Annotated in this window: 59 protein-coding genes, 6 tRNA genes, 1 other RNA gene and 2 pseudogenes (1 of these 68 running past the window's edge); 40 read left to right on the plus strand and 28 right to left on the minus strand. The window is 27.6% G+C overall.

From position 1 onward, the window contains the following. The first annotated feature begins 36 nt into the window (after positions 1-36). The 8 genes from QZ429_RS01665 to QZ429_RS01700 are packed head-to-tail and all read left to right on the plus strand — an operon-like array spanning position 37 to position 7,590. Positions 37-846: an NFACT RNA binding domain-containing protein gene (locus QZ429_RS01665; RefSeq protein WP_291950119.1), complete on the plus strand. Its 810-nt coding sequence runs from the start codon at positions 37-39 to the stop codon at positions 844-846. A 2-nt stretch (positions 847-848) separates the two neighbouring features. Continuing rightward, positions 849-1,169, plus strand: coding sequence for a hypothetical protein (locus QZ429_RS01670; RefSeq protein WP_291950123.1), 321 nt, complete (start codon positions 849-851; stop codon positions 1,167-1,169). Positions 1,170-1,182: 13 nt separating this feature from the next. Continuing rightward, positions 1,183-1,932 carry a phosphatidate cytidylyltransferase gene (locus tag QZ429_RS01675; RefSeq protein ID WP_291950126.1) on the plus strand — a complete coding sequence of 250 codons (750 nt, stop codon included), beginning with the start codon at positions 1,183-1,185 and terminating at the stop codon, positions 1,930-1,932. Then, the gene (dxr, locus tag QZ429_RS01680; protein ID WP_291950130.1) at positions 1,929-3,005 is read left to right on the plus strand and encodes a 1-deoxy-D-xylulose-5-phosphate reductoisomerase; all 1,077 of its coding nucleotides are present in this window, start codon (positions 1,929-1,931) and stop codon (positions 3,003-3,005) included. The genes QZ429_RS01675 and dxr overlap by 4 nt, the downstream gene beginning before the upstream one ends. After that, complete coding sequence (locus QZ429_RS01685) at positions 3,005-4,393, plus strand: M99 family carboxypeptidase catalytic domain-containing protein (RefSeq protein ID WP_291950133.1); 1,389 nt, start codon at positions 3,005-3,007, stop codon at positions 4,391-4,393. Before dxr ends, QZ429_RS01685 begins: the two co-directional genes overlap by 1 nt. Then, the gene (gene tsaD, locus QZ429_RS01690) at positions 4,390-5,397 is read left to right on the plus strand and encodes a tRNA (adenosine(37)-N6)-threonylcarbamoyltransferase complex transferase subunit TsaD (RefSeq protein ID WP_291950136.1); all 1,008 of its coding nucleotides are present in this window, start codon (positions 4,390-4,392) and stop codon (positions 5,395-5,397) included. The genes QZ429_RS01685 and tsaD overlap by 4 nt, the downstream gene beginning before the upstream one ends. Further along, positions 5,394-5,960, plus strand: coding sequence for a type II secretion system protein (locus QZ429_RS01695; RefSeq protein ID WP_291950139.1), 567 nt, complete (start codon positions 5,394-5,396; stop codon positions 5,958-5,960). The genes tsaD and QZ429_RS01695 overlap by 4 nt, the downstream gene beginning before the upstream one ends. Position 5,961: 1 nt before the next feature. Further along, a complete protein-coding gene (locus QZ429_RS01700; protein WP_291950142.1) occupies positions 5,962-7,590 on the plus strand; it encodes a multidrug ABC transporter permease/ATP-binding protein in 1,629 nt (542 codons plus the stop codon). A gap of 35 nt (positions 7,591-7,625) precedes the next feature. On the opposite strand, the pseudogene QZ429_RS01705 reads toward QZ429_RS01700, so the two are convergent. Then, positions 7,626-7,789: pseudogene (locus QZ429_RS01705) on the minus strand (globin); the annotation flags it as partial. Positions 7,790-7,965: 176 nt separating this feature from the next. Between QZ429_RS01705 and QZ429_RS01710 the strand changes: the two are divergent. The 5 genes from QZ429_RS01710 (at position 7,966) to QZ429_RS01730 (ending at position 14,955) form a co-directional block, all read left to right on the plus strand. Continuing rightward, on the plus strand, positions 7,966-8,970 hold the full coding sequence (locus QZ429_RS01710; RefSeq protein ID WP_291950145.1) for a Fe(3+) ABC transporter substrate-binding protein: 1,005 nt from the start codon (positions 7,966-7,968) through the stop codon (positions 8,968-8,970). A 43-nt stretch (positions 8,971-9,013) separates the two neighbouring features. Beyond that, on the plus strand, positions 9,014-10,582 hold the full coding sequence (locus tag QZ429_RS01715; protein WP_291950148.1) for an iron ABC transporter permease: 1,569 nt from the start codon (positions 9,014-9,016) through the stop codon (positions 10,580-10,582). After that, positions 10,570-11,535: an ABC transporter ATP-binding protein gene (locus tag QZ429_RS01720; RefSeq protein WP_291950151.1), complete on the plus strand. Its 966-nt coding sequence runs from the start codon at positions 10,570-10,572 to the stop codon at positions 11,533-11,535. Before QZ429_RS01715 ends, QZ429_RS01720 begins: the two co-directional genes overlap by 13 nt. Before the next feature lie 105 nt (positions 11,536-11,640). After that, complete coding sequence (locus tag QZ429_RS01725) at positions 11,641-13,332, plus strand: nuclease-related domain-containing DEAD/DEAH box helicase (protein WP_291950153.1); 1,692 nt, start codon at positions 11,641-11,643, stop codon at positions 13,330-13,332. A 399-nt stretch (positions 13,333-13,731) separates the two neighbouring features. Further along, positions 13,732-14,955, plus strand: coding sequence for an HD domain-containing protein (locus QZ429_RS01730; RefSeq protein WP_291950156.1), 1,224 nt, complete (start codon positions 13,732-13,734; stop codon positions 14,953-14,955). Between the two features lie 3 nt (positions 14,956-14,958). On the opposite strand, the gene ffs is transcribed toward QZ429_RS01730, so the two are convergent. Next, positions 14,959-15,056, minus strand: an RNA gene (ffs, locus tag QZ429_RS01735) — signal recognition particle sRNA small type. A 53-nt stretch (positions 15,057-15,109) separates the two neighbouring features. Between ffs and QZ429_RS01740 the strand changes: the two genes are divergently transcribed. Then, entirely contained in the window at positions 15,110-15,538 is a 429-nt protein-coding gene (locus tag QZ429_RS01740) for a hypothetical protein (protein ID WP_291950159.1), read from the plus strand. Between the two features lie 13 nt (positions 15,539-15,551). On the opposite strand, the gene QZ429_RS01745 is transcribed toward QZ429_RS01740, so the two are convergent. The 4 genes from QZ429_RS01745 to QZ429_RS01760 are packed head-to-tail and all read right to left on the minus strand — an operon-like array spanning position 15,552 to position 20,216. Then, a complete protein-coding gene (locus tag QZ429_RS01745) occupies positions 15,552-17,177 on the minus strand; it encodes a flagellar hook protein FlgE (RefSeq protein ID WP_291950162.1) in 1,626 nt (541 codons plus the stop codon). 3 nt (positions 17,178-17,180) lie between these two features. Further along, positions 17,181-18,176 (minus strand): flagellar hook capping FlgD N-terminal domain-containing protein, encoded by a 996-nt coding sequence (locus QZ429_RS01750; RefSeq protein ID WP_291950165.1) that lies wholly within the window; start codon positions 18,174-18,176, stop codon positions 17,181-17,183. Between the two features lie 48 nt (positions 18,177-18,224). Next, positions 18,225-19,880: a flagellar hook-length control protein FliK gene (locus QZ429_RS01755; RefSeq protein ID WP_291950168.1), complete on the minus strand. Its 1,656-nt coding sequence runs from the start codon at positions 19,878-19,880 to the stop codon at positions 18,225-18,227. 3 nt (positions 19,881-19,883) lie between these two features. Then, positions 19,884-20,216 carry a hypothetical protein gene (locus QZ429_RS01760; protein WP_291950171.1) on the minus strand — a complete coding sequence of 111 codons (333 nt, stop codon included), beginning with the start codon at positions 20,214-20,216 and terminating at the stop codon, positions 19,884-19,886. A 125-nt stretch (positions 20,217-20,341) separates the two neighbouring features. On the opposite strand from QZ429_RS01760, the gene typA reads away from it, so the two are divergent. Both typA and QZ429_RS01770 read left to right on the plus strand, forming a co-directional pair. Next, positions 20,342-22,150: a translational GTPase TypA gene (gene typA / locus QZ429_RS01765; protein WP_291950174.1), complete on the plus strand. Its 1,809-nt coding sequence runs from the start codon at positions 20,342-20,344 to the stop codon at positions 22,148-22,150. Then, positions 22,150-22,782: a poly(A) polymerase gene (locus tag QZ429_RS01770; RefSeq protein WP_291950177.1), complete on the plus strand. Its 633-nt coding sequence runs from the start codon at positions 22,150-22,152 to the stop codon at positions 22,780-22,782. The genes typA and QZ429_RS01770 overlap by 1 nt, the downstream gene beginning before the upstream one ends. Before the next feature lie 21 nt (positions 22,783-22,803). Here QZ429_RS01770 and QZ429_RS01775 read toward each other — a convergent pair whose 3' ends face one another. From QZ429_RS01775 to QZ429_RS01815, 9 genes are all read right to left on the minus strand, one after another. After that, the gene (locus QZ429_RS01775; protein WP_291950180.1) at positions 22,804-23,436 is read right to left on the minus strand and encodes a protein-L-isoaspartate(D-aspartate) O-methyltransferase; all 633 of its coding nucleotides are present in this window, start codon (positions 23,434-23,436) and stop codon (positions 22,804-22,806) included. 85 nt (positions 23,437-23,521) lie between these two features. Continuing rightward, a complete protein-coding gene (locus tag QZ429_RS01780; RefSeq protein WP_291950183.1) occupies positions 23,522-25,039 on the minus strand; it encodes a disulfide bond formation protein B in 1,518 nt (505 codons plus the stop codon). 9 nt (positions 25,040-25,048) lie between these two features. Continuing rightward, positions 25,049-25,216: a dihydroneopterin aldolase gene (locus QZ429_RS01785; protein WP_291950187.1), complete on the minus strand. Its 168-nt coding sequence runs from the start codon at positions 25,214-25,216 to the stop codon at positions 25,049-25,051. A gap of 123 nt (positions 25,217-25,339) precedes the next feature. Continuing rightward, positions 25,340-26,362 carry a ribonucleotide-diphosphate reductase subunit beta gene (locus QZ429_RS01790; protein WP_291950190.1) on the minus strand — a complete coding sequence of 341 codons (1,023 nt, stop codon included), beginning with the start codon at positions 26,360-26,362 and terminating at the stop codon, positions 25,340-25,342. Next, positions 26,359-26,769: an RDD family protein gene (locus QZ429_RS01795; RefSeq protein ID WP_291950195.1), complete on the minus strand. Its 411-nt coding sequence runs from the start codon at positions 26,767-26,769 to the stop codon at positions 26,359-26,361. Before QZ429_RS01795 ends, QZ429_RS01790 begins: the two co-directional genes overlap by 4 nt. Before the next feature lie 5 nt (positions 26,770-26,774). After that, a complete protein-coding gene (pyrE, locus tag QZ429_RS01800; RefSeq protein ID WP_291950198.1) occupies positions 26,775-27,380 on the minus strand; it encodes an orotate phosphoribosyltransferase in 606 nt (201 codons plus the stop codon). Between the two features lie 2 nt (positions 27,381-27,382). Beyond that, a complete protein-coding gene (gene frr / locus QZ429_RS01805; RefSeq protein WP_291950201.1) occupies positions 27,383-27,940 on the minus strand; it encodes a ribosome recycling factor in 558 nt (185 codons plus the stop codon). 10 nt (positions 27,941-27,950) lie between these two features. Next, the gene (gene secG, locus QZ429_RS01810) at positions 27,951-28,283 is read right to left on the minus strand and encodes a preprotein translocase subunit SecG (protein ID WP_291950204.1); all 333 of its coding nucleotides are present in this window, start codon (positions 28,281-28,283) and stop codon (positions 27,951-27,953) included. Positions 28,284-28,384: 101 nt separating this feature from the next. Then, on the minus strand, positions 28,385-29,086 hold the full coding sequence (locus QZ429_RS01815; RefSeq protein ID WP_291950207.1) for a Bax inhibitor-1/YccA family protein: 702 nt from the start codon (positions 29,084-29,086) through the stop codon (positions 28,385-28,387). Between the two features lie 161 nt (positions 29,087-29,247). On the opposite strand from QZ429_RS01815, the gene QZ429_RS01820 reads away from it, so the two are divergent. Continuing rightward, positions 29,248-29,880, plus strand: coding sequence for a carbonic anhydrase (locus QZ429_RS01820; protein ID WP_291950210.1), 633 nt, complete (start codon positions 29,248-29,250; stop codon positions 29,878-29,880). Continuing rightward, complete coding sequence (locus QZ429_RS01825) at positions 29,877-31,751, plus strand: mechanosensitive ion channel family protein (RefSeq protein ID WP_291950213.1); 1,875 nt, start codon at positions 29,877-29,879, stop codon at positions 31,749-31,751. Before QZ429_RS01820 ends, QZ429_RS01825 begins: the two co-directional genes overlap by 4 nt. Here QZ429_RS01825 and QZ429_RS01830 read toward each other — a convergent pair. From QZ429_RS01830 to dnaG, 4 genes are all read right to left on the minus strand, one after another. Continuing rightward, positions 31,748-32,062, minus strand: a complete 315-nt coding sequence (locus QZ429_RS01830; RefSeq protein WP_291950216.1) for a hypothetical protein — start codon at positions 32,060-32,062, stop codon at positions 31,748-31,750. The genes QZ429_RS01825 and QZ429_RS01830 overlap by 4 nt on opposite strands. A gap of 39 nt (positions 32,063-32,101) precedes the next feature. Further along, positions 32,102-32,458 (minus strand): hypothetical protein, encoded by a 357-nt coding sequence (locus QZ429_RS01835; protein WP_291950218.1) that lies wholly within the window; start codon positions 32,456-32,458, stop codon positions 32,102-32,104. A gap of 142 nt (positions 32,459-32,600) precedes the next feature. Beyond that, positions 32,601-33,584: an argininosuccinate synthase gene (locus tag QZ429_RS01840; RefSeq protein WP_291950222.1), complete on the minus strand. Its 984-nt coding sequence runs from the start codon at positions 33,582-33,584 to the stop codon at positions 32,601-32,603. A gap of 61 nt (positions 33,585-33,645) precedes the next feature. Further along, positions 33,646-35,439: a DNA primase gene (dnaG, locus tag QZ429_RS01845; protein WP_291950225.1), complete on the minus strand. Its 1,794-nt coding sequence runs from the start codon at positions 35,437-35,439 to the stop codon at positions 33,646-33,648. Positions 35,440-35,516: 77 nt separating this feature from the next. On the opposite strand from dnaG, the gene QZ429_RS01850 reads away from it, so the two are divergent. The 6 genes and pseudogenes from QZ429_RS01850 to QZ429_RS01875 all read left to right on the plus strand — a co-directional run bounded on the left by QZ429_RS01850 (position 35,517) and on the right by QZ429_RS01875 (position 39,647). Continuing rightward, positions 35,517-36,479 carry a hypothetical protein gene (locus QZ429_RS01850; RefSeq protein ID WP_291950228.1) on the plus strand — a complete coding sequence of 321 codons (963 nt, stop codon included), beginning with the start codon at positions 35,517-35,519 and terminating at the stop codon, positions 36,477-36,479. Further along, a complete protein-coding gene (gene rnhA, locus QZ429_RS01855; RefSeq protein ID WP_291950231.1) occupies positions 36,476-36,916 on the plus strand; it encodes a ribonuclease HI in 441 nt (146 codons plus the stop codon). Before QZ429_RS01850 ends, rnhA begins: the two co-directional genes overlap by 4 nt. Next, positions 36,909-37,577 (plus strand): ribonuclease III, encoded by a 669-nt coding sequence (rnc, locus tag QZ429_RS01860; RefSeq protein WP_291950233.1) that lies wholly within the window; start codon positions 36,909-36,911, stop codon positions 37,575-37,577. The genes rnhA and rnc overlap by 8 nt, the downstream gene beginning before the upstream one ends. Next, on the plus strand, positions 37,574-38,659 hold the full coding sequence (gene aroC / locus QZ429_RS01865; RefSeq protein WP_291950236.1) for a chorismate synthase: 1,086 nt from the start codon (positions 37,574-37,576) through the stop codon (positions 38,657-38,659). The genes rnc and aroC overlap by 4 nt, the downstream gene beginning before the upstream one ends. A gap of 34 nt (positions 38,660-38,693) precedes the next feature. After that, positions 38,694-38,894: pseudogene (locus QZ429_RS01870) on the plus strand (hypothetical protein); the annotation flags it as partial. Between the two features lie 141 nt (positions 38,895-39,035). Beyond that, positions 39,036-39,647: a trimeric intracellular cation channel family protein gene (locus QZ429_RS01875; RefSeq protein ID WP_291950239.1), complete on the plus strand. Its 612-nt coding sequence runs from the start codon at positions 39,036-39,038 to the stop codon at positions 39,645-39,647. A 28-nt stretch (positions 39,648-39,675) separates the two neighbouring features. Here QZ429_RS01875 and QZ429_RS01880 read toward each other — a convergent pair. From QZ429_RS01880 to folE, 9 genes are all read right to left on the minus strand, one after another. Next, a tRNA-Glu gene (locus QZ429_RS01880) sits at positions 39,676-39,750 on the minus strand. Between the two features lie 82 nt (positions 39,751-39,832). Beyond that, positions 39,833-40,996 carry a Na+/H+ antiporter NhaA gene (gene nhaA, locus QZ429_RS01885; protein ID WP_291950242.1) on the minus strand — a complete coding sequence of 388 codons (1,164 nt, stop codon included), beginning with the start codon at positions 40,994-40,996 and terminating at the stop codon, positions 39,833-39,835. Between the two features lie 83 nt (positions 40,997-41,079). Further along, entirely contained in the window at positions 41,080-42,051 is a 972-nt protein-coding gene (locus QZ429_RS01890; RefSeq protein ID WP_291950245.1) for an iron-sulfur cluster assembly scaffold protein, read from the minus strand. Positions 42,052-42,061: 10 nt separating this feature from the next. Further along, on the minus strand, positions 42,062-43,237 hold the full coding sequence (locus tag QZ429_RS01895; protein WP_291950248.1) for a NifS family cysteine desulfurase: 1,176 nt from the start codon (positions 43,235-43,237) through the stop codon (positions 42,062-42,064). Between the two features lie 116 nt (positions 43,238-43,353). Continuing rightward, a complete protein-coding gene (locus tag QZ429_RS01900; protein WP_291950251.1) occupies positions 43,354-44,505 on the minus strand; it encodes a hypothetical protein in 1,152 nt (383 codons plus the stop codon). Between the two features lie 77 nt (positions 44,506-44,582). Next, positions 44,583-44,762 carry a putative motility protein gene (locus tag QZ429_RS01905; RefSeq protein ID WP_291950254.1) on the minus strand — a complete coding sequence of 60 codons (180 nt, stop codon included), beginning with the start codon at positions 44,760-44,762 and terminating at the stop codon, positions 44,583-44,585. A 49-nt stretch (positions 44,763-44,811) separates the two neighbouring features. Beyond that, a complete protein-coding gene (locus QZ429_RS01910) occupies positions 44,812-45,306 on the minus strand; it encodes a hypothetical protein (protein ID WP_291950257.1) in 495 nt (164 codons plus the stop codon). A 51-nt stretch (positions 45,307-45,357) separates the two neighbouring features. Then, on the minus strand, positions 45,358-46,665 hold the full coding sequence (gene fliI, locus QZ429_RS01915; protein WP_291950260.1) for a flagellar protein export ATPase FliI: 1,308 nt from the start codon (positions 46,663-46,665) through the stop codon (positions 45,358-45,360). Beyond that, on the minus strand, positions 46,665-47,237 hold the full coding sequence (folE, locus tag QZ429_RS01920) for a GTP cyclohydrolase I FolE (protein ID WP_291950263.1): 573 nt from the start codon (positions 47,235-47,237) through the stop codon (positions 46,665-46,667). Before folE ends, fliI begins: the two co-directional genes overlap by 1 nt. Before the next feature lie 109 nt (positions 47,238-47,346). Between folE and tig the strand changes: the two genes are divergently transcribed. The 16 genes from tig to QZ429_RS02000 all read left to right on the plus strand — a co-directional run. Then, the gene (gene tig / locus QZ429_RS01925; RefSeq protein WP_291950266.1) at positions 47,347-48,663 is read left to right on the plus strand and encodes a trigger factor; all 1,317 of its coding nucleotides are present in this window, start codon (positions 47,347-47,349) and stop codon (positions 48,661-48,663) included. Next, on the plus strand, positions 48,663-49,253 hold the full coding sequence (clpP, locus tag QZ429_RS01930) for an ATP-dependent Clp endopeptidase proteolytic subunit ClpP (protein ID WP_291950269.1): 591 nt from the start codon (positions 48,663-48,665) through the stop codon (positions 49,251-49,253). The genes tig and clpP overlap by 1 nt, the downstream gene beginning before the upstream one ends. Positions 49,254-49,261: 8 nt before the next feature. Further along, the gene (locus tag QZ429_RS01935) at positions 49,262-49,777 is read left to right on the plus strand and encodes a hypothetical protein (protein ID WP_291950272.1); all 516 of its coding nucleotides are present in this window, start codon (positions 49,262-49,264) and stop codon (positions 49,775-49,777) included. Positions 49,778-49,787: 10 nt separating this feature from the next. Then, positions 49,788-50,309 carry a peptide deformylase gene (gene def, locus QZ429_RS01940; protein ID WP_291950275.1) on the plus strand — a complete coding sequence of 174 codons (522 nt, stop codon included), beginning with the start codon at positions 49,788-49,790 and terminating at the stop codon, positions 50,307-50,309. After that, complete coding sequence (locus QZ429_RS01945) at positions 50,306-51,814, plus strand: YifB family Mg chelatase-like AAA ATPase (RefSeq protein ID WP_291950278.1); 1,509 nt, start codon at positions 50,306-50,308, stop codon at positions 51,812-51,814. Before def ends, QZ429_RS01945 begins: the two co-directional genes overlap by 4 nt. Positions 51,815-51,823: 9 nt before the next feature. Continuing rightward, the gene (locus QZ429_RS01950; protein ID WP_291950281.1) at positions 51,824-52,507 is read left to right on the plus strand and encodes an NYN domain-containing protein; all 684 of its coding nucleotides are present in this window, start codon (positions 51,824-51,826) and stop codon (positions 52,505-52,507) included. Between the two features lies 1 nt (position 52,508). Then, positions 52,509-53,849 carry a DNA recombination protein RmuC gene (gene rmuC, locus QZ429_RS01955; protein WP_291950284.1) on the plus strand — a complete coding sequence of 447 codons (1,341 nt, stop codon included), beginning with the start codon at positions 52,509-52,511 and terminating at the stop codon, positions 53,847-53,849. Then, positions 53,833-55,179 carry an NAD(P)H-hydrate dehydratase gene (locus tag QZ429_RS01960; RefSeq protein ID WP_291950287.1) on the plus strand — a complete coding sequence of 449 codons (1,347 nt, stop codon included), beginning with the start codon at positions 53,833-53,835 and terminating at the stop codon, positions 55,177-55,179. Before rmuC ends, QZ429_RS01960 begins: the two co-directional genes overlap by 17 nt. Then, positions 55,170-55,742, plus strand: a complete 573-nt coding sequence (gene purN, locus QZ429_RS01965; protein WP_291950291.1) for a phosphoribosylglycinamide formyltransferase — start codon at positions 55,170-55,172, stop codon at positions 55,740-55,742. Before QZ429_RS01960 ends, purN begins: the two co-directional genes overlap by 10 nt. Positions 55,743-55,782: 40 nt before the next feature. Continuing rightward, on the plus strand, positions 55,783-56,487 hold the full coding sequence (locus QZ429_RS01970) for a TerC family protein (RefSeq protein ID WP_291950295.1): 705 nt from the start codon (positions 55,783-55,785) through the stop codon (positions 56,485-56,487). Positions 56,488-56,560: 73 nt separating this feature from the next. Then, positions 56,561-56,638: transfer RNA gene (locus QZ429_RS01975), tRNA-Pro, on the plus strand. A gap of 15 nt (positions 56,639-56,653) precedes the next feature. Further along, positions 56,654-56,730: transfer RNA gene (locus QZ429_RS01980), tRNA-His, on the plus strand. A 3-nt stretch (positions 56,731-56,733) separates the two neighbouring features. Continuing rightward, positions 56,734-56,810, plus strand: a tRNA-Arg gene (locus QZ429_RS01985). A 17-nt stretch (positions 56,811-56,827) separates the two neighbouring features. Then, positions 56,828-56,904 (plus strand) — tRNA-Arg (locus tag QZ429_RS01990). Between the two features lie 4 nt (positions 56,905-56,908). Beyond that, positions 56,909-56,993 (plus strand) — tRNA-Leu (locus QZ429_RS01995). 451 nt (positions 56,994-57,444) lie between these two features. Then, on the plus strand, positions 57,445-57,671 hold the start of the coding sequence (locus QZ429_RS02000; protein ID WP_291950298.1) for a choline kinase family protein. 670 nt of this gene lie beyond the right edge of the window; only the first 227 of its 897 coding nucleotides appear in the window; it begins with the start codon at positions 57,445-57,447; the stop codon falls past the right edge of the window.

Raw genomic sequence — 57,671 nt, forward strand, 5'->3', positions numbered from 1 at the left:
TCTATTGAAATATTAGAATCTGCATAAATTTCTAATATGTATTTTTCAAATAAAGCAAAAGAAATTCAGGCAAAAAGATTGCAAGAAATTAAAGAAAATAAGATTTCAAATATAGAAAAAAAAATAAAACTTTTAAATGAAAGCATTGAAAATTTAGAAAAAGAAGACAAATTGCTAGATAAAGCAAGAAATTTAAGTAAAAAAGCAGATATTCTTTTTGCAAATTTGAATATTTTAAAAGATTTTCAAAGAAATTTTAGTTTAAAAGATTTTGATGGAAAAGAACTTGCATTTAATTTAGAAGATAGTCCTAAAAATAGTGCTAATGATTTTTATAAAATAGCTAAAAAACTAAAGCAAAAAGCAAAAAATATCAATATAGAACGTGAAATTTTAAATGAAAAATTAAATTTTTTAGTAGATTTAAGAGCTTTAATTTGCAAAAGCACTTCTTTATACGAGCTTGAAATTTTAATGCCAAAGAAGGTAAAAAAAAATAAAAAAGAAGAAATTAATGCCAAAATAAATAGTTTTTATTTTGATGAATTTAAAATTAGTGTAGGGTGCAATGAAAAAGCTAATGAGTATTTACTTAAAATGGCAAAAAAAGATGATTTATGGTTTCATATTAAGGATTATCCAGGTGCTCACGTTATCGTTACTTCAAATAAATTAAAAATAAGCCAAATGGTGTTAGAATTTGCAGCAAAGCTTTGTGTAGAATTTTCTAGATTAAATCCGGGGGTTTATTTAGTCGATTATACAAGTAAGAAATTTGTTAAAATCAGAGAAAAAGCTTTTGTAAATTATATAAATTATAAAAGCTTAAGCATTGTAAAGGAGTGAATATGCCTATAAGTCCTTTAGGTGGCATTAATTTTGCCAACCAAAATGCACCTGTGCATTCTGCACAATTGAGCAATGAGCTTGCAAAAGATTCTTTTGCAACTTTAGTTAATATGAGTGAATTTCAAGCTAAAGAAAAAGCAATTGAAAAACTTGAAAAGGTTAATCAAACGCAAGAAGTAGATGATGAGATAAAAGAAAGACAAGAGCAAGAGCAAGAAAAAAAACATTCTTCAAAGCATTATGAAGAAGATGTAAGTGAAGATGAAGAATGTGAAGAAGATGAGCAAGAAAACTCTCATTTACTTGATTTAAGTATTTAAAAAAAGGGATAAAATGTTTTCTAAAACAAGAATTTTAAGTGCTATCATAATGATAGTTGTTGTTTTGATTGTAGCTGTGGTGAATAATTCTTTTATTAATTTTACTCTTTTTGCGATTGTGCTTTATTTGGCATTTAATGAAGCAAAAAATATATTTAATACTAAAAATGCAAGTGCTTTGGTGGCTTTATGTATTTTTGTTATCGCTGTATTATTAGATAAACCTTTTTATGTTGGATTAATGGGCGTTGTGATTATTTTAGGCTACTTAGTTTATAAAAAGAGTGAAAATTTAAAAGAACTTATGCCATATATTTATCCAACTTTACCTATTTTAATGCTTTATGAGGTGTTAAGTTATGATGGTATGTTTGTATTATTTTGGTTGATAATGATTGTAGTTGTTTGTGATAGTTGTGCTTATTTTATAGGTAAATTAATAGGAAAAAGATCTTTTTCCCTAACCAGTCCAAATAAAACTTTAGAAGGAGTTATTGGAGGCATTGTTTGTGCTGAAATCGTTGGAGCTATAACTGGAATCGTTGGAACTATAGTAGGAGCTTTTGAATTTGATGTGATTGAAAGTATTTATATTCCTTTAGTTGTGGCAATTTTTGCTGTGATTGGGGATTTGCTTGAAAGTTATTTTAAAAGACAAGCTGGAGTCAAAGATAGTGGAAATCTTATACCAGGACACGGAGGCATTTTAGATAGAATTGACGCTGTAATTATTGCTTCATTTGCTATGGCAACTTTAATATGATTGTACTTGGAAGCACAGGAAGCATAGGGGTTAATACTCTTTTTATCGCAGAATGTGAAAATATACGCATAGAGGCATTATCTTGTGGCAAAAATATTAAGCTTTTAAATGAGCAAATAGCTAAATTTAAGCCTAAATTTGTTTGCATACAAGATCCTAAAGATAAAATTTTAGTCAATCATAATAAAGTATTTTGCTCACAAGATGGCTTAAAAGAAATGATAAGTCAATGCAAAAGCAAATTAGTAGTTAATGCTATTGTAGGATTTGCAGGCTTAAATTCAAGCTTAATGGCTCAAAAACTTGGAAAAAATTTAGCTTTAGCAAATAAAGAAAGCTTAGTGGTAGCTGGAAAATTTTTTGATGTTTCTAAAATTAAAGCAATAGATAGCGAACATGCAGCTTTAAAATGCTTGGTTGAGAAAAAAACAGATATCAAAAAACTATTCATAACCGCAAGCGGTGGAGCTTTTTATAAATATAAAATTCAAGATTTAAAATATGTTAGCGTAAAAGAAGCATTAAAGCATCCTAACTGGTCTATGGGAGCTAAGATTACTATAGATAGTGCGAGTATGTGTAATAAACTTTTTGAAATTATAGAGGCTTATTATCTATATGGTATGAAAAATATTGACGCTTTGATAGAAAGAAAATCTTTAGTTCATGCTTTATGTGAATTTGAAGATGGTGGCATTAGTGCATATTTTTCTCATGCAAATATGAAATTATCCATAGCTCAGGCTATTTTAAAACATCACAATAAAAATTTTATAAAACCGCTTGACTTATCAAAGATACAAAATTTAAAATTTGAAAAGATTAGTTTAAAAAAATATCCTATATTTACACTCAAAGAAGAATTTTTAAAAAATCCTGATATTGGTGTTATTATAAATAGTGCTAATGAGTATATGGTATATAAATTTTTAGAAGAAAAAATAGGATTTTTAGATATAGCAAAAGGTATCTTTGAAGCACTTGATCATTTTGGTGTGCCAAAAATTGAAAGTATTGATGATGTATTTGAATATGATATGCAAGTAAAATTGTATTTAGATAGGGGAAATTAGTGAAATTTTTTTTATGTATATGCGTATTTATTAATTTAGTTTTAGCTTTAGATTTTAGTGTTAAAGAAAATGGAGTAAGTTTAGATGATAATAATACTATTTTAATTCTTGGAGGAATTCAAGGAGATGAACCCGGTGGTTTTCACGCTGCTAGTTTGCTTTTGAGTGATTATAATATCACTAAAGGCAAGATAATTGTAGCGCCTAATTTAGCTTTTGAAAGTATTATCGCTAGAAATAGAGGAAATTTTGGCGATTTAAATAGAAAATTTGCTCATATTAATAAAGATGACCCTGATTATTTTACTATAGAACGTATTAAAAAACTTATTTTAAATCCTGAAATTAATATGGTGATAAATTTACACGATGGAAGTGGTTTTTATAGACCACAATATGAAAGTAAAGATAAAAATCCAAATAGATGGGGAAATACTAGTATTATTGATCAAAGTGAAGTAAATTCCACAAAATACGCTGATTTAGAAAATATCGCAAATGAAGCTGTAGAAAATATAAATAAGGCTTTGATTAAGGAAGAACATCAATATCATTTAAAAAATACAAAAACTCAAGAAACTAATGACAAAGAAATGCTCAAAGCTTTAACTTATTTTGTTATATCTAACCATAAGGCCGCTTTTGCAAATGAAGCGAGTAAAAATTTACCCACTCACTTAAGAGTGTATTATCATCTTTTAGCGGTAGAATATTATTTAAAAAAAGCAAATATAGAATTTAATAGAACTTTTGAATTAACCCCAAAAGGGGTATATCAAGCTATAGAAAAACCTTTGGAAGTAAAACTTTTCAATGATAAAATTTTACTTTTTCTTGATTATCCAAATCCTACTATTAATTTTTTACCCTTTCCTGTAAATCAAGCATTAAATTACGAAGCTAATAACGAAATTACCGCAGTTATTGCAGGAAAAAATTCATATTCTGTAAATTATGGAAATCGCTTACAAACTAGGATTTATCCTGAATATTTTGAATTTTCAAACGCATTAGATAATGTGCAGTTGATAGTAGATGGTCAAATTATACAAAGCCATTTTGCTAATAAAATTTTAGTTAAAAATAATTTTGAAGTTCCTGCTATTAATGGAGTAAGAGTTAATGTTATAGGTTTTGATAAAGGCAAAGATGAAAGTGGAATTTTAATTCATAAAAATCAAATGCAAAGTAGATATTCTTTAGATAAAAAAAGAAAAATTTATAGAGTGGAATTTTATGAATTAAAAAAAGCAAAATTAGATGAACAAATTCTAATTAATGACAATCATACAAAAGAAATAAAAAACGCAAATATACCACATATTCTTATAGAAAAAGCAGAGCAAAAAGATAAATTTCTTGGGATGGTTTTGGTGGAATTTGAATGAAAAATCTTATTTTAGCTATAGAGAGTTCTTGTGATGATAGTTCTATTGCTATTATAAACAAAGATACCTATAAGTGTGTTTTTTATAAAAAAATATCTCAAGAAAATGAGCATAGTAAATATGGCGGAGTAGTGCCAGAGCTTGCAGCAAGATTACATACTCAAGCTTTACCTAGAATTCTTAGTGAGTGTAGGGTTTATTTTGATGATTTGTGTGCTGTAGCTGTTACGAATGAACCCGGGCTTAGCGTGAGTTTAATAGGTGGAATTTGTATGGCTAAAATGCTTGCATTGAGTTTAAATTTGCCTCTTATTGCCATTAATCATTTAAAAGGTCATATTTTTTCTTTATTTTTAAAAGAAGAAATTCAAACTAATATAGGAATTTTGCTTGTTAGCGGAGGGCATACTATGGTGCTTTTTGTGGATAAACAAGGGAAAATTACTGAACTTGCAAGAACAAATGATGATAGTTTTGGCGAGAGTTTTGATAAGGTTGCTAAGATGATGGGGCTAGGTTATCCTGGTGGTGTTATTATAGAAGAATTGGCTAAAAAAGCAAGTAATGTTTCTTTGGAATTTAGCATACCTTTGCTTCATTCTAAAGAATTAAATTTTAGTTTTTCAGGATTGAAAAATCAAGTTAGATTAGAGATTTTAAAGGAAAATTTAACAGAATATAAAAAAAGTCATATCGCCTATGCTTTTCAAAAAACTGCTATATCGCATATTATGCATAAACTTACAAAACTTTTTAAAAAATATAATTTCAAGCATTTTGGTATAGTTGGCGGAGCTAGTGCAAATTTAATTTTGAGAAATCAGGTTGAGAATTTATGTAAAGATTATGAATGTGAGCTTTTATTGGCTCCACTTGAATATTGTTCTGATAATGCTTTGATGATAGCAAGAGCAGCTTGTGATACTTATAAGAGAAAAGATTTTGTAGATATTTCACAAGAATTAATTAATCCAAAAGTAAAAAATTTACAAGGTTTGTTATGAAAAAAGCTTTTACCATTATGGAACTTGTGTTTGTTGTGATTATATTAGGAGTTTTAGCTGCTATAGCATTGCCAAAACTTGGAACAAGCAAAGATGAAGCAAGTGCTATTCAAGCTTTAAGTAATCTTAAAATTTTTATTAATGATGTTAATAATTATATTTTAAAAAATGAAGCACTCTCAAGTGTAGCTTTGATGAGTAATATTTCTAATATTAAAAATATAGATTTATCTAGTTTGCATAATGCAACACAAGAGCTTGATTTTAGCGTAGGAAATGATGAGCAGTGTATTAAAATAACTTTTGCAGATAAAGAGAGCGTTTTGCTTTTAGGTATTAGCGTAGGATCAAATAATAAATTTCAAACTATAGCAAATTTAAAAAATGAACTTTTAAAAGATCCTAAAAATCAAAATTTAAAAACTCAATTAGATGAATTATTAAAGAAATTAAGTGAAGAAACATACAATAGCACTTCTAAATCAAAATCTTGTCAAAATTTAGTAAATTCTAAATCTTTTAAAGACTTAGCAGGCAAAGTGTATATATTAAGTGGTAATTAATTTGAGCTTTATTTTAACTTTATTTAAAGAAAATAAGATAAAAATTGTTATCTTTTTATTTTTTAGTGTTATTACGAGTTTAATTGGTGTTTTGACTTTAATATTTATTAATGAGTTTTTATTGAAATCAAATCTTGAAAATCCTCATATTATAGTGTATTTTGCATTTTTATTAATTTTATTTTTTCTTAGCTCATCTTTAGTAGAAATTTCTCTTAGTTCTTTTGGACAAAAATTTATTTTTAAAATGCAAAAAAGAGTGGTAAAGCAAATTTTAGATACTAATATTTTATATATATTAAATACCACTAAAGCAAAAATACTTGCGTCTTTAAACAATGATGTAAGAAGCATTTCTTTTGGTCTTTTGCGTTTTCCAGAATTTGTTCAATCTAGTATTTTAATATTTTGCACAAGTGTTTATATAGCTTATCTTTCGCCAGAAATTTTTGTATTGTGTTTTGTATGGATAGTTTGTTTATTTATTATTAATAATTTTTTAATGAGTAAGGTGTATTTTTATTTTAAACGTGCAAGAGAAAATGATGATGTTTTGCAAAAAGATTATCAAAATATTTTACAAGGGCATAATGAGCTTACTTTAAATCCACTAAGAGCAAAACAATATTATGAAAGTGAATTTGAATTTAACGCATTGAAAAAAAAGAAAAATTCAACTATAGGAAATATTTTGCATATTTTGTCAAATAATTGGAGCAATAGTGCAATGCTAGCTTTAGTTGGAGTTGAATTTTATATAGTTTTAACATATAAACTTACTAGCATTGAAAATGCTACGACAATAGCTTTAAGCATACTTTTTTTAAGAACTCCTTTGGTTTCTATGATAGGGAGTTTTCCTACTATTTTGATGGCAAAAATAGCTTTAGATAAAATTTCAAAGCTTAATTTACAAGAGTATAGACAAGATTTTAAAATCATAAATGAAAAAATTCAGTGGAAAAAGATAGTTTTTAAAGATATTTGTTTTGCTTATGATAAAAAATTTTCCTTAAAACCTATAAATTTTGAATTACAAAAAGGTGATACTATATTTTTAATAGGTAAAAATGGTAGTGGCAAATCAACTTTTTCTATGATTTTAGCAGGGCTTTTTACTGATTTTAGTGGGAAGCTTTATTTAGACGATGAGGAAATAAATTCAAAAAATATACACAAATATAGAGCCTTAATTAGTGCTATTTTTAGCGATTTTCATTTATTTACAAAAATTTTAAGAGATGAAAATTTTTTAGAAGAAGATTTAAAATATTGGCTTGAAATTTTAGAACTTGATGAAAAAATAGAACTTATAGAAGATAATTTTAGCACTATAAAGCTTTCAGCAGGGCAAAAAAAACGCTTAGCTATGTTAGTTGCTTTACTTGAAAAAAAAGATATTTTGATATTAGATGAATGGGCAGCTGATCAAGATCCTATGTTTAGAAAATTTTTTTACCAAAAACTTTTGCCACTTTTAAAACAAAAAGGTATTACTATCTTTGCAATCACTCACGATGATACTTATTTTGATATAGCTGATAGAATTTTGCTTGCTCAAGATGGAAATATTGAAGAATTACAAGGAGATATAAAAAATATCGCAAAGAATATAGTAGAGAAATTTTAAATATTAAAAAAATAATCTTAGGCTTTAACTTAAGATTATTGATTTTTTGCATAAATTTTTTCTATATCTATATAAAATTTAGCAATAATTCCATATGCTTTTTCCCATATTTTAAGCGTTGTATCATCAGCATTTAGTATAGCTTTTAAAGATAAGCACAAGCTATAGGGTGATGTTCTTCTTTGAGATTTAAAGCTATTAAAATAGCTAAAGCTTTTGGTTGTTTTTTGAAATAAGAGATAAAATATTTCAATCAGTGTTGATTTTTAAAATTAGATATGAGAAATTATTAATATGTCTTACTTAAGCAAATGCAAAGACAAATATAATATAATAATCCTTATCAATTTCAATATTATTTGTAGGAAAGTTATAATGAAAACAAAGTTAGTTTTATTGTCATTATTGGCTGCTGTTAGTTTAAGTGCTCAAGAGCTTACGATTTATTCTCATAGGCATTATGATGCTGATAAAGGAATTTTTAAATTATTTCAAGAAAAAACAGGGATTAGTATTAATGTAGTGCAAGCTAAAGCTAATGAGCTTGCTAAGAGATTAGAAGTTGAAGGTAAAAATTCAAAAGCAGATTTGTTTATGACTGCTGATGCTGGAAATTTAGAGCAAGTTCGCACAAGTGATCTTTTTATTTCTGTTGATTCTCCGGAATTAGAAAAACTTTCTCCTAAAGAATTAAGAGGTAAAAATAACCAATGGTATGCTTTTACCACAAGAGCTAGGATTATTATTGCGTCTAAAGATAGGATTAAAGATGGAGAAGTTAAAACTTATGAGGATTTAACTGATCCAAAATTTAAAGGTAAGGTTTTAGTAAGAAGCTCAAATAATGTCTATAATATTTCTTTATTAGGCGCTATGATAGATACTTTAGGCAAAGAAAAAGCAAAAGAATGGGCTAGTGGTATAGTTAAAAATTTAGCTCGTCCTCCAAAAGGCGGAGATCGTGATCAAATTCGTGCTATTTATGCTAAAGAAGGTGATTTAGCTATTTCAAATAGTTATTATCTGGGTCATTTAGCAAATTCTAAAAATCCACAAGATGTAGAAGCTGCAAATTCTGTAAAAGTCATTTTTCCTAATCAAGATGGTAGAGGAACGCATATTAATGTAAGTGGTATAGGTGTTTTAAAAACTTCTAAAAATAAAGAAGCAGCTATTAAATTTATTGAATTTATGCTTTCAAAAGAAGCTCAAGAAATTCTAACAAATCAAAATTATGAATATCCAGTCAATAAAGAAGTAAAACCAGCTAAAATTTTACAATCTTGGGGTGAATTTAAATCAGAAAAACCAAATTTCGAAGCTTATTGGGGTAATGCTAAAGAGGCTTTAATGATATTTGATGAAGTTGGTTGGAAATGATAAGGAAGAATAAAATTTGAAATTTTTAAGTTTAAGGTGGCTTTTGCCCACCTTTTTTTTGTGTATTCTTATAATCTTACCTATATTGGCTATTATATTGCACATTCCATTTATAGATTTTGATACTTTAAAGCATTTAAGTAAAAATGTTTTGCCACGTTATATTTATGGTAGCGCTGTAATTTTACTTGGAACTTTAGTGCTTTGCTTAGTATTTGGCTTAATAAGTGCTTATTTGATTTCTTTTTATAAATTTTTTGGCTCTAAATTTTTTGAATGGTTTTTGATTTTACCTTTAGCTATACCTTCTTATGTGATGGGTTTTGTATGGATTGATTTATTTGAATTTAAAGGTTTAATTTCTACATTTTTAGGTATTGAAAGACGTATTGATATAATGAATTCTTACGGAGTGATTGTTATTTTATCTTTTGCTCTTTATCCTTATGTGTATTTTTTTGCTAAAAATTCTTTTTCTAATGGACTTGGAAGTATTATTTTGAGTGCAAAAATTCTAAAAGCTTCGAATTTAAAAACTTTTTTTAAGGTTGTTTTGCCATTTTGTCGTATAGGTATAGTTTCTTCTTTGCTTTTAGTTGCAATGGAGACTTTGAGTGATTATGGTTTAGTTGCATATTTTGGTGTAGATACTTTTAGTGCTGGAATTTTTAGAACTTGGGGAAGTGGAGGCGATGAGGTAAGTGCAGTAGCTTTAAGCGTGGCTTTGCTTGTTTTTATTGTATTTTTGATGTTATTAGAAAAAATTCAAAGAGGTAAAAAAGGATTTACACAAAATGTGTTTTTACCAACTCCTAAAGACGAGTTAAAAGGTTTTAAATCTTTTTTAGCTTTTTTATGGTGCTTTCACCTTGCTTTTTTATCTTTTATTGTGCCTATTATTTGGCTTATTTATTGGGCTCAATTTGATTTTATTCAAAGTTTTTATAATGTTTTAACTCCATCTTTATATAGCTTAAGTGTTTCATTAATTAGTTCATTTTGCATTGTATTTGTGGCTTTTTATTTATGTTTTGTGATTCGTTTAAATAATACAAAATTTTCAAAAACAATGCTTTGGCTTGCTACTTTAGGGTATTCTTTACCTGGTGCTGTTGTAGCTGTTGGAATTTTGGTAATTTTAGGTGTTTTAAATAAGATTTTTGATGTATTATCCTTTGAATATGCTGTGGGTGGTGGCTTTTTAGTTTTATTTTTTGGTTATTTTGTAAGATTTTTAGCCTCTGGGATTTTTGCTACTCAATCAGGCTTTGAAAGAATTTCAAAACATATAGACTATGCAAATTTGACTTTAAAAATTAAACCTTTTAAAATATTTACTCATATACATTTTCCTTTAATTAAATATTATTTAGCTTTAGCTGTAGTGATTATTTGTGTAGATATTTTAAAAGAACTTCCTATTTCCACTATACTTTCTCCATCTGGTTTTCAAACTTTATCATCTTTGGTATTTGCATATAGTGAAACAGAATTAATCTACAATGTCGCTTTGCCTTCTTTAATTATAGTATTTTTTGGGATTATCCCCACTTTTTTAATGCACTATTTGCAAGATAAAAACAATCAAAGGAAAAACTCGTGCAAGTGTTGAGAATAGAAAATTTATATAAATCTTTTTTTGATGTTGAAGTTTTAAAAGGAATTTCATTAAACTTAAATGAGGGTGAAATTTTAAGTATATTAGGTGAGAGTGGTTGTGGAAAAAGTTCTTTGCTTGGTTGTATAGCTGGATTTTTTGAGATAAATGATGGCAAAATTTATATAGAGGAAAAATTAGTTGCTTCTAAAAATTTGTATTTACCTCCTCAAAATCGTGATATTGGTGTTTTATTTCAAGATTATGCTTTATTTCCACATCTTAATGTAAAAGAAAATATTTGTTTTGGTATTGCAAATCTTAGTAAAACAGAACAAGAGCAACGATTAGACGAGCTTTTAGAAATTTTAAATTTAAATGAACTTTTGTGTCGGTATCCTAATGAATTAAGTGGTGGGCAAGCTCAAAGAGTGGCTTTAGCAAGGACTATTGTTGCTAGGCCAAAAATTATACTTTTTGATGAACCTTTTTCAAATTTAAATCACACTTTAAGTGTAAAAATGCGAAAAGAAATCAAAAATATTTTAAAAATGCACAAGCTTAGTGCAATTTTTGTAACTCACGATAGAGAAGATGCTTTTTATCTTTCTGATTATATAGCATTAATCCACGAGGGAAAAATTTTAGATTATAACGATGCTTATAATTTGTATTATTTTCCTAAAAATATCACAAGTGCAAAATTTTTAGGTGAGGCTTTCAAATTAGAAATAGACAAAATTTCTAATTTAACCTTTAAAGAATACTTACATCGAAAAAATGGAATTTTGCGTCCCAATGACCTTAAAATTTCTAAGCTACCAACTCCTTTAGAAGCTTTGGTTTTAGAATGTGATTTTTATGGAGATTTTTATGAGCTTGCTTTAAATTTAGAGGGTAATATTTTTAGTATTTATCATAATAAAGCACTTAATAAGGGAGAAAAAATTTATCTTGAATTGGTTTAAAATGAGAAAAATATTTTATAAATTAATAATTTATATTGCTTAAATAAGCTTTCATTGATATCTTGGTAGTATTAATGATAATATTTTGTATATTTAAGGCATAAGATGCGAAAAATGATAATTAATTCAAAGTATATATCTACAGATGGAGAAAAATATTTAATTGATTATTTAGACAATAATTTATTAGAAGATTTTGAAATTTATGCTCAACCTAATTTAAATGGCAATAGGCCTGATATTGTTGTTTTTCATAAAAATAAAGGTGTGTTTATTATTGAGATTAAAGATTGGAAATTAGAAAGATTTGAAAAGGATTATAAAAAGAATAAATATTATAAATACACTCAAGGCAATCGCATTGAAATAGCTAATCCAAATTCTCAACTTAAAAGATATAAAGAGCAATTTAATTATTTTAAGCAAGTTCCTATTGTTTGCATACATTATTTTCACAATAGTTACACTGAAGATATTGTTAATTTTTTAGGAGAAAAAGGGATTGAAATTTTTGGATTTGATAAAAAATGTGATCTAATAAGATTTATATTAAATTATCCAAATATCTTTATAAATTGTGCAAATGATATAAGAAATTTTATATCGCCAAAAAAACATAAAAAAGAAAATGGAGAGAGAATAGATTTAACTCAGCAGCAAAAAAGACTTATAGAACATATCCCAAATTCGTGGAGAAGAGTAAAGGGAGTTGCTGGAAGCGGTAAAACTTTAATCATCGCTCAAAAGGCAGTAAATATAGCAATTGCTAATAAAAAAGTATTGATTATTTGCTTTAATAAGACATTAAAAAGATATATAAAAGAACAAATTGGAAATTCTTTTAAAGATTTTGATTGGAATTTTATAGAATATAATCATTTTCATGAATTTATTAGATTATATGTAGAAGAAAATGAATTAGAAGTAAAAAAGCCGAAATATTTTTTTAATGACTTTAGTTTGTATGAACAAGCTTTAATTGGGCAAGTTTTAAAACTACAAAGTGAAGGTTTGAATTTAAAAAATAGAAAATATGATGCTATATTAATAGATGAAGCACAAGATTTTAAAAAAGAATGGTTTGATATCTTGCTATATTTTTTAAGTAAAAATAATGAAATTTTGCTAGTAGCTGATGATAAACAAAATTTATATGATAGAGATGTATCTTGGATAAAAGATAGTATGAATGGTTATGGATATAAATTTAAAGGTGTTTGGGGTGTTTTAAAAGAGGCAAAAAGGACTAATTATTTACCAAATTTAATATCCAAAGTTAATCAATTTTTTAATTTATTTTTAAAAGATTATTTGGAAAATCACCCTGATAAAAATTTTGGTAATTTTTTAAATTTAGAAACTACTACAAATGAAAATATATTGGATTTGCAACCATTGATTTGGGAAAATATAAATGAAAATAATTTATATACGCAAATTTTATATTATTGTAATCATTTTATAAATAAAAAATATAAACTAAAGGATATAAGTATCTTGGTGCTTGATAAAAATACAGGATATAATATAAAAACTTTCTTAAATGATAATAACATTGATATTAAAGATATGTTTGACAATAAAGAAGAATTTTCATTAGAAAACAATAATATAACAATATGCACTATAAATAGCTTCAAAGGTATGGAAAATAAAGTAATCATCTTTATAAGTGAAGATAAAAATAATATACAAAATGATTTTAAAACTTATGTTGCATTAACAAGAGCTAAAGAAGCCTTGGTAGTGTTAAACAAAAATAAAAAATACTTAGAATATTCTAAAGAATGGGTGTAAGCTATAAATTTATGTTTGTATGAAATTAATAACATACTTTAAATTTAGAGGATAATATTTTTAGTATTTATCACAACAAAGCATAGAGATTTTATATAAAGGCAAGTTATCATCTTATAGATACACAGGTAAATTTATTGATTTAGTTCGTAGTATCTTTAGCAATGATTGCAAAGAACCTTCATTATTTAGTTCTTAAATTTATAGACAATTTTTTGAGTTATAAATTTTTATTGTGATATTTTTAAGCTTTTATAAATATTTTTATTTGATTATTATAGATATGGTTTTTATACTATATGCTGTAATTTTCGTAAGTAAATGCTTAAAACTTCTTTTGATTTTAAAATTTGCTAAAGATTATAAAATAAAGTAAAATCACAATTAAAAAGGCAAATGATGATTAGTGTAGAATTAATAGAGCATATTTTTAAGGCCGCTTTTATATCAAGATGGAATGATTATCCTAAGATGATAAATTTAGTGGAGCTTGATAAACAAGCACATAAGTTTATCATTGCATATTTTATGGCAAAAATGGAAAATGATGTCAATATGCGTTTTGTGATTGAAGCAGGTATTTTTGAATTCTTAAGTCGTGTTGTTGTAACTGATATCCGCCCTGATGTTTATCATGAAATTTTGCGTCAAAAAAATACACAGATAAATGCTTGGGTTTTGACTAAAATTTCCCCTATGATACAAAATATCGAAAATGGTGCATTTTTAAAAAGATATGAAAATTTCTTGCAAGGAAAAGACTATACTAAAGAAAGACTTATTTTAAAAGCTGCTTCATACTTTGCTACAAGATGGGAATTTAATATAGTTTATCAAACGAGTTCTTTTTTACATGATATTGATGAAATTAAAGCTAAAGTAGAAGAAGAGTTAGAGGATTATTATGAGTTAATTGGAGCAAGAAAAATAGCATTAAATCAAAAAATTGCTAAAATTATTGATTTAAGCGGGCGTTTGCGTTTTCAAAAGCGTTGGGCGCAAACTCCAAGAATTCCTGAAACTGCAGTTTTAGGACATATGCTTGTAGTAGCTATTTTGAGCTATTTTTACTCCTTAGAGGTAAAAGCTTGTGATGGTAGATTAGAAAGTAATTTTTATTGTGCTTTATTTCATGACTTACCAGAGAGCTTGACAAGAGATATTATAACTCCTGTTAAATATGGTATAGAGGGGCTAAATGAGGTTATTAATGAATATGAAATGAAGTTGATTAATGAAAAAATTTTACCTTTTATCCCCTTTTCTTTTCGAGAAGAATTTAGTTATATATTGGGTATTAGAGAAGGATTAGAGGGTGAAAATACTTATATAAAAAATGAATTTGAAAACCGAATTTTCAATAATAAACCCAGTGTTTATAGTGGAAGTTTAGACGCTGTAAATGAGGATCATTTTAAGGCTATTGATGGTAAAGCATTGAAATATTGTGATAAAATCGCAGCCTTTATTGAGGCAGCTTTGTCTATTAGTTGTGGGGTTAAATCCAAAGAATTAGAAAGCGGTCTTGATGGAATGTATGAGTATTTTAAATCAAATCCAACTATTAATGGAGTAAATTTTTTAAAAATATGTGAAGATATTAAGGGATATTTCAAACTTTAAAACCCTCTTCCAGATGGCTGCGGCACACACTAATAATAAGTGCTCTGCTGTGTTCCCACCCTGAAGCGGTGCTTAAAATTAACATTGCACAGGTCTAAAAGAAGGCAGTGGTAATGATATCTTAAAATATCTTAAAAAATATTGAGGTGTAAAAATGATTAATTTATTTGCAAATTTTTTATCTAAATTCAGAGAAATTTTTGTACCAAGTCATTTGTCTTTAGAATTTAGAGCAAAATCTTTTGCTGCAATTATAGTAGCAAATAAAAATATAAAACAAGAATCATGGGATATTTTAAATGAAATTTCAAAAGAAGTTTATCCTAAGGATAAAAGCAGGCAAGCTGTATTAGTGCAAACTACTAAAGAATATATAGATTTAGTGTTGAAAAATAAATTAAGTTTAGATTCTTTGCTTAAAAATATTGCTTTTCTTTTAAAAACTCATCCGCGTTATGCTCAAAAGATAAATTTTAATAGACTAAAGTGTTTTTTAGATAAAAACGAGGAAGAATCTTTGATACAGCAAAGAGTGATAGAATTTTTTGAACAAGAAATAAGTTATATAGTATCAAAAAATTAATAAAACGCTTGTTTTAGCGTTTCATATTAATGGCTTTTTGAATCATTTGATCAGCTGTGCTAATGCTTTTGCTACTTGAGTCATATGCTTTTTGTAAGGATATTAAATTTGCAAATTCTATAGCTAAATCCACATTAGATTGTTCTAAATATGAACCTTTAAAACTTGCTGTGCTAAATTTTCCATCATTACTTAGTAAAAATGTTGGTTTTCCGCTATTGCTAGTTTGTCCATATAAATTTTCACCAAGTTTTTCTAAGCCTTGTTCATTGATAAAATTAAATAGGGCAAGTTTAGCCATAGGAATTTGATTGCCATTTGTAAATGTTGCTACTATAGTTCCATCAAGATTAATAGCATAATTGTTTAAAAATCCTTCTCCAAGCCCGTCTGTTTTAGTATGCACAGAAGGTTGTTTATTGCTTAAAGCGTGGAGTCCATCATAGCCTGAATTTGGAATTCTTGGATCATAATAAGAACCAAGATTAATATTAACTTTGACCCCGTTATTATCCACTGAAGTTAAAGTATTTGCTATTAAAGCTCCAGATTCATTAAATGTGATTAAACCTTCAGTTGTTCCTCCAATTTTGTTATTGTCATTATCATACACTTGTGCTACAGCTTTGTATTCTAAATCGGTGCCATTTTGAGGCAAGACTCTATCAAGTTTTACTTTTACCCAGCTAATTGAGCCATCAGGATTGATAAGCTTTGCAGATAATTCTGAGCTATCTGAAACCTCTTTTTCCATACTTATATGAGATGATTTTAGCGTAGCGTTTGCTAAATTTATTTTATCTAGTGTTTGATTTTCAAGATTAAAAGATAGATCATCATCTAAAGTAGCTTGTAATGTTTGAGTAATACCATTTTCATCTTCTATGTCAAAATATATCATAGTGCCAGGTTGCAAACCAAATATTTGCTCGTCTTTAACACTCCCAGATATATTAAAAGTTCCATCATCATTTTTTGTAAAATTAAATTTTTCAACATCAAGATCGATATTTACAGCTTCTGTTTTTGTGCTTGTATCTAAATTTCCACTCCAAGTGATATTTTGAGTTGGTTGAGGTGGCAAATAAAGATTTTTAGGAACAGATATTGGTCCTTGCGTATTTACCCCACCCATTGGAAAATCTACACCCGGCTTTCCTGTAAGGGCTGTAGTTACTCTTTGATCAAGTTGTTGCCCAAACATATTTGAAACTCTATTGCTAAGTTGAATTTCTTGTAATGATGGATTCATCGTCCCAAGTACATAATTTCCATTTGCATCAACTAAATTTCCATTTGCATCAGCTCTAAAAGCCCCATTTCTAGTGTAATACACGCTATTGCCATTGGATATTCCAAAAAATCCTTTACCTGCAATTGCTACATCAAATTCGCCATCAGTTGCTTCTAAGGGTCCTTGTTCAAATATATCAGTAGCAGAGGCAGCTGAAGTTCCATATCCTATTTGATCTTTGTTGTATGATTGCGTTGTCATTGTGCTATAAAATACATCTTTAAATCCAACTTCAGAGTATTTAAACCCTATTGTATTGACATTAGAAATATTATTAGCCGTGTTGTCTATGCTATGACTTTGAGATTTTACTCCATTTACTCCATTATAAAGTGCTGTAAACATATTTTATCCTGTGATTTCTTTAATATCTTCCCATTTGACCCAACTTCCGCCCATTCCAATTAAAGCTTCTCCGTTGTTAAATCTTACACCGGTTATTGGATAAGCTCCATAGGTTGAATTAATAACTTTTCCAGATTCTCCTGTATAGCTTGCCTTGACATAATATTTTCCAGAAGGAACAGGATTTCCACTATCATTGGTTCTATCCCAAACTATTTGCTTCATACCAGCACTCATATCTTTAACCTTCATAGTTCTTATAGGATCTCCTGCTTCGTTATAGATTGTAAATGTTACAGGAGCACTATCTGATTTATAAGCTGAATTTATCTTAGCTGTTTTTATATCCAATGTTGGCTTATAACCTACAATTTTAAATGTTTGATCATCTCCTACAACAGCTTGAAGAGTTTCTTCTTGTCCCTTGTCATCTTTTAATTTTATATGGATAGTATCTCCAGGTTTTGCTATGTCTTTTTCAATTTTTCCACTAATATCAAGCTTATCTTCGTTAGTTTTAAGTTCGAAATCTTTTGTTTCTATTTCAGTTTTGTTACCTTTTTGAGGTTCTTCAGGTAAATACATATTAATTTGAAATTGTATATCATCATCTGCTACTATTAGATAATCATCTTTAACAGTCGCAAGTTTTCCAACTGCTGCTAATGCATTCATACCTGTGCTAGCTGCGATAGAATTTTGTAATTTTGTCATAGCACTTACAAGTTGCGTCATAGTTTTATTAGTATTATCTTGCATTTCAAGTGCTGAAAGTTGAGCAGTTTGTGTAAGCATTTTTTCTGTATCCATAGGATCTGTAGGATCTTGATGCTGAAGCTCAATCAAAAGTAGTTTTAAAAAAGCATCTTTATCAAGTTCTGCTTTTGGGTTGCTTATAATTCCACTTGTATCATTTTCACTTCTTTGATTTACATTAGAAGCATCCTTTGTATTAAAGGCTAAAGGACTTTGGGTATTTTGTGTATCTATAGTTTGCATAAAAATCCTTTTTTATAATTTATTATTTTAAAGCAAAAAATATTCCATTTAAAAATATTTTGCTAAAACCATTTCCAAACTAGGTCTTTCTTGAATTTCATTTTCTAAATTCACCTTAGTTTCTTTTTTATTTTTATTTTGTTTTTGTTGATTATTTTGATCTTTTCTTTCTTGTTCGCTAAAATTCATTTCTAAATTTGTAAATCCCATATTTACTAGTGAATTTTTAAATTCAGCTTGGTGTTGTATGAAAAGATTGAGCGTGTTTTGATTTGAGTTAAAACTAATATTTAAATTTGTTCCTCTTTGAATTAATGTAACTTCTACTTCACCTAGATTGTTAGGATTTAATGTTATGTTAAATCTCGTAATAGGTGCTTTATAGCTTTCAATTTTTTCTTTAAATTCTTGAGCAAAATCATTAAAGGTTTCTTTTATATGAATACTTTGATTTTTTACAAAATGATTAGAAACTTTATTCATTTCTTTAACAAAAGAATTTAAATTTTCTTGTGGAGATTCATTGCTTTCTTTTGTATTTTCTTTTACATTTTTTAAAAAATCTGAAAAAACTTCAGTGCTTTGTTCATTTTTTTGATTTTTTATAATTGTATCTTGTGTATTGAGTAAATTTTCTAAATTTAGTTTATTTTCTCGTATATTTTGACTTTTTATATTGTTGGTATTTTCTTTTTTATCATTTTTTGGATTTTCTGGTTTTAAATTTTCTAATATAGAACTAACTTTTTTTTCAAAATTTTCTAAATTATTAGTCATCATAGGATCTATTTTTTCTTTGGATTGTTCTAATTCTTTTTTAAAATTATGAGTCGTGTTAATCATTTCTATATCATTTAATTTAGTGTTATTTGAATTTTTATTGGTATTGTTTGAATTTTTATTTGATTTTAAAATATTATTTATATTGCTTTTGTTGTCTTTTTCATTAACTAATATTTTATCATCAAGATGATCTTTTAAAATTATCTTTTTATCATTTTCATTGCCTTCTACAACTTTTTTAGATAAATCTATATTTTTTAATGCACAAGCCAATAAGGAAGCAGAATCATTGTCTTTATTTTTGCTAATATGTTTTTTTTGTTCAGATTCTTCTTTTAAGTAGTTTGAAATTTTTTGATTAACTAAATCTTGAAAAATATTAGTATTGCTTTGTTTTTGTGTATCAAAAAATTTCTTTTTATCTAATTTTGGAAAAGATTTTTTTAAATCTTGTATTTGTTCAAATTTTATGCTTTTTACATTTAATCCTAAATCTTTTGCTATATTCAAAAGTTCATTTATATTTTTGATACTTTTTAATTTGTGAATATTATTTTCAATACTTAAAATTGCTATATTATCTTTAGCTAATTTGTTAAGTTTTATATCTTTACTATCACTTTGTAGTATTTCCAATAAAGAAAGAATTTGCATTAAACTAGCATTTTCAAACAATTTTATACTATCTTTTTCATCAAGTTTTTTTTGCTCGCTAGATGGTATAGCCTCTTTTTTTGTATTATATTTTTTTTCTGGAGTCTTATAATCTTTTGATAAGCTTGAGTCTTTTTCATCAATAGCTTGAATTAAAGATTTTAAAAATTCATCTCCATCACTTTTGTCAGTATCCTTAGGAATATTTTCATTTTTTGGTGCGAGGCTTAATACATTTAAAGCCTCTGCGCTTTGTATATTTGACATAAATCAACCTATGATAAAATTACTCTTTGCTAAATTTGGAAATAAATTTTGAAGCTTTAGCACGCAATCAATTTTTAAATTTTCGTGTGAAAGGTTAAAATTCTTAAAAATGATTAATAATTCTTTTATATTTTTAGCATTTAATATCGCATTTTCATTATGAGTATCATCTAAAATTTCACTAATTTCTCCAGATAATTTTACATAATTTAATTTTTTTTCTGACTTTCTAACATCTAAATAGCTTAAAAGCTCCATAAAATACTTGCTATTTAAAACTGAAACTCCTTGTTTTTCTAAACCAGTATTTAAAATTTGTGTATCTAAGTTTGACATATTTTTCTCCTTAAAAATAATAACTTCACTGATAAAAGCAACAAGTGTTCCAAAATTTAGATTTAAAATTTTTAAGTATTTTTATATATAATGCTAAATTTTAAATTTTAAGCTTGGAGAAAAACTTGGACGATATTAGAAATATAGCTGTTATAGCTCATGTTGATCATGGTAAAACAACTATGGTCGATGAATTGTTAAAGCAATCAGGGACTTTTAATGAACGTGAGCAAATAGCAGAAAGAGTGATGGATAGTAATGATATAGAAAAAGAAAGAGGTATTACTATACTTTCAAAAAATACTGCAATTGACTATAAAGGTGTAAAAATTAATATTATTGATACCCCAGGACATGCTGATTTTGGAGGCGAAGTTGAACGTGTTTTAAAAATGGTAGATGGGGTTTTACTTTTAGTTGATGCACAAGAAGGAGTTATGCCTCAAACTAAATTTGTAGTAAAAAAAGCCTTATCTTTAGGACTTAAACCTATAGTTATAATTAATAAAATTGATAAACTAGCTGCAGATTGCGAACGCGTAATTAATGAAATTTTTGATCTTTTTGTCGCTTTGGAAGCAAATGATGAGCAGCTTGATTTTGCTATAGTTTATGCTGCTGCAAAAAATGGTTATGCAAAACTTAATTTAGATGATAGTAGTGAAAATATGGAGCCATTGTTTAAAACTATTCTAGAGCGTGTTCCAGCACCAAGTGGTAGCGACGACAATCCTTTGCAACTTCAAGTTTTTACTTTAGGTTATGATAATTTTGTAGGTAAGATAGGTATAGCTAGAATCTTTAATGGAAAGGTGAAAAAAAACCAAAATGTTATGCTAGCTAAGGCTGATGGCACAAAAGTAAATGGTAGAATTTCAAAATTAATCGGTTTTATGGGTTTAGAGAAAACTGATATTGAAGAAGCTAAAACAGGAGATATAGTAGCTATAGCGGGTTTTGAAGCTTTAGATGTAGGTGATAGTATTGTTGATCCTAATAATCCTATGCCACTTGATCCTCTCCATATAGAGGAGCCAACTTTAAGTATAGTATTTTCTGTTAATGATGGTCCATTAGCAGGCACTGAAGGTAAGCACGTAACATCAAATAAAATTGCTGAACGTTTAGAAGCTGAAATGAAAACAAATATTGCTATGAAATATGAAAATAGCGGTGAAGGAAAATTTAAAGTAAGTGGAAGAGGCGAGCTTCAAATTACTATTTTAGCTGAAAATATGCGTAGAGAAGGTTTTGAATTTTGTATGGGAAGACCTGAAGTTATCGTTAAAATAGAAGAAGGATTAAAAACTGAACCATTTGAACATTTGGTGATTGATGTGCCAGATGATTTTACAGGAGTTGTAATAGAAAAATTAGGCAAAAGAAAGGCTGAGATGAAAACTATGACTCCAACAGGCGATGGACAAACTAGACTTGAATTTGAAATTCCAGCACGCGGACTTATAGGCTTTAGAAGCCAATTTTTAACTGATACTAAAGGCGAAGGTGTAATGAATCATAGTTTTTTAGAGTTTCGTCCATTTAGCGGTGCAGTTGAAAAAAGAAATAATGGAGCATTAATTTCTATGGAAAATGGCGTAGCTTTAGGGTATTCTTTGTTTAATTTACAAGATAGAGGAGTATTATTTATAGAGCCTCAAACTAAAGTTTATACAGGAATGATTATAGGAGAGCATTCTCGTCCTAATGATTTAGATGTAAATCCGATTAAGGGAAAGAATTTAACAAATGTTAGAGCAAGTGGAAGTGATGATGCTATTAAACTAGTACCACCTAGAAAATTGAGTCTTGAAAGAGCATTAGAGTGGATAGAAGAAGATGAGCTTGTTGAAGTTACTCCACAAAATATTAGAGTAAGAAAGAGATATCTTGATCCAACTCAAAGAAAGAGAATGGAAAAGGCTAAATCTTAATGGATTTTGAGGCTATACGTCAAGGTTTAAATAAAAGACTTAAGGCTTTGCAAATTTTATCTATTGCAGAAGCCTTGATTGTATTTTTTTTAGTATTTCAATTTATTCAAGATTTTATTATTGCCTTGTTTGGAGGAGTTTTAGCAGGAGTTTTGTTTTTTAGAATTTTAGGAAGAAAACTTATGTGGGGTCGCAATGAACTTATAATAAAAATATGCGAAGAATTTTTAAAACAACACAATGCAACTTTTCATAAAGAGGGTTTTAAAGAAGAAAATTTTAAAAATATCGGTTTTGATTTTATTTTAAGAACTTATCATTCTCAAAATTCTTTTGTATTTAAAAATTTTACTTTATATGATGTAAAATTTAAAGATGAATTAGGAAATTTTTTCTGTGGTATTTTGCTTTATAGTAAGTATTTAAAACAAGATATTAATTTTGAAAATAATATCTTTGAAAAGGTCAAGGACAAAGAATTTTCCATACAAAAAGTATTAAGAAAAGATAAATTTGCACTTATAGCAAGTTTAAGAAATCCTTTTTTTGCTGATTTAAAAACTAATATTGATCTAAATTTTAAATTTTTTAAAAAAAATTTAGAACAGCTTCAAAGTCTTTGTGATAAATAATGATAATTAGGTAAATATAAATTATTCTTTGCCATTTTTAATAGGCACAAAAAGGCATTCTTCTAAAATTTCTTTTGTAATTTCTTTGTCTTTTTTGATAAATCTTGTTATGAATTGTTGATCTCCTATTAATAATGGTGCAACTAAAATTCCATTTTCTTCAAGTTGATCAAATAATACACTTGGTATATGTTCTATATAAGCAGAGAGTAAAATTCTATCATAAGGAGCATAATTTTTCCATCCATTTTGTCCATCATCAAATTTTACATGTATATTAAAGTAGCTTAGTATTTTAAATTTCTTTATAGCATCAGTTGCTAGCTTTTCTATGCGTTCTATTGTAAAAACTCTTCTTATGAGTTTGCTTAAAATAGCTGCTTGATAGCCACTACCACATCCTATTTCTAAAACACTATCAGCGTCTTTAAAATCAAGTGCCATTGTCATTTTTGCTACTGTTAATGGAGAGCTTATCCATTGATTTCCCATCATAGGAAGTGCATCAAGTCTATAAGCATGAGTTTTTAGTGGTGAAAAAATTTCTCTTGGTGTAGAACAAAATGCTTTAAACAATTCCTCATTGATAAAAGTATTTTTTCTAATTTCTTCTGCCATAGTTTGACATTGTTTTCGTTCAAATATGCTATCCAATAACAACCCCTTAAAAATTGTTATTTTATCTTAGTTTTTATTTATAAAACTTAAAATATTTCTTAGAGTTTTTAGCTCTAAGAAATTAATCAAGTGTGTAAAGAATATTTGTGTTATCTTGATAGGAAAGAATATGAATTTTTCCATCTTTAAAGAATAAACTTCTTGCATTGGTGATATTTTTAGGAAAAGAAATAGTTTTTACAATTTCTTCTTTGTCTAAATCTATTACTGCAATAACATTGTGATTTTTACTTAATGCGTAGATTTTACCATCTTGATAAGCCATAGAGGTAACATAAAGATCACCTAGAGTTTTATTTTCTTTTAATTTTGCCTTCGGGGTAAATTCAGCCGAAAGTATTCTATCTGCTAATGAAATCTTAGAAATAACAAAAGTTTTTGAATCTTTATTATTTGGGATAGTTGCAATATATATGAAATCATCATCTGTTGTAGTGCTTGCAATATGATTAAATTTAGCTCTTATAGTGTCAATTCTTCCGCGGCCTAAATCTTTTCCTTGTCCTTCAAATTTATCAGCACCTTTTATAAAATCTGCATATTGTAAGGCATCATCTGCATTTGTATTTTTATTAAATCTTAAAAAGGTTTTATTTGAACCCATTAAAATATATTTATCATTTAGGTAAGGAATAATTCCAATTATCGGGTTTATAGTAGCTGAAAAATATGGATCTAAGATAAAATCTTCTTTAATTTTGAAATTATCATCTAAAAAATACACATCATATTTTGAACTTGCAACATATTCTCCATTAATATAATCAAGCGTGTTAAGAGGTTTTTTAAGATCAATTTTAACTTCATTAACAATTTTTAAATTTTCATCAATATTTATAAACGGACTATTGCTAATATTATTATCAAATTTAATACCAAGCTTATCACTTGCTGGTGCAAATGCAAAATCAGGCTCTTTAATATCACGTTTTCCTAAAAAAGATATATTTTTCCATCTTTTATTCCACCCAGAATCGTCCCAAATAATATATTTTGAATTTAAACTAAAACGAACTGGATCACCTTGTCCGCTATATGGAGGAATACCTGTGCTCACAAAGGCTTGAAATACATTTGAAGCGATAATAAAGGTTGCAATACTCATTGCTACTAAATTGAATTTGGTAAGTTTTCTAAAATCTACCCCTTCCATTTCTTTTTCAAATGAACTAAATTTAGGAGCAAATGCGAAAATAACACCCAATAATAACACTACTGCCCAAAAAACTACTTCAGCCCAGAAATAAGTATGTAAGCCAAAAATAGGCAAACCAAATCCTTGATCAAGATCGCGATGAGCGTGACCTGCAATATGATGAAATGACTGCCATAGGCCAAAAGCTGTTGCTATTAAAAGAAAAGCTAAATACTTGCCTTTTATACCATAACGAACTATAAATAAAGCAATCACTCCAATAAAAATCATAGATTCTCTTTGACCCCAGCAAGAGGTGCAAGGACTATCTCCTAATACATAGCCAAAAATTAAATTTGCTATGCCAACAGGTAATAAAATTATTAAAAATCCTGCCAGGCACATCAAAAAATAAAAGAATTTAGTTTTATTAATATCACACATGTTTTAACCTTATAAATTAATTAGGCTTAAAATTGCGCCTGATTTACGACCTAAATAGTCAAATACCATAATAACCCAAGATATTACAAGTATAGAAAAAGCAAGTTTTTCTTTTTTTGGTTTTACTATCATTAAGATTATGGCAATTAGAATTAACAAAAGTTCTAAAAATTCCACAATAACTCCTAAATAATAAATTAAAAAGTAGTTTATTTTATAATAAAATATTAAATAAATAAAAAATATTAATAAAAAATAAAAGAAATATTATAAATTTATATATAGTTATAAGTTTTGAGACTAAAAGTCATCAAAACTTAAACTTCCTTTAGAATAATTTGTTACTTTACTCTCAAAAAAATTACTTTTTTGATCATTGAATTTAGAAAAATCATCTACCCATTTAATAGGATGTTGTGCATTGTAAATTTTGTCTAAATTAATAGCCATAAGTCTTTGATCTACAAGATAATGAATATATTCTTCTATGATATCATCAGTAAATCCCATAATTTGATTTTGCGTAATATATTTGCCCCATTTAATTTCTAAATTTCCAGCTTTTTTGAACATATCATATATTTTATTTATGTTTGTTTCGTGAAATAAATCAGGTCTTTCTTTATGAACAGAATTAATCATATTTTGAAAAAGGAGTAAATGAGTTATTTCATCTCTTTGAATAAATCGTATCATTTGTGCTGAACCTAACATCTTTCCCGCACGTGCTAGAGCATAAATTGCTGTAAAACCGCTATAAAAATACACTCCTTCTAAAATTTGATTTGCTACCATAGCTAGTAAAAGCTTATCATCATTTACTTCACCAGCTAATTCCTCATAGATACTTGAGATAAAATCATTTTTCTCTCTTAATGTATCATCGTGCTTTTCCATTTCATAGATTAAATCTGTATTTTCGCAGATAGCCTCAACCATTACTGCATATGATTTTGAATGATTAGCTTCTTCATAGGCTTGACGTGCTAAAACAGCATTGATCTCTGGTGCAGTAATATAAGGGTTGATATTATCTGCTAGATTGTTAGTTTGAAAGCTATCCATTGATATTAGTTGAGACCATACTAAATCATACATTCTTTTCTCAGCCGATGTAAGATTACAGCGATAATCAAGTGCATCTTTAGTAGTATCTACTTCTTTTGGAAACCACGTGTTAGCCTCCATTAAATCCCAAAGTTTTAAAGCCCAAGTATATTTTGCTTTAGTAAAATTTAAAATCCCATGAGGATTTCCATTAAACACCTTTCTATCATTTAAACTTTCATTTGATTGTGGATTATAAATTCTTTTCCTTTTCATTTTTTCTCCTTTGTAATAATAATACTTTGACTTAACATATCGTGTAATGTCAGAGTATCTTTTCTAAAAAAGCTCATAAGAAAACCTATGAGCAAACCAAAACTAATTATAAATATAATATATCTAAATATTATTTGAAAGAAATTTAATTTTTTACCCGTTTTTATATTAATTAAATATAAATCATAAGCTTTAAATCCCGGGCTTTGAGCTTTTTTTAATAAAAATAGGCCTTGAATGAGACCAAATATTAAAGAACACAAAAAAATAATAAGTTGATTATTTAAAAAAGCTTCTTTAGATCCTAAAATAAAGTAAAACAAATATAAAATCGGTGTGTATAGTAAAAAAATATCTATCAAGAAAGCTTTAAAACGTAAAAAACGAGACGCTAGCTTTACTTTCATTGTGTTTAATTACCACGACTACCAGGTTTAATAGCTTGGCTATTTTGACAAAGCGGACAAGTATTTTCTTCATAAATTTCGAATTCAAAATTACCTAAAGCAAAAAGTGGTAGATTCTCTGGTAGCTTAGCAGTATTTAATCTAGGATTGCTTAAATTTTTAACCGAACAAAAGCCACGATTTGCTAATGCTGCAAAGGCAACCACTTTTCCACCTAGTTTCTCGATAATTTTAGAACTTTCAAGTGCAGAACCACCAGTTGTGATAATATCTTCACATATAATAAATTTCTCATTTTTTTTAACTTCAAAACCACGTCTAAGAGTCATCACGCCTTCAACACGCTCTGTAAAAATAAAACGTTTATTGCAAGCTCTTGCTAGCTCATATCCAGCTAAAATTCCACCGAGTGCTGGGGAGCAAATGCTATCAAATTCAATGTTATAATCAGCAATTATTTTAGTTAATTCTTCGCATAGCATTTCAGCAAGCTTTGGATTTTCTAAAACTTTAGCGCTTTGAAGATAAAATTCAGAATGTTTTCCAGAACTAAGTAAAAAATGACCTTGTAGATATGCTCCACATTCTTTATAAATTTTTTCTAAATTCATAATTAAACCTTTAGTAATTCCGCTTCTTTGTTTTTTACTAATTCATCAGTCTTTACAATGTAGCTATCGGTTAGTTTTTGAACTTCATCATAAGCTTTTTTTATTTCATCTTCTGAAATAGCTTTATCTTTTTCAAGTTTTTTTATCGCATCATTAGCGTCTTTTCTAATGTTTCTTATAGCAACTTTAGTTTTTTCACCCATAGCTTTAGCATTTTTAGCGTTTTCTTCTCTTTGCTCTCTTGTCATTGGAGGAAAGAATAATTTTATATTTTCTCCATCATTGTTTGGATTTACACCTATATTTGCTGCTGCAATAGCAGTTTCAATAGTTTTTAGCATAGGTTTTTCCCAAGGAGTGATACTAATGGTAGAAGCATCAGTTGCTAAAATAGTTGCTACTTGATTAAGCGGGGTTGCGCTTCCATAATAATCTATATAAATATGATCAAGTATATTGATATTTACTTTACCGGTTCTTATTGTAGTAAAATCTTTTTTTAAACTCTCTAAACTTTTATCTGAATGTTGTTTTTGTTTAGTATAAATTTCATTTAGCATAGATCTTTCCTTATTTACTAGTATTGGTTTCTACCATTGGTGCATTAGGAATGGTATTGTTTGTCTCTGGTGCTTTTGGCAAAATTTGCTCTGCTTTTTCAGCTAAAGAATTAGAATTATTATTGTTATACATATAGCTTAGAGCTATCGTATTTGCTATGAGTAATAAACCCATTATAAAAGTAAATTTTGCTAAAAATCCAGCTGGTCCTTTAGCACCAAATAAACTTTCATTGCTTCCACTATATGCTCCAAGTCCTATACTTGAGCTTTTTTGAAGTAAAACTGCAATACAAATAATGATGACAATTGCAAATTGTAAGAAAATTAAAAGAGTAATCATAAATATTCCTTGATAATATACGAAGTGTTATTCTAACTTAAAAAGCTTGATATAAACTTGAAAGAAAAAAGAAATTTACGAGAGTTGCTCTCGCAAATTTCTTATCTACTACTAAAGCTTCTTAAAATATTAAGAAGAGATATAAAAAGATTGATAAAATCAAGATAAAGAGCTACAGCACCTTCAATAGGTGTTTCATAATTTCCTTTTATAATATTTTGGGTATCATAAAGTATATAAAATGAAAATAAAATCGCACCGATTCCAGAAATAGCTAAACTCACAATAGAGCTTTGAAAAAATATATTAATTAAAGAAGCTACTACAATTACGATTAATGCTACAAATAGCATTTTGCCCATTATAGTAAAGTCTTTTTTGGTATTCATCGCAAATACACTTAGAGCACCAAAAGCAACGGTGGTGAGTGCAAATGCTTGAGCTATAATACTAGCCCCAGCAGGCATAGCTAATACCGAATACAAAAGTGGTGTTAGAGTTAATCCTGAACAAAAAGTAAATCCAAAAAGTAAGATTAAATTTAGTGGAGTTTCTCTTTTTTTCCATTGTAAAGCAAACAATAATCCTAATTCAACGATGAATAAAATCCAAAAAGTTGCTTGTGATTGTATAAAAAGACTTGCTAACATATAAATTCCGACATAAGCTCCAGCAGTTGCAGCTAGCAAAGAAGCGGCAAAAAGTTGATAAGTTTGCTTTATAAAGATACTTAAATCACTTCTAGTATAACCTTCAAATTCTTGAGTTTTAGAGTTTGAGTAATCTCTATCATAAAGGCTCATAAAATCCTCCAAATGTTTTAAATTTATTTTTTATGGTTTAAATTTACAAAAAAAAGATAAACAGAAGATTAAAATAATAAAAACAAATTATAAAAATTTATATATAAAAAAATAATAATATTAAGTATAATTTTGTCGATGATATTCTAAAAAGGAAATTTTTGAAAGATTTAATTGATGGTGCTTTAAAATTTATGCAAGAGGATTTTAAAGAGCATGCACAATTGTTTGAGAGTTTGAAAAATAGGCAAAATCCTCATACACTTTTTATTGGTTGTGCTGATTCAAGGGTTATACCTAATTTAATTACTAATACTGGTCCTGGAGAGCTTTTTGTGATAAGAAATATTGGTAATATAGTCCCTCCTTATAGGATAGGAGATGATTATTTATCTACTACTTCTGCAATTGAATATGCATTTAATTCTTTGCATATTAGAAATATCATTGTTTGCGGACATAGTAATTGTGGTGGATGTGCAGCTTTATATGCTAGCACAGATGATTTAAAATATATGCCAAATGTGGAAAAATGGCTTACTTTACTTGAGCCGATTAAAAATAAGGTATCAAAAATAGCTCAAGATGATGTAGCTATGAGAGCTTGGATGACTGAAAAGATGAATTTAGTAAATTCTTTACAAAATTTACTTACATATCCTGGAATTGAAGAAGCTTTAAATGAGAAAAAGATAGAGATTCACGCGTGGTATTATATTATTGAAACAGGTGAAATTTACGAATATGATTTTAATTTTGAAAATTTTGTTTTAATTCAAGAAAGGCGTTCATGAAAAAAATATTTATTTTTGTATTAATTTGTTGTTGCATAAATTTTTTAAATGCTCAAGAAAATGAAGAAGTTAAGATAAATAAAGATAGTATTTTTTATTTAGTTCAAAATTATATTGAGTTAAATTCTGTGCTAGGAAGCTTTGGAGGAATGGATGAAAATTTTAGTGGCTACCAAGATAATATAAGAGAAATAGAAAAACAAAAACAAGATATTTTAACCCAAATTCCTTTGCGAATGATTTCACAAAAAGTTAATGAAAAAGAAGTCAAAATATTTTTAAACACAAAAAGCAATCTAGAAACAAAAGTAGAGTATGCTCAAGTTGAAAAGCAGTATTATAATTATGTAGATAGTAAGATTAAATTGATAAATTTAATTGCCTCAGAGCATTTTTATTTTTGTATTTTTGAACTTGAAAAGGTTTTTATACAAGGTGCTCAAAGCAATAAAATACGATCAATTGTAGATAATGCAATAGAACTTTTAAAAGAAGATATAAAATTTGATTTTTCATTAGAAAAAGAAAAAATAAGTGATGTAGAAAAGGTTAAAATTTTAGAAGACAAAGAAGAAAAATTAAAAATAATTATTAGATCGTATAATGAAATTTTACTCTACTTAAGAAATAATGCAAGATTGCTAGAAACTAATTTTTTATTTAATGAGCTTGGTTTGCAAAATGCTATTAATTATATTAATTATAAAACTTCTATTGAAAAGGTTAATGTTGGAAAAATTGTTATTTCAATTTTAGTTATTGCATTTTTTTACTCTTTGAAATTTTATCTTGTAAAAATTTTATCTTTTATTTTGCTTAAGTTATTTAAGCAAAATTTATCAAATATAGAGCTAAAAACACATTTTCTTTCAAAATTACAAAATCCTATAGGATGGTTTTTATTGATATATGCTATAGGAATTTGTTTTACTATTGTTTATTATCCAGCTCCAGTAGATATAAGGATAGGTAATGCTTTATATATTATATATGCTATATTGAGTGCGTGGATTGTAATTAGTATTTTTGATAGTTATGGTATGGTTGTAATATCAAAATTGGCTGAGAAAAGTGGCAAAAGAGAAGTTGTTAATTTAATTATAAAGATTTTATATTTTATTATTATTGTTATAGCTGCACTATTTGTGTTGGCACATTTGGGTTTTAATATTTCAGCATTAATTGCATCTTTAGGTATAGGTGGGTTGGCTGTTGCATTAGCAGCTAAGGATATTATTGCGAATTTTTTTGCATCTGTGCTTTTATTATTTGATAATAGTTTTAATCAAGGTGATTGGGTTGAAATTTCTGGAATAGAAGGGACTATAGTAGAAATAGGTCTTAGAAAAACTACCATTAGAACATTTGATAATTCTTTAGTATTTTTGCCAAATTCAACCATAATGGGAGCTAATATAAAAAATTGGAGTAAAAGAAAAATTGGTAGATATGTAAAAATATATTTAGGTATAACTTATGATGCAAAACCACATCAATTAGAACAACTTGTAGAAGATGTAAGATATTTACTTGCTACAAGTTCATTGATAGCTCAAGTTGATGATAGTGCATTAAAACTTGGTGGATCAAGAGCTAAATATAGGGAAAATTTAGTTTCTGTGAATGATTTAGAAGGATATAAAAATAAAACTTATGTTGCAGTGAGTGGTTTTGGTGCAAGTTCTATAGATATAGAAGTATATTTTTATACTAAAGCAGTTGATGGAGCAGGTTTTAGAGAGGCTAGACAAAGTATTTTACTTGAAATTATGAAAATAGTAGATAAAAATAAATTAAGTTTTGCTTTTCCTTCTCAAAGTCTTTATATTGAAAAAATAAATACCGAACAAAAAGAAGAGCTTTTAACTTAGTAAGCTCTTCTTTTATCATCACATTCGACTAAAATTTTATCAGCTATGATTATGTTTTCATTTTTATTAGCATTAATTTTAACTAAACTACCTAGTTTTAAGTCCTTGATTCCAGCTAGTTTTTTATTGCTACCAAATATTCCGCAAGCATAAATTTCAATTTGTGTTTGAGGTAGAATGATTACGATAAGATTGTCGCTTGAATTAGTTTTTAAACTGATAGTATTGTTTGATATATTTTGTAAGATTCCTTGAGTTTTGTATGCAAAAGTGATACTAACTAAAGAAATTAAAAGTAAAAACAATCTCATAAAATAACTCCTTTTAAGAGTTATTTTACATTAAAAATCTTAGTAAGCTCTTTTTTTGCAATCTATTTCAATTTTTTTAATCGTTATATTTTGTAATTGGTCTTGATTTTGTAGATTGTTTTGAGTGTAGCCTTGGAAAATTTCAGCTTCTATAAAGGTGCCTACTTTTAAATCTTTGAAAGTGCCATATTTATCCATACCAAAAATTCCGCAATCATCCATATCTATTTTTGTATTTGGTAATATTTTCATATTTATTTTTTGTCCGTGAGTTGTATCTACCAAAATAGTTTTTGTAGTATCGTTTATATCTATAATTGTTCCATATATTCCATCAGCATATGCAAAATTTGAAACACCTAAAATAGTTAAAATTGTAGCTATTTTTTTTATCATTTTTTACTCCTTGATTTTATTAGATGATTATAGTATTTATCGGTGAAGTAAGAGTGAATTTAAAAAATTAATTTGCAATATTTTATTTTTAGAAGTTAAAATAAAATATCACATTTTAGTAAAAATCTTTAGTAATAAAATATCAATGTATAAAAAATTCTTGAATTTTATTTTTATCATCAAAAGCTACACTTTTAAATATTTTTTCTTTAAAACCTATATTGTAACTAGTATTTGGTTGAGTTTTAGCATATGTTAATGCTATATTAAAAGCTAAATTTAAATCCTTATCGTTGATATTTTTATCAACTAAAGAGTAAGCTCCTACTAAATCAAATAATTTTAACTCTTCATATTTATCAGTTTTTAGTTCTTTTAAAAAGCGATTTTCTAATTCGTTTCTCCCAACAATCATCTTAGAGCCATATGGAAGTCTTAGATGACGACCATATTTTAATAATTGTGCATCATTAACTTGCATATTTTTATCAAATTTTATAAAATCTTTTATTTTGTTAGCAAAACTTTCAAGCGTTAATAAACATCCTCCCCCAGGACTTTCAAAATCTTCAAATCCAAATTTTAATGCAAGTTCTAGCTGCCTTTTTCTGCTTCTACCACTAATATTTTCTAATTTCATTCTATCTACCCATCTCTCGCGTTCAGGTTTTGTTATAGGTAAATTTTTTGCACACATAGGGCGTAAAATCAAATCCTCTTCATCTAAAGCTAATTTTTTTACTTTAGCCATAGCATCATTTCTTTGACTCATAGGACGTTGTCCTACTACTTCTCCTGTGATAATAAAATTTGCATTTTCATCTTTTAACATAGAAAGAGCAGTTTTAAACATAAAAGCGTGGCAATCAATACAGGGATTAAAATGTTTTCCATAGCCATATTGTGGATTAAACAAAACTTCTTGCAAATAAGTATTTCTTACATCTATGACTTCAAAACTAGCTCCAGCCATCGCAGCACGTTTTGCCATAATTTCACTTTTATCACTAGTTCCACCAAATCCTATGTTTATATTAAGAGCTTTAACTTCAATTCCTTGAGAGGTTATTAATTTCATAGCAAGCATAGAATCAAGTCCGCCGCTAAAAAGTGCCAATGCTTTCATTTTTTCCTTTCAATAATTTTTTATAATTTTATTTAAAGAAATTTAATTTATTTTCTAAAATTTAAAAAAAATCATCACCCGTGCATAGACAAAGTAAATGTTTATTTTTAATACTTTTTTGCAAATTACTAAGAAAAATCTCTAATTCATTTTCATTTTTTAAAGTTTGTATGGCTTGCAAAATTTTATTTAAATGAGAAAGAAAAAGAGTATTATCTTTACAATTTCTTTTGATTTTTTCTAAATTTTGATTTAAAATATTAAAAATCTGTTTTTTTAAAGCTTGTGCAAGGTTTAGATTTTTTGATCTATTAAAAAAAGCTAAATTAATTTTGCAAATCGCATATAAAAATTCTTCAAAATTATTTAATTTTTTTATATTTTCATATTCATAGAGTTCCCTGATATTTACATTTTCAAAATTTTTATTTTCTAAAATAGCTTCAATAATATCTTGGTGTATAAAATATTCTTTAGAACTTATGGCATTAAAAATTTGTATTGATTTAGGATTTTCGTGTAAAAATTTTAACAATTCTAATTCACTAATATTATTTGCAAGAATTTGCTTTTTATGATGTAAGTTAGTAATAAAATTCTTAGAATTTGCTGTTTTTGAAAGTTTAATATCTTGAGAATTTACCCCTAATAAATTTGCAACTAGATTAACATAAGAATTTGCAATTAGTGGTTCTAATAAAAAGGTATATTTTTGTATTTCTTCTAAAGCTTTTTGTTTGTTCAAAATTGAATTTAAATCAAAATTAGTAAGTAAATTTCTTAAATAAAATTCACTCAATTCCACGCCTTTTTCTAATATAGAAAATAGTAGTTTTTCTTGGTGATTTGCTACAAGTTCAGCTGGATCTTTTCCGCCTTCAAGTAAAACAACTTTACCATCAATTTTTGCTAAGCTCAATAAATATGATGAACGAATAGCAGCTTGCAAACCAGCATTATCATTATCAAAACATAGAATCACCCTTGCTTGCAATCTTTTGATTAAAGGAATATGATTTTCCCCCAAGGCAGTGCCTAAGACCGCTACTGAATTTTTAAAACCAGCTTTGTGTAGTGCTATAGCGTCCATATAACCTTCGCAAATTATCATTTCTTTTTGTTTATAAATTTCATCTTTGGCAAGGTTAAGTGCATATAAAATTCTTGATTTATCAAATAATTTATTTTGCGGAGAATTGACGTATTTTGCCATATTATTTTCATCTAGAGTCCTCCCACCAAAACCCACTAATAAATTTTTATGATCATAAATGCTAAATGTAATGCGATTAATAAAACTTGCATAAAATCCATTTTCATTTTTCTTTATAATGCCAACTTCTAAAGCATCATCGGTGTTAATTTGTTCATTTTGCAGTAGCCTTAAAGTTTCATTTGAGCTAGGTGCATAACCTAATTCAAATTTTCTAATATCATCATCATTAAGACCTCTTTTGTAAAGATATGATAGCATTTCTTTGTTTTTAGATAAATTTTGTTTATAAAATGCGTTGAGATTTGGCAAAATATACATAATGGATTTTTTATTATCTTGTTTTTGAGAAGTGTAATTAAGTGAAAAATTATTCCAAGAGGCGACTTTTTCAACTGCTTCAATGAAATTTAATTTTTCATAATCCATTACAAATTTGAATACATTTCCACCTGCCTTACAAGCAAAACAATGATAAAAACCTTTTATAGAATTAATATGCATACTAGGATTTTTATCATCGTGAAAAGGACATTTGCAAACATAACTTGAACCTTGCTTTCTCACTTCAATATAATGAGCTATAATATCAACAATGTCTGTTTTTTGTAAAAGTTGCTCTATGCTTGTTTGTTCTATCATTTTTTTTACCTTAAAGAAAATTATATAAGCATTTAGCTATAATTGTTATAAATTTAAAGCTTAAAGTTGTGATTTAGATGGATTTTTTCTTCGTAGAGTATAGAGATCCTTTATTTGGACTTATTGTTTTGACTATTTTAGTTTTTACTATAGCTAGCTCGCATTATATTTGGTGTTTTTTTGCTAATAAAGATCAAAAAAATAAATTAGATCGTTTTGTGAAAAAGTTTGAAATTAACTCAACCTATCAAGAGCTTTTAAAAAATGCTAATTTAAGTATAGAAAATTTAAATTTTTTGGCAGATATATTTACTAAAGGTGGAGAATTTGAAAAGGCAGTTGGGATATACCTAATTGCGTTGCAAAAGGCAAATGAAGCAAGTCAAAAAGAATATATATTTTTTTCTTTAGCAAAAGTATATTTAAAGGTAGGATTTTTAGAACGCAGTGTAGAAACTTTGCTTAATGCTTTAAAAATAAGATCTCGTAGTAAAGAAAGTTTAAAGCTTTTAAAAATTGTATATTTAAAATTAAAAAAGTATGATAAGGTTTTAGAAGTCTTAGAATGTTTATTTGAGCTTGGAGAAAATGTTTATCAAGAAAAAGCTTTGATTAAAGCCTTGAAAATTCAAGCAAGTTTAAAAACGCAAGCAGAGAAAATTCACGATATTTTAGCTTTATCACAAGACAATGAAAGCGTTTTAAGACTTTGTTTTTCTTATGATAAAGATAGTATGAAAAGTATGCCTAAATTTGAAAATATAATTGATTTATTAGATGAGCTCAATGAGAGTTTTAATATTCAAGATGATAAGTATCATGAATTTTTTTATGCTAAAAATATTGAAACAAGTCCTATAAAATTAAGCAATGAAAAATTTAAAGTATTAAAAATTTTAAATGACAACAAAATAAAGGCAAAGCTTTCTTTTACCTATGTTTGCGATAATTGTAAAAATCAAATTCCTTTATTTTTTTATCATTGTCCAATGTGTTATGAATTTAATACTTGCAAAATTTATTATGAGGTTAAAACTTGAAAAGTATCGAAATTTATACTGATGGGTCTTGTTTAAATAATCCTGGATTTGGAGGATGGGCTTATATATTAAGCTATAAAAATTATAAAAAAGAAAATAGCGGTGCTTTTGAGAATACAACTAACAATCGTATGGAGCTAATGGCTATCATACAGGCTTTAAAGGCTTTAAAAGAACCTTGTGATATAAAATTATATACTGATTCAAAACTAATGGTTCAAAGTATTAATGAATGGTTAAAAGAATGGGTTAAAAAAGATTTCAAAAACAAAAAAAATACCGATTTGTGGCAAGAGTATCTTGCGATTTCAAAAGGGCATAAAATTTTTGCTATTTGGGTAAAAGCACACAATGGACACGAGCTAAATGAGCATTGTGATATGTTAGCAAGAAATGCTGCTTTGAGGTTGCAAAAAGAAAGGTCTAAAAATGTTTAAAAAACTTCAAGAGCGTTTAGAGTATCGTTTTAAAAATGAAAATTTATTAATTGAAGCTCTTACGCATAAAAGTTATAAAAAGCCTTATAATAACGAAAGATTAGAGTTTTTAGGTGATGCAGTTATGGATTTAATAGTAGGAGAATTTTTATTTTTTAAATTTAAACAAGATTCAGAGGGAAATCTTTCAAGATTACGAGCAGCATTGGTAAATGAAAAATCTTTTGCTCATTTAGCAGAAAAACTTGAGCTTGGAATGTATATTTTTATGTCTGCTGCAGAGGAAAATAATGAGGGAAGAAAAAAACCTTCTATACTTTCAGATGCGTTTGAAGCTTTAGTTGGTGCTTTATATTTAGAAATAGGTTTTGATAATACTAAAAAAATAGCTTTAAAATTATTAGAAGAGGTTTATCCTCATATTGATACTCAAAGTTTATTTGGTGATTATAAAACAAAACTTCAAGAAATAACTCAAGCTGATATGGCATCAACTCCTGAGTATATTGTTGTAAAATCTTTTGGGCCAGATCATAAAAAGCAATTTGAAATAGCAGTAAAAATTCAAGGTATAGAATTTGCAAGATCGATAGCAGGTAGTAAAAAAGAAGCTCAACAGCAATGTGCAAAGATTGCTTTAGAAAAATTAGGACAATTATGAATACTTTTGGAACTAAATTTAAATTTACAAGTTTTGGTGAATCTCACGGAAAAGCACTTGGGTGTGTTATAGATGGTATGCCTGCTGGGATTAAATTTGATGAGGAATTATTACAAAAAGAATTAGATAAAAGAAAACCTGGAAAAAATAAATTTTCTACTCCACGTAAGGAAGAAGATAGGGCTCAAGTTTTAAGTGGGATTTTTGAAGGCTATACGACTGGAGCACCAATAGCTATAGTTGTTTTTAATGAAAATCAACATTCAAAAGATTATGAAAACATAAAGGATTTGTTTCGTCCAGGTCATGCTGATTATACATATTTTTATAAATATGGCATTAGAGATTATAGGGGTGGTGGAAGAGCTAGTGCAAGAGAGAGTATAGCAAGAGTTGCAGCTGGTGCTGTTGCAAATATGCTTTTGAGAGAATTTAACATACAGATTATGAGTGGAATTTATGGAGTAGGACAAATTGAAAGCACTTTAGATACTAATCAGTATGATTTTGATTATGCACTAAGTAGTGAAATTTATGCCTTAGATAAAAAGTTAGAACAAGATTTTAAAGATGAAATTTTAAAAGCTAAAAAAGCAAAAGATAGTATAGGCGCAAGAGTTTTTACTAGGATAGATAATCCTTTTAAAAATTTAGGAGAACCTATATATGATAAACTTGATTCTAAATTAGCTCATGCAATTATGGGGATAAACGCAGTAAAGGCTATAGAGATTGGTAATGGTTGTCAAAGTAGTTATGTATTTGGTAGTCAAAATAATGATTTTATAGAAAATGGTAGGTTCTTGAGCAATTATAGTGGAGGAATTTTAGGAGGAATTTCAAATGGAAATTTTATAGAATTTAAAACTTTTTTTAAGCCCACTCCTTCCATATTTTTACCTCAACAAACTCAAACTATTGAAGGCAAGAATGTAATATGTGAAATTCAAGGTAGGCACGATCCTTGCGTTGGAATTAGGGGAAGTGTGATTGTAAATGCTATGGCTAGTATTGTAATGGCTGATGCGCTTTTAATGAATACTTGTGCTAGTATAGAGAATTTAAAAAAAATATATAAATAAAATTTAATACTTGCTTGGTTATTATTTGCATTGCATTTATAAAGGAGCTAATTGTGAAAAAAAATATAGTTTTTTTGAAGTTAGAAGTGGAAATGATAAAGGCGAAGATGATTATAGAAAAGATACTATGCCAATGATAAATGCTTTAAAAAATCAAAATTGCAAAGCTGAAGTTATTTTTTTTAAACTTGATAAAAAAGATGAAATTTATAAATATATAAAAAATAATATTAATCTTTTAAAGATTAATCAAGGTGAGGTTAATTGTTCTAGTGTAGGTTTTGCCTCTTTGATTGAATTTGTTAATCTTATTGCTAAAAATACCATAGATGTTGTTAGTAAAAACTAATCCTTTTTCACAAAGAAGGAGTTTTTTGTGCTTTTGACTATACTTTATATTATAGGAATCACCGTTGATGCAATGACTGGTGCAATAGCTGCAGGACGCCATAAAATGGATCTTTTTGGAGTGATATTTATTGCTTTAGTTACTGCAATTGGTGGGGGATCTATTAGGGATATATTGCTTAATCACCATCCTCTTACTTGGATTAAAACTCCTGAGTATGTAGTTTTAATTTGTGCTGCTGCTATAATTACGACAAAAATTGCAAGATATGTTATAAAACTTGAAAAATTATTTTTAATTTTAGATGCTATAGGATTGGTTGTATTTAGTGTATTAGGAGCTCAAATTGCTATCCAAATGGGCCATGGTTTTATTATAGCTGTGAGCTCTGCTGTTATAACTGGTGTTTTTGGAGGAATTTTAAGAGATATACTCTGTGCTAGAATTCCATTGGTTTTTCAAAAAGAAATTTATGCTGGTGTAGCAATATTAACTGGAGCTTTGTATTATGTATTTCATATTTTAAAAATAAGTGATTTATGGGTAGTATTGATTTCTTTGTCTATAGGAACAATAGCTAGGTTATTAGCCATATATTATGGATTATCATTACCTATATTTTCCTTAAAGAAAAGCTAGAGAAAATAGATTTTGTATTTACACCTAATGGTGACCCATACGAGACTCGAACTCGTGTTACCGCCGTGAAAGGGCGATGTCCTAACCGCTAGACGAATGGGCCTTTCGTAGATTTTATAATTATGAATTGGAAATTATATCTTATTTTTTTTAAAAAAATCTGAATAAAAAGTCATAAAAGTTATTTATGACTTTTTATTTTTGTATATTATTTTTAAATAAAAATATCCAATAACAGCACTTAAAAAAGATGCAATAAGTATAGCAAGTCTATCTGAATAAGCAAATATATCACTATTTTGATAAGCTAGACCATCAATAAAAAAACTCATTGTAAAACCAATTCCTGTTAAAATACAAATTCCATAAAGTTGTTTAAAATTTGTATTTTGAGGCAATTTAGCTAAACCTAGTTTAATACTTATATAAGAAAATATAAATACACCAATTTGTTTGCCTAAAAATAAACCCAATATAATTCCTAAACTAACAGAAGAAAATATAAGATTAGGGTCCATATCTTTTAAATCTACTCCAGCATTTGCAAAAGCAAAAATAGGTAAAATAAAATAACTTACCCAAGGAATTAAATCGTGTTCGATATTTTTTAAAAAAGTTTGTCCATCTTTGGTATCTAAAGGTATAAAAAGAGCTGTAATTACTCCAGCTAATGTAGCATGAACTCCACTTTTTAACATACTTATCCAAAAAACTATAGCAACAATGATATAAAAAGATTTTTTTGTAACATGAAAATGATTGAGTAAATATAATATAAATATACATATTAAAGCTGCTATCATTGCATAGACTGAAAGCTCATTAGTGTAAAATAGTGCTATGACAATAATTGCACCCAAATCATCAAAAATAGCCAAAGATAACAAAAATAACTTTAAAGAAATAGGAACTTTTTTACCTAAAAGCATTAAAATACCTACAGCAAAAGCTATATCTGTAGCTGTTGGTATAGCCCATCCTCGTAAAGCAAAGTTGTCTTGATAGTTGAAAAATACAAAAATCAATGCTGGAATTACCATACCGCCTAAAGCTGCAAATACAGGTAAAGACATAGCTTTAATGCTATTTAACTGACCTCTAGTGATTTCATATTTTAACTCAAGTCCTATAGCAAAGAAAAAAATAGCAATTAATCCATCATTTATCCATAGAAGCAAAGGTTTAAAAATTTCCAAACTTCCAACTTGAATCCCAAAAGGAATATTTAAAAAATTTGTATATTGATCGGTTAATGAACTATTTTGTAAAATAAGTGCAAGTGCGGTAAAGAAAATTAGTAAAACGCCTGGAAAAGTTTCACTTTGAATAAAATTTTGAAATTTTTGCATAAAATAAACCTTTTAAATATTAATTAAATAAATATTTTATCATAAAAGGCTTATTTTTTATACAATGAATTTATTTAGTTGTATTAAACTGGAATAACACGTATGCTAGAGCTAAGCTCTTCTTGGAGGATATTTTCTATAGCATACAAGGTTGCTCCACTTCCGCTAGAGCAACCACTGCATGCACCAAGATAGCGAATATATATATCAATATTTTTATTTTCACTTTTTTGTATATCAATAATTTCTAAGTCTCCGCCATCTCCGTGTAGCATTGGGCGAACTTCATTATCTAAAATCAATTCTACAGCTTTTAATTGTTTAATAGTCGTCATTTCATCAAAAGAAAGGTCTTCTTTGCTTTGTTTTATTAGTTTTTCTTTTTCTATTTCTGCTCTAGTTTGAGTTAAAATATCTATTAAATAGTATTCTCTTTTCTCATGCCCGCCTGGTTTGATACAGGATTTACAAAAAGCTCCAGCTTTAGTGTATTGAGTGATTTCTTCTACACTTTTTAAATCATTTAGTTTAATTACTTCTTTTATAGTGCCAAGACTAACTCTAGCACATTCACAAACGATAATTTGATCTTCAAAATCCTCTGGATTTATACCTTTGTATTGAGCAGCAGCTTGCTTAATAACATCATATGCCATAACTGAGCAGTGCATTTTTTGAGGTGGAACAGCGGGAATATCAGGAGTATCTCTCATAGCAAATTCAACATCTAAATTTGTAATTTTTACTGCTTCATCTACATTTTTACCTATGCAAAGTTCGGCCATAGTATCACTACTTGCTATAGCTGTTCCACAGCCAAAGCTTTTAAATTTAGCATCAATAATTTTGTCTGTTTTTTCATCTACTAGCCAATAAAGTCTAACCGCATCTCCACAGCTTTCAGCACCAAAATCAGCTATGATTAATTTTGCATTTTCTTTTTTTGCGTCATCTTCGGTAAATTCACCCATATGTAAAGGATTATTCATCCTATCTTTAACTTTGTTTGAATACTCATCCCAAATTGAACCACCAATTAAATTATTTTTTGCCATTTTTTATCCTTTAATTATTAGGCTTATAAGCATAAGTGCTTGAAATTTGTCTTAGTCTTTGTGTTGCTTTTTTGATTTGATCGGCTGCATAATCAATCTCTTCTTCAGTGTTAAATCTTGACAAAGACAACCTTAAAGCAGTATGAGCTAAATCATTTTCAGCACCGATAGCTTCCATAATAGGATTGCTTTCAAGTGCTTCGCTAGCACAAGCTGAACCAGTGCTAGCTGCTATACCATTTTTGTTTAAATCCCAAAGCATTGCCTCACCTTCTACTCCTTTAATACTAGCTAAAATTGTATTAGGCACTCTTCTTGAACGATCTCCTACTACGCTAGTATCAGGCATAGTTAGAATGAGATCTTCTAGTTTGTCTCTTAATTTTCTAATGTGAGAATTTTCAAAATCAAGCATAGTATTAGCTATCCTTAAAGCTTCTGCCATAGCTACTATGTAAGGGACATTTAAAGTTCCACTTCTTCTTCCACCCATATGTTCTCCACCATGTAATAAAGGAGTTAATTTCAATCCTTTTTTTATAAATAACCCACCAATACCCTTTGGTCCGTGAAATTTATGTGCTGAAAAAGAGGCAAAATCTACTTCAGTTTTTGTTAAATTTACTTTTATTTTTCCAACAGCTTGTGTTGCATCTGTATGAAATAAGGCTCCATACTCGTGTGCTAATTGAGCCATTTCATTTACAGGAAAGATCATTCCAGTTTCATTGTTTGCCCACATAATACTCACTAAGGCAGTTTTATTTGAAATTACATTTTTTAAATCTTCTATTTTGGATATCCCTTCATGATCTACTCCAAGTTCTATAACTTTAACTCCCAATTTTTTCAAGAACATTGCAGTTGCAGCGACTGCAGGATGTTCTACGCTTGAAATAATAATTTCATTCCTATCTGAATTTAAGATTTTATCAAAATATATACCTTTTAAAACCCAGTTTATACTTTCAGTGGCACAAGAGGTTATTATAATATCGTCTAAATCATTAGCTCCAAGTCCTAAATAAAGCTTATCCATAGCTTCTTTTAATGCAAGATGAGTTGCACTTCCCCACTGATGAAGACTATTAGGGTTTCCATAGTTTTCTTTAAAAAAAGGTTTCATTAGCTCATAAGCTTCTGGTGCGAGTTTAGTGGTAGCATTGTTATCTAAATATACTTTCAAAATACACTCCTTGTCAATTAGGATACTTTTTATCTTTTTTTGCGTAATATACTCTAAAATATTAAATTTAACTTTAAAAAACTAAGTTTATAGCTTTAAGTATATTGTAACACAAGTTAAGCCATTGCGTTTAAATAAGAATGTAAAATTTTATTGATACTAGCTTGTTTTTTTCTATGTTCTAAAAATTGCATATCTAGATTTTCTTTTTGAGAGTTAATTTTTTCAAGATCTATATTTTCACTTTTTGTATTGAAATCATTTTTTAAATTTTGAAAGTATTTATCAACTTGTCCTATGTAAAGCTCGTAAATAGAACTTGAATTAGCAAATTCTTGCATATTGATACTATGTTGATAGTTAATATATTGCTGAAAAAAAACTGAAAGTTTATCTTCTGAAGTAGTGTTTTTATCCACTCCATTAATGTAAAGATACAAATCAAAACTCATTTTTTCTTTATTGTTTTCATTAATATAATCATCTACTTTTAACTCTCCACTCATAAGTTTTTGAAATTTCATATTAGAAGAATAATCAAGTTCTATAGGAGATAAAAAGAAATTTGTTTTATTATTATTTTGTTCTTTAATATCATTATATATGTAATTTAAAAACAAACCACTCTTAGAAACTTCTGCATTTTTATTTAAATAAGGTTTTATAACAAGATTGCTTGAAGTATTTTCTACACTTAATTTGAATGCAAAATCACCTATTTTATTATCAAGCATTAAAGTATTTAAATTTTTGTTAGCATCTTTTGCGTCTAAGAGGTCTTGAGAATTTTCATAAATTTTTAAAATTTTTCCATCATAATCATAACTATAACCTTGATTTAATTTTAAAATTTGACTCTTGTTTAAATATGAATTATTATTTGATTGAAATTCTGGATTGATTGTCTTTAAAGTATTATGGTAAGAATTTAAAAGTTTTGGTAAGTCTATTTTATTATAGTTTAAATTTTCATCTAGCTTAATAAGTTGTTTAGAAATTTCTCTAATGCTTTTGATATTTATATCATATTCAATAGGAATTTTTGCACTTTTGTTGAAATCTTTTTCAAAAAAACCACGTTCGTCTATTCTAAAACCAAATTCACTAGCATAAGTTATTTTATGTTCATTAGGATATAAAGAGTTAGAATTTACAAAATTACCTTGAGTGGTATCATCATCTATTTTATTTAAATTATTTCTTTCTGATTTTAAAAAATGATGTGTTGTAAAGTTTTGATAAGGACTAATATTTGAATTTATAAACATAACTCTTCTTTTAAAAATATTGCTTATTTTGCTAAAAGCAAAAGGTATGCCAATATTTTTAAATAGAAGAGAAAAAATTAAGCGTAAATGTCAAGTGATCCTGAACTATTAGTAGGAGTAGTAGTCGAAGCAGTGCTTGCATCTACGCCTTCAAGTACTTGCATTACTGCATTTTCTTTTGCTTCTATGGTTTTTTTCATTACATTTGTAGCAATATTAAGCATTAAACTTGCTTGATTGTTAGTAATTTCGCCCATAATTTACTCCTTATTTTTTGGATTCTTGTATATTATCGGCAAAATTTTATTAATCTTGAGTAAAATTATAATTTTGTAAAAGATGGTGATTTTTAGCTGTTTCTTTTTCTTCTAATATATCAATGTAGTTTTCAAATTCATTTGCATTTTTAAATAAATTTTTTATATGTATAAATAATTTTTGTGAAAAATTTTGAAGGTTATTTTGAGATTTGAGATATTTTTCTAATTGATAAATTTTTGAAATTTCACTTTGATATTCTTCTTGAGTAATTTTTTTTGCTTTAAAATTTTTATTTAAATTGTTTTTATTGTTAAGGATAAAAGATCGTTTTTGATTATTTATTTTAAAATTTACTATAAAACTATCTTTTGAAGTGATAATATCCATATATTTTAATTCTGCTTCATTATCTGTAAGTTTAAAGCTAATGTATTCAAAAAACATTTGAGTGTAAATTTCTTTTTCAAAGATATTTTGACAAATATCAGCATATTTTAATCCAAGATTGACATCAAAATCTAAAAGCACCATATTCGACACGATTTTATCCTTATTTTTTACTTAACAAATAAGCAAAAAATATTCCATAATCTAAGATTCAATCATTTTTAGCATATTTATAGTGTCTTCAAATTCAAAACTCTCTTCTGGATTTTGACTAAGAAATTGTTGCATAAAATCTTTTTTCATTATAGCTTGATCAAGTTCTTTATCACTACCTTTTTGATAAGCTCCTATGCGTAATAATACTTCATTTTCCTTTAATAAAGAGTTTAAGCGTTTAAATTTTCTTGCATACATTTTATGCTCATTACTAATAATATCACTCATAACCCTAGAAGCTGAATTTTGAATATTAATAGGTGGATAAATTCCAAAATCTGTTAATTCTCTACTAAGCACTATGTGTCCATCGAGTATTGATCTACTCTGATCAGCTATTGGATCGCTCATATCATCTCCATCAACAAGAACCGTAAAAAATGCTGTAATGGTACCCTTGCCTTCTTCTTTTCCTGTGCGTTCCATTAGTTGAGGTAAAAGGCTTAAAACACTTGGAGGATAACCTTTAGTAGTCGGTGGTTCGCCCAAAGCAAGTCCTATTTCTCTTTGAGCCATAGCAAAACGTGTTACGCTATCCATAATGAAAAGCACATCTTTTCCTTGCTCTTTGAAATATTCTGCTACACTCATAGCACAAAATGCACCATATTTTCTCATTAAAGCACTATCATCACTTGTTGCTACTATAATAACCGTATCATCAAGTTTGCCACCAAGATTTTTCTGTATAAATTCAGGAATTTCTCTTCCACGTTCCCCAATTAATGCTATAACCTTTATAGGAGCTTTAGAATTTTTTACTATCATACCCATTAAAGTAGATTTTCCAACACCACTTCCTGCGAAAATACCTAATTTTTGCCCAACTCCACAAGTTAAAAGCGCATCAATAGTCTTTACGCCAACTGAAAAAACCTCATTTATCAAACCTCGCTTCATCGCATCAATTGGCGCCCGCATTATTGGCATAAATTTGTCAGCTTCTATGGGGCCCTTGCCATCTTTTGGACGCATAAAAGGATCAACTACACGCCCTAATAACGCATTACTTACTCCTATTTGCATTCCTGCATCATTTATAAAAGCACGATCACCTATTTTAAAGCCTTCTACAAAACTAAAAGGACTTAAATAGCTTAAATGTTCATCTACTTCCACAACCATAGCCATAGCTTCTTTATTTTCATTTTCATTTGAGACTATTTTTACAATATCACCTATGCTAGTTTTTAAACCATTTATCTCTATGCTTGTGCTTGATATTTTAGTGATTTGTCCAAAAACACTAGAAAGATTTTGAGAAGAAATTTTATTTCTAAGTTTTTCTAAGGCCATTAAAATCTTACCTGCTTTGCTGAATTAATTAAGGTAAAAAATTCTTCTCTTGTTTTTTCATTTTTTAGAAAAATTCCTCTTAGTGCAGAAGTGCTCGTTGTTGAATTTGCTTTTTGAATTCCTCGCATTTCAACACACATATGCCTTGCTTCTATAACAACTCCAACACCTTTTGCTCCAACATACTCCATTAACGATTCTGCAATTTGTTCTGTGAGTTGTTCTTGAATTTGTAAGCGTCTTGCAAATACTTCTACTAAGCGAGGAATTTTGCTAAGACCAACTACTTGTTTATTGGGAATATAAGCTACGTGGATTCTGCCAAAAAATGGTAGTAGATGATGCTCACAAAGGCTATAAAATTCTATATCTCTTATCAAAACCATTTCATTATTTGAACTTTCAAACAATGCAGCATTTAAAATTTTTTTTGGATCTTGTTTGTAGCCACTAGTTAAAAATTCAAAAGCTTTAAAAACTCTTGTAGGAGTTTTTAAAAGTCCTTCTCTTGAGGGATCTTCTCCTATAAGTTTTAACATATTTTTTACTGAATTTTCAAATTTTTCTTGCATTTTTACTCCATAAAAATGAAAATTTTAACATATTTTTATTTTTATATAAAGTGATAAGGAAAAATTTGGTATATTACTATGAAAATTTTATTAAAGAGGGAAGAATATTATGGAAGTTACAGCAAAATTACTTGATTTTGCAAATGCAAATGCTACTATTAAAATTACTCAAGAAGTTATTAAAAGTGAAATTGAGAAATTAGCTAAAAAAGCATCTAAGACGATTAAAATGGATGGTTTTAGAGCCGGGAAGGTTCCAGTAGCTACGGTGATTAAAAGATACAAAAAAGAACTTACAAAAGATGCAGAGCAAGATCTTTTAAAAAATGCTGTAGATAGTATTTTAAAAGATATAAAAAAAGATGCTAAAGATTTAGTTGGCGAGCCATATTTTGAAAATTTTGATAGAAAAGATAATGGAATTGAAGCTACAATGATATTATCTTTTAAACCAGAGGTAAAGATTGAAGGCTATGAAGAATTAATTCCAACTTATACCACCCCAAAAGTTACTCAAAAAGAGATTGATCTTAAGAAAGAGGAATTATTAAAAAGATATGCAACTCCTGAAACGATTAAAGAAGATAGGGCGATAAAAGAAGGTGATTTTGTTAAATTTGATTTTGAAGGTTTTATAGATAATAAAGCTTTTGATGGGGGTAAAGCACAAAATTATGTTTTAGAAATTGGTTCAAAACAATTTATACCAGGATTTGAAGATGGTATGATAGGGCTTAAAAAAGGTGATGAGAAGGATATTAATGTAGTTTTTCCAAAAGAATATGGTGCAACACATTTAGCAGGAAAAGATGCTGTATTTAAGGTGAAAATTCATGAAATTCAAGAGCTTAAAATACCTGAATTAAGTGATGAAATTTTAAAAAGTTTATTACCTGATGAAAAAGATGTTAGCATTGAAAAACTTGATGCTAAAATTAAAGAACAAATTAAAAATGAAAAACTTTTCAAGCTTATTAATGACGAGCTTAAAAATCAGTTTGCAGAAGCTTTAGTTAATAAATTTGATTTTATTCTACCAAAAAATATAGTCGAACAAGAAGTAGATATGCAATTTAGAAGTTCTTTAAGAAATTTAAGCAAAGATGAGTTAGAAGAATTTAAAGATGAAAAAAAATATAAAGAAAAAAGAGAGAGTTTTAAAGAAGATGCGCAAAAAAGTGTAAAATTAACTTTTATCATTGATGAGTTAGCTAAGCTTAGAAATATTCAAGTAAGTGATCAAGAATTAATTCAAGCTATATATTTTGAAGCATATAGACATGGTTTTAATCCTCAAGAACATTTAGATAATTATAAAAAACAAGGTGCATTACCAGCAATTAAAATGGCATTAATAGAAGAAAAACTTTTTGCCGATATTTTCAAAAATGATAAAAAGAAAACAGAGAAAGAAGACGAAAAATAATGGGTTCTTATATTCCTTATGTGGTTGAAAAGACAAGTAGAGGTGAGAGAAGTTATGATATTTATTCAAGACTTTTAAAAGATAGGATTGTTATGTTAAGTGGCGAGATACACGATGATCTTGCCGCTTCTATAGTAGCTCAATTATTATTTTTAGAAGCTGAAGATCCGCAAAAGGACATTTATCTTTATATTAATTCACCAGGTGGGGTTGTAACAAGTGGTTTTAGTATATATGATACTATGAATTACATTAAACCTGATATTTGCACTATTTGTATAGGACAAGCTGCGTCAATGGGTGCATTTTTATTAAGTTGTGGCACACAAGGAAAACGCTTTGCTTTACCAAATTCAAGAATAATGATACATCAACCACTCGGCGGTGCTAGAGGTCAAGCAACTGATATAGAAATTCAAGCAAAAGAAATTTTGAGATTAAAATCAATTTTAAATGATATTTTAGCTAAAAATACGAAGCAAAAATTGTCTAAAATAGAAAAAGACACAGATAGGGATTTTTTTATGAGTGCGATTGAAGCTAGAGAATATGGATTGATAGATAAGGTGTTAGAAAAGAGTTTTAAATAGGAAGAGTGATGTTTAACAATGACTTATTTTCCAATGTAAATTTACTCAATAATTTATCTTTTGTAAAAGAAATTATAAAAATTCAAAAAATTAGTGATATAGAGCTTGTAAAAAATAACAAGCTTTCAATTTTTACTAATTATGGTGCATTCTTAAGCTTATTAATTTTTAATCTTATTTTGGTATTAAAAATTAATTTTTTAATATTTTTAAATATTTTAAAGCAATATAAAACAGGACAAAATTATAAGCAAGTAGAAAAACAAAGTAGTTTTGATTTGAAGAATAGTTGTAAGATTTTTGTTAAAAATATTCCATATATTGTAATTTATTATAAAGATATATTTATGATTGTATCACATATGATTTCAAATAAAATGCAAGAAGCTATCAATAAATTCTTAGAAGTATTAGGAAATTTAATTTTTTTCTTGCAGATAAAGAAATTTAAGTTAATGTATAGTTTGCAGTATAATCAAAATGAAGTGTTGGTATTAGAAGGTATAAGAAAAGATTTGCAATAGAAAGATAACTATGATAAGAAAAATAATTACCTATCCAAATCCTAGATTATTCTTGCAGTCGCAAGAAGTGAAAGAATTTGATAAACAATTGCATATTTTGTTAGATGATATGTATGAAACTATGATAGAAAATAAAGGTGTGGGATTAGCTGCCATTCAAGTTGATGTTCCCTTGAGAGTTTTGATTATAGATATTGGAAATGAAGAAGGTGAGCAAAAAGATAAACAAACACTTATAGAAATTATAAATCCCATTATAACTGCTTTAAATGATGAAGTGATTTCGTGTAATGAAGGCTGTTTGAGTATTCCTGGTTTTTATGAGGATATAATGCGTTATAAAAACATAAGGCTTGATTATCAAAATCGTTTTGGTGAAAAACAAAATTTAATAGCTAGTGATTTTTTATCTGTTGCTATCCAGCACGAAGTTGATCATCTTGATGGGCATTTATTTATAGAAAAACTTTCTTTTTTAAAGCGTAAGAAATTTGACAAAGAATTTAAGAAAAATTTTAAAAAAACGAGATGAAAAAGCTAAAATGTGCAAGTTTTTCTGAACAACTTGATATTATAGAGGTAGAATCAACATTCACTCGAGGTCTCCCAGGGTTTAATATAGTCGGGTTGCCAAATTCAGCTATTAAAGAAAGCACAGAGAGGGTTAAGGCTACTTTATTAAGTCAAAATTTTTCTTTTCCAGCCCAAAAAATTACCATTAATCTTAGTCCTTCAGATATACCAAAAAATGGATCGCATTTTGATTTAGCTATAGCTATTTTAATTTTATTTCAAAAAGAAAATTTAGATGATTTTTTTGTTTTTGGAGAGCTTGGTTTAGATGGAAATATTAAAAGCACGGCTAAAATGTTTTCATTATTGCTTTTTTTAAGTTCTAAATTAGAATGTGCAAAAGTTGTGGTTCCAACATCTATAGCTTTGAAAGCTTCTATGATACCAAATTTACAAATTTATGCTTTAGAAAATTTAACTCAAGCTATAGAATTTTTTAAAAATAAAAATTATGAAAATTATCGTATTGAAAATGCTCATCCTTTGTTTTCAAAAGCTGTAGAAATTCAAGGACAAAAATATATTAAAAATGAAATTTTTACGTATGATTTTAAAGATGTTAAAGGGCAAGAAAATGCTAAATTTGCTTGTATAGTAGCTGCTCTTGGTATGCATAATATTTTATTTGAAGGTAGTCCAGGATGTGGTAAGAGTATGTGTGCTAAAAGAATTTCATATATTATGCCACCTCAAAATTTAAAAGAAATTCTTTCTCAAAATGCGTATAAATCTTTAAATTCCTTAGATGATGATTTAAATTCTAGTAGAATTTTTAGAAATCCACATCATACAAGTACTAGGGCAAGTATTTTTGGAGGAGGAACTAAAAGTGCTAAAATAGGAGAATTAGCATTGGCAAATGGTGGAGTATTATTTTTTGATGAATTTCCACATTTTTCTAAACAAATCATAGAAAGCTTAAGAGAGCCATTAGAAGATTATAAAATTTTGATTTCTAGAGTAAATAACAAAGTAGTCTATGAAACTAAATTTTTATTTGTATGTGCTCAAAATCCTTGCCCATGTGGCAATTTGTTTTCAAAAGATCAAATTTGTCAGTGTCAAGAAAATGAAATAAAAAGATATAAAAATAAAATTTCTTCACCTATTTTAGATAGGATTGATCTTTATGTTGCTATGGACGAAATTTCATATGAAGATCGGCCAAGCTTTGATTCTAAAAAAATGAGTGAAATGGTTTTTAATGGGTTTGTTTTTCAAAAACAAAGAAATCAATATGAATTTAATGCTAAATTAAATGAAGAGCAAGTAAAAGAATATTGCATACTTGATTATGATGCTCAAAAAATTTTAGACAAAGCAGTTAGTTCATATGGTCTTTCTCAAAGAGGGATAAATAAAACTTTAAAGGTTGCACGGACTATTGCTGATTTAGAACAAAAAGAACAAATTTCAAAATCACATTTACTTAAAGCTTTAAGTTTTAGAATGAGAAATTTATAGGAGTATAGTATGGAAAATAAAAGTATCGCCGTATTTATTGATGCAGAAAATATTCCTTCAAAATATGCTAAGTCTATTTTTGATATAGCTTCTGAATATGGTGAGATTGTAATTAAAAGAATTTATGGAGATTGGACACAAAAAAATATACAAAATTGGAAAGAACAAATTGCGCAGTATTCTATCATTGCTATGCAACAATTTAATTTTATCGCCAATAAAAATTCTAGTGATATGTATTTAATTACTGAAATTATGAGTGTTTTTTATGAAAAAGATATAGATATTTTTGTAATTGCTTCAAGTGATAGTGATTATACAAGTTTAATTCAAAAACTCAAAGAAGCTAAAAAACAAGTTATAGGTATGGGGTTAAAACAAGCTGTAAAATCATATGTAAATTCTTTTAATGAATTTTTTTATCTTGACAAAGATGATTCTAAGGATAAAGCTATTGACAAAGAATATATTAAAGATTTAATCGACATTACAGAAGCTCTTATAGAAGAAAAAGGTCGTGCAGAATATGCTCAAATACGATCAAATATGAATAGAAAACATGCTAATTTTACTCCACAAAATTTTGATTTTAAGAATTTTAGAGCTTTAGTAAAAGAATTATTGCCTAAAATGAAGCAGTTTAGAGAAGCAAATGAAAAAAATATATATTTTCTTGAAAAAATAAAAGGTTAGTATGGACAATATTTTGATTGCTTTATTAAGCGTTTTAAGCTTGTCTTTAATATGGTTTATTTTTAAAATTCAAAAAGAAAAAAATAAATTTGAAATTTTAAATCAAAATTACACATTAATGCAAAATCAAAATATTATTTTAGAGCAAGAAAAGCAAGATCTTTTAGAGCAAAAGTTTAAGCTTAATGAAGAAAAAATGGTCATTTTATCTAAATATGAGGCATTAGAAGCAAGACTTAAAGAAAAAGAGCAAAGTCAAAAAGAATTCTTAAATTTGCATTTACAAGAACGCAATGTGATAAAAGAAGAATATGCTAGAAGCTTAAAGCAACTTGAAGAAAAATATAAACAAAATTTATTGGAATTAAAATATGAATTTGAGCAAAATTTGCAAAAGCAAAATACTAGTATTTTAAATCAAAATAAACTTATGTTTAATGAGGATGCAAAAAAAATATTAGAAGAAATTTTTTTACCTGTGAAAAAAAGTGTTAAAGAATATAGTGAAAAACTTTCACAAAATGAAACAAGTTTAAAAACAAATATAGACAATATGTTTAAATTTAGTCAAAATATGGGAGAAAATGCTGAAAAATTAGCAAAAATTTTAAAGGGTGATAAAAAAATTCGTGGGAATTTTGCAGAGTTGCAACTTAAATCTGTATTGGAAAATAGTGGTTTGATTGAAGGTACTCAATATAAATTACAAGAGAAATTTAAAGATGATGATAAAACTTATATACCAGATGCTGTAGTTTTTTTAGATAAACAAAAAAGTATTATTATCGATGCTAAATTTTCTTTGCCAAATAACTTTAGCTTTGAAGAGCTTGGAGAGCAAACTATAAAAGAGCTTGCGTATAATTTAAAATCAAGAATTGATGAGTTAGCTAAAAAACCTTATACGCAATTTGATAAACATACTTATGAATTTGTTTTACTCTTTATACCTTATCAAAATATTTTAGATTTAATTTTGAGTATAGATGTTGAAATTTATCAATATGCTTATAAAAAAAGGGTATATATTACCACACCTAATACACTTTTTATGGCACTTAATACGATTAATATTTCGTGGAAAAATATACAAAGTAATGAAAATATTTTAAAAGCATTTGAAGAACTTGGTAAATTCCACGATAAATTTGCTGGACTCTTAGATGATTTTGAAAAGATTAAAGATAATGTTAGAAAATTAAATACCAACTTAGATAATATGCAGACTAAATTAACTCATGGTAGTGGTAATATCGCTTCAAGGATTATAAAACTCAAAGATCTTGGTGCTAAAACTCAAAAATTAATTCAACAAGAAATAAACAATGATAGCAATATGTAAAGATAATACTAAATTTGAGCAAGAGCTTTGTGCTAAAGGTTTAAATGAACTCATTATGATGGAAAATGCAGGGATAAAACTTGCAAAGTTTATTTTAAAAAAAAGTAAAAAATTTAAAAATGCGAAAATATTATTTTTACTTGGTGGAGGAAATAATGCAGCAGATGGATTGGTTGCTATTAGGCATCTTAAAAAATCTAAAGCATATTGTTTTGATTATAAACAAAGTGAAATGTTTCAAAAGCAAATTCAAATTTTAAAAAATGTTGGTTATAAATTTTTAAAAAAAGAGCCAGATTTTAAACATTTTGATATCATTGTAGATTGTATATTTGGAAGTGGATTAAACAAAAATTTAGATGAAAATTTGCAAAAGATACTACGTAAAGTTAATAAAACTAAAGCTTTAAAAATAGCATGTGATATTCCAAGTGGAATTGGATTTGAAGTATGTTTTAAGGCGGATTTTACTTTATGTATGGGTGTGATTAAAGAGAATATGTTAGAAGATTTTGCTAAAGAATATGTAGGTAAAATCAAGCTTGCAAATTTAGGATTAAAATTTAAATCATTTACAACTCAAAGTTTTTTACTTCAAAAAAAAGACTTAAAACTTATAAGTAGAAATATAACTTCAAATAAAGGAAATTTTGGACACATTTATATATGTGCGAGTGAAAGTGCGGGTACTTTAGCAGGACTTGGTGCTTTAGAATTTGGAGCAGGGCTTGTATCTTTGGTGGCAAAGAGTAGTTATTCGCCATTACTTATGCTAAAATCAAATATCAACAAAGATGCTAGTGCTGCTGCTTTGGGTATGGGGCTTGAAAATTTAGAAATATTAAAAGATAAAATATTAAAACAATTTCCACTTGTTTTAGATGCAAATTGTTTTCAAAGTAAAAATTTACTTTTGCATTTAAATAGAAAAGATGTAGTAATTACCCCTCATCCTAAAGAATTTGCTTGTCTTTTAAAATTATGTTTTAATGAGGAAATTAGTGTAGAAAATATTCAAAAAAGACGTTTTTTTTATGCATTAAAATTTTCTTCTATGTATGATTGTGTATTAGTTTTAAAAGGAGCTAACACCATAATTACACAAAAAGAAAAAGTTTATGTAATTAATTGTGGCAATGAAGCATTAGCAAAGGGCGGAAGTGGAGATGTATTAAGTGGTATGATAGCAGCATTACTTGGTGCTAAATTTAGTGCTTTAAAAGCAGCAAAAAATGCTGTTTTAGCACACGCTTTAATCGCTAAAAAATACAATAAAAACAAAAATAGTTTTGATGCTTTAAAATTAATAAAAGGATTAAAATGCTTATAAAGCTTGCGATATTATTTAGTGGAAATGGAAGTAATTTAGAGAATATCTTAAAACAATTACATAAAAAAACTTTTGATAAAAATACTTTTGAGGTTGTGCTTTGTATAAGTAATAACCAAGACGCTTATGGCATACAAAGAGCTTTAAAATATGATATAAATACCATTGTTATTGAACATAAAAAATTCAAAACTAGAGAAGAATTTGATGCAAAATTGGTAGAGCTTATTAAACAAAGCCAAGTAGATTTAACTATATTAGCCGGTTTTATGAGGATTTTAAGCCCTATTTTTACGCAAAATATAAAAGCTATTAATATTCATCCTTCTTTATTGCCTTTGTTTAAAGGTGCAAATGCTATCAAAGAAAGTTATGAAAGTGATATGAAAGTAGCTGGTGTAAGCGTGCATTGGGTAAATGAAGAGCTTGATGGAGGTAAAATCATAGCTCAAAAGGCTTTTGAGAAAGAAAAATTAAATTTTGAAGAGTTTGAAGAAAAAATTCATATTTTAGAACATAAAATTTTACCTTCGACTATAGTGCAAATCTTTAAAAATAATTAATTTTTTATCACTATAATTACGACTTTTTTAAGGAAATTTAATGTTTGAATGGATTTTTAATATTGATGCTTGGATTGTTTTATTTACATTAACAGCCCTAGAGATCGTTTTAGGTATAGATAATATTATATTTTTAGCAATTTTAGTTAGTAAATTACCACCCAATCTTAGAAACAAAGGTAGAATTTTAGGTCTTGCCTTTGCAATGATTACTAGAATATTGCTACTACTTTCACTTTTTTGGGTGATGAAACTTGTTACACCTTTATTTAGTATAATGAATAATGAAATTTCAGGTAGAGATTTAGTGCTTTTATTGGGAGGGTTATTTTTAATTTTTAAATCCATTAAAGAGATAAAAGAACAAATCATACACAAAGAAGAATATTCTAATATAAAAATTAGCAATAAATTATGGATAGTAGTGGCTGAAATAGCTATTATGGATATTGTATTTTCACTAGATAGCGTTATAACAGCAATTGGGATAGCACAAGATATAGAGATTATGATTATGGCAGTAATTATAGCGGTGCTAGTAATGTTATTTGCATCTAAGCCAATTTCTGATTTTGTAGAAAAATATCCAAGTATTAAAATTTTAGCATTAGTATTTTTGGTTATGATAGGGTTTATCTTAGTATGTGAGAGTTTTGATTTGCATATTAATAAAGCTTATATTTATACAGCAATGGGTTTTTCTTTAATAGTAGAAATTTTAAATATTTTTGCAAGTAAGAAGTAAATATTTAATACTTTCTTATCTTGACTTTTAATGTTTTTTTATGTAGAATGCAGCTTTATTTTTTTATATATATCGGGGTGTAGCGCAGTCTGGTTAGCGCACTTGGTTTGGGACCAAGGGGCCGAAGGTTCGAATCCTTTCACCCCGACCATTTTTTTATCAAATGGTGAGTGTAGCTCAGTCGGTTAGAGCATCAGATTGTGGTCCTGAGGGTCGTGGGTTCGATTCCCATCACTCACCCCATCAGCGCTCGTAGCTCAACTGGATAGAGCGACAGACTTCGGATCTGTAGGTTATGGGTTCGATTCCTATCGGGCGCACCAAGCCCTTATTTTTTTATGCGCTCATAGCTCAGCTGGATAGAGCAACGGCCTTCTAAGCCGTAGGTCAGAGGTTCGAATCCTCTTGAGCGTACCACTTCGCGGATGTGGTGAAATTGGCAGACACGCCAGACTTAGGATCTGGTGCAGCAATGCGTGAAGGTTCAAGTCCTTTCATCCGCACCACTATATTTGAATTTTATATTTTTTATATAGAGTGCTAACATTGATATTTAATTCATACATCATATCTTGCTTTGTTTTTCAAACTTATATCCTTAATTACCAAAATAAATTGTATAAAGTTTTTATTTATTAAAAACAATCTAAATATTTTATAGAATATGATAATTTAAATATTAAATACATATTAAGTTGTAGTGTGAAACAACTCAAATTAAATTTCTAAAATTAAAAGGGCTAAAATGACAAGTTTGGATTATATTATTTAATAAAAAAGAAGTTTCTAGGAAAATATCTATGCTTGCCTAAATATAAATAGATTTTATGTTTATTATGTTTATATTAATTATCAATGTCTTATAATAAATAAAGTAATAAAAGTGTATGTTAAGAAAAATTGAAATATCAAGCTTATATTCTTTTAAAAAACATAAATTATTAACTTTAGGCTAAAATGAAAAAAATTCAAAGTATTTTAACTCAAATTTTTCAAATTTCAAAAGATAAAATTTTTAGTATAGAAAAAATTGGTGGTATGACAAATCAAAATTATCTTGTAAAGATTATCAATAATGGGGGGGGGTGTATAGATAGTTATTGTTTAAGACTTGCAAATACAAAAACAAACAAACTTATACATAGAGATTATGAAAAATTTAATGATTATTTAGTAAGCAAAGC

This window comes from Campylobacter sp. (genome assembly GCF_020024835.1).
Taxonomy (GTDB): domain Bacteria; phylum Campylobacterota; class Campylobacteria; order Campylobacterales; family Campylobacteraceae; genus Campylobacter_D.

Coding starts and splice junctions, on each gene's coding strand:
- QZ429_RS01815 (WP_291950207.1), bottom strand. CDS start 29,086: ATGAGCCTTTATGATAGAGATTACTCAAACTCTAAAACTCAAGAATTT.
- QZ429_RS01900 (WP_291950251.1), bottom strand. CDS start 44,505: ATGTTTATAAATTCAAATATTAGTCCTTATCAAAACTTTACAACACAT.
- QZ429_RS01935 (WP_291950272.1), top strand. CDS start 49,262: ATGTTTAACAATGACTTATTTTCCAATGTAAATTTACTCAATAATTTA.
- QZ429_RS01840 (WP_291950222.1), bottom strand. CDS start 33,584: ATGAAAGCATTGGCACTTTTTAGCGGCGGACTTGATTCTATGCTTGCT.
- folE (WP_291950263.1), bottom strand. CDS start 47,237: ATGCAAGAAAAATTTGAAAATTCAGTAAAAAATATGTTAAAACTTATA.
- QZ429_RS01745 (WP_291950162.1), bottom strand. CDS start 17,177: ATGTTTACAGCACTTTATAATGGAGTAAATGGAGTAAAATCTCAAAGT.
- def (WP_291950275.1), top strand. CDS start 49,788: ATGATAAGAAAAATAATTACCTATCCAAATCCTAGATTATTCTTGCAG.
- QZ429_RS01950 (WP_291950281.1), top strand. CDS start 51,824: ATGGAAAATAAAAGTATCGCCGTATTTATTGATGCAGAAAATATTCCT.
- QZ429_RS01755 (WP_291950168.1), bottom strand. CDS start 19,880: ATGTCAAATATACAAAGCGCAGAGGCTTTAAATGTATTAAGCCTCGCA.
- aroC (WP_291950236.1), top strand. CDS start 37,574: ATGAATACTTTTGGAACTAAATTTAAATTTACAAGTTTTGGTGAATCT.
- QZ429_RS01795 (WP_291950195.1), bottom strand. CDS start 26,769: ATGAAAGTAAAGCTAGCGTCTCGTTTTTTACGTTTTAAAGCTTTCTTG.
- QZ429_RS01905 (WP_291950254.1), bottom strand. CDS start 44,762: ATGGGCGAAATTACTAACAATCAAGCAAGTTTAATGCTTAATATTGCT.
- QZ429_RS01665 (WP_291950119.1), top strand. CDS start 37: ATGTATTTTTCAAATAAAGCAAAAGAAATTCAGGCAAAAAGATTGCAA.
- dnaG (WP_291950225.1), bottom strand. CDS start 35,439: ATGATAGAACAAACAAGCATAGAGCAACTTTTACAAAAAACAGACATT.
- QZ429_RS01790 (WP_291950190.1), bottom strand. CDS start 26,362: ATGAAAAGGAAAAGAATTTATAATCCACAATCAAATGAAAGTTTAAAT.
- tig (WP_291950266.1), top strand. CDS start 47,347: ATGGAAGTTACAGCAAAATTACTTGATTTTGCAAATGCAAATGCTACT.
- fliI (WP_291950260.1), bottom strand. CDS start 46,665: ATGGCCTTAGAAAAACTTAGAAATAAAATTTCTTCTCAAAATCTTTCT.
- secG (WP_291950204.1), bottom strand. CDS start 28,283: ATGATTACTCTTTTAATTTTCTTACAATTTGCAATTGTCATCATTATT.
- pyrE (WP_291950198.1), bottom strand. CDS start 27,380: ATGAATTTAGAAAAAATTTATAAAGAATGTGGAGCATATCTACAAGGT.
- QZ429_RS01830 (WP_291950216.1), bottom strand. CDS start 32,062: ATGAGATTGTTTTTACTTTTAATTTCTTTAGTTAGTATCACTTTTGCA.
- QZ429_RS01730 (WP_291950156.1), top strand. CDS start 13,732: ATGATTAGTGTAGAATTAATAGAGCATATTTTTAAGGCCGCTTTTATA.
- QZ429_RS01675 (WP_291950126.1), top strand. CDS start 1,183: ATGTTTTCTAAAACAAGAATTTTAAGTGCTATCATAATGATAGTTGTT.
- QZ429_RS01695 (WP_291950139.1), top strand. CDS start 5,394: ATGAAAAAAGCTTTTACCATTATGGAACTTGTGTTTGTTGTGATTATA.
- frr (WP_291950201.1), bottom strand. CDS start 27,940: ATGCTAAATGAAATTTATACTAAACAAAAACAACATTCAGATAAAAGT.
- QZ429_RS01725 (WP_291950153.1), top strand. CDS start 11,641: ATGCGAAAAATGATAATTAATTCAAAGTATATATCTACAGATGGAGAA.
- rmuC (WP_291950284.1), top strand. CDS start 52,509: ATGGACAATATTTTGATTGCTTTATTAAGCGTTTTAAGCTTGTCTTTA.
- clpP (WP_291950269.1), top strand. CDS start 48,663: ATGGGTTCTTATATTCCTTATGTGGTTGAAAAGACAAGTAGAGGTGAG.
- QZ429_RS01945 (WP_291950278.1), top strand. CDS start 50,306: ATGAAAAAGCTAAAATGTGCAAGTTTTTCTGAACAACTTGATATTATA.
- nhaA (WP_291950242.1), bottom strand. CDS start 40,996: ATGCAAAAATTTCAAAATTTTATTCAAAGTGAAACTTTTCCAGGCGTT.
- QZ429_RS01890 (WP_291950245.1), bottom strand. CDS start 42,051: ATGGCAAAAAATAATTTAATTGGTGGTTCAATTTGGGATGAGTATTCA.
- QZ429_RS01780 (WP_291950183.1), bottom strand. CDS start 25,039: ATGTGTGATATTAATAAAACTAAATTCTTTTATTTTTTGATGTGCCTG.
- purN (WP_291950291.1), top strand. CDS start 55,170: ATGCTTATAAAGCTTGCGATATTATTTAGTGGAAATGGAAGTAATTTA.
- QZ429_RS01710 (WP_291950145.1), top strand. CDS start 7,966: ATGAAAACAAAGTTAGTTTTATTGTCATTATTGGCTGCTGTTAGTTTA.
- rnc (WP_291950233.1), top strand. CDS start 36,909: ATGTTTAAAAAACTTCAAGAGCGTTTAGAGTATCGTTTTAAAAATGAA.
- QZ429_RS01760 (WP_291950171.1), bottom strand. CDS start 20,216: ATGTCAAACTTAGATACACAAATTTTAAATACTGGTTTAGAAAAACAA.
- QZ429_RS01770 (WP_291950177.1), top strand. CDS start 22,150: ATGGATTTTGAGGCTATACGTCAAGGTTTAAATAAAAGACTTAAGGCT.
- dxr (WP_291950130.1), top strand. CDS start 1,929: ATGATTGTACTTGGAAGCACAGGAAGCATAGGGGTTAATACTCTTTTT.
- QZ429_RS01960 (WP_291950287.1), top strand. CDS start 53,833: ATGATAGCAATATGTAAAGATAATACTAAATTTGAGCAAGAGCTTTGT.
- QZ429_RS01670 (WP_291950123.1), top strand. CDS start 849: ATGCCTATAAGTCCTTTAGGTGGCATTAATTTTGCCAACCAAAATGCA.
- QZ429_RS01740 (WP_291950159.1), top strand. CDS start 15,110: ATGATTAATTTATTTGCAAATTTTTTATCTAAATTCAGAGAAATTTTT.
- QZ429_RS01850 (WP_291950228.1), top strand. CDS start 35,517: ATGGATTTTTTCTTCGTAGAGTATAGAGATCCTTTATTTGGACTTATT.
- QZ429_RS01970 (WP_291950295.1), top strand. CDS start 55,783: ATGTTTGAATGGATTTTTAATATTGATGCTTGGATTGTTTTATTTACA.
- QZ429_RS01825 (WP_291950213.1), top strand. CDS start 29,877: ATGAAAAAAATATTTATTTTTGTATTAATTTGTTGTTGCATAAATTTT.
- QZ429_RS01835 (WP_291950218.1), bottom strand. CDS start 32,458: ATGATAAAAAAAATAGCTACAATTTTAACTATTTTAGGTGTTTCAAAT.
- QZ429_RS01750 (WP_291950165.1), bottom strand. CDS start 18,176: ATGCAAACTATAGATACACAAAATACCCAAAGTCCTTTAGCCTTTAAT.
- tsaD (WP_291950136.1), top strand. CDS start 4,390: ATGAAAAATCTTATTTTAGCTATAGAGAGTTCTTGTGATGATAGTTCT.